Origin of the sequence: Spirosoma sp. SC4-14 (genome assembly GCF_037201965.1) — a bacterium.
Lineage (GTDB): Bacteria > Bacteroidota > Bacteroidia > Cytophagales > Spirosomataceae > Spirosoma.
The window spans coordinates 1857474-1915144 of record NZ_CP147518.1 but is presented as its reverse complement, the minus strand read 5'-3'; the positions used below and the strand labels follow the sequence as shown (position 1 = coordinate 1915144).

General features: G+C 47.5%; 52 protein-coding genes (1 of these 52 only partly in view). 32 read left to right on the top strand and 20 right to left on the bottom strand.

The window, feature by feature from the left end; translation table 11 throughout:
* The 4 genes from WBJ53_RS07730 to WBJ53_RS07715 form a co-directional block, all read right to left on the bottom strand.
* A protein-coding gene (locus tag WBJ53_RS07730; RefSeq protein WP_338875495.1) for an NAD(P)H-binding protein crosses the window boundary here: on the bottom strand, positions 1-124 show its start. It extends 896 nt beyond the left edge of the window; 124 of the gene's 1020 nt are visible here — the first part of the coding sequence; the start codon lies at positions 122-124; the stop codon falls past the left edge of the window.
* A 1025-nt stretch (positions 125-1149) separates the two neighbouring features.
* Positions 1150-1674, bottom strand: coding sequence for an IS630 family transposase (locus tag WBJ53_RS07725; RefSeq protein ID WP_338877169.1), 525 nt, complete (start codon positions 1672-1674; stop codon positions 1150-1152).
* A gap of 10 nt (positions 1675-1684) precedes the next feature.
* Positions 1685-2056, bottom strand: a complete 372-nt coding sequence (locus tag WBJ53_RS07720) for a winged helix-turn-helix domain-containing protein (protein ID WP_338875494.1) — start codon at positions 2054-2056, stop codon at positions 1685-1687.
* A gap of 346 nt (positions 2057-2402) precedes the next feature.
* Positions 2403-2996 carry an IS5 family transposase gene (locus WBJ53_RS07715; protein WP_338875493.1) on the bottom strand — a complete coding sequence of 198 codons (594 nt, stop codon included), beginning with the start codon at positions 2994-2996 and terminating at the stop codon, positions 2403-2405.
* Between the two features lie 280 nt (positions 2997-3276).
* Here WBJ53_RS07715 and WBJ53_RS07710 point away from each other — a divergent pair, with 280 nt between their 5' ends.
* The 5 genes from WBJ53_RS07710 (at position 3277) to WBJ53_RS07690 (ending at position 8892) form a co-directional block, all read left to right on the top strand.
* Entirely contained in the window at positions 3277-4407 is a 1131-nt protein-coding gene (locus tag WBJ53_RS07710; RefSeq protein WP_338868327.1) for a transposase, read from the top strand.
* Positions 4408-4443: 36 nt separating this feature from the next.
* Positions 4444-6981, top strand: a complete 2538-nt coding sequence (locus WBJ53_RS07705) for a COR domain-containing protein (protein ID WP_338875492.1) — start codon at positions 4444-4446, stop codon at positions 6979-6981.
* A gap of 251 nt (positions 6982-7232) precedes the next feature.
* Positions 7233-7466 (top strand): YdeI/OmpD-associated family protein, encoded by a 234-nt coding sequence (locus tag WBJ53_RS07700; protein ID WP_338875491.1) that lies wholly within the window; start codon positions 7233-7235, stop codon positions 7464-7466.
* A 188-nt stretch (positions 7467-7654) separates the two neighbouring features.
* Positions 7655-8437, top strand: a complete 783-nt coding sequence (locus WBJ53_RS07695) for a helix-turn-helix domain-containing protein (protein WP_338875490.1) — start codon at positions 7655-7657, stop codon at positions 8435-8437.
* Positions 8438-8508: 71 nt separating this feature from the next.
* Positions 8509-8892: a DUF1398 family protein gene (locus tag WBJ53_RS07690; RefSeq protein WP_338875489.1), complete on the top strand. Its 384-nt coding sequence runs from the start codon at positions 8509-8511 to the stop codon at positions 8890-8892.
* A gap of 69 nt (positions 8893-8961) precedes the next feature.
* Here the strand turns inward: WBJ53_RS07690 and WBJ53_RS07685 are convergent, their stop codons facing one another.
* The 6 genes from WBJ53_RS07685 to WBJ53_RS07660 all read right to left on the bottom strand — a co-directional run bounded on the left by WBJ53_RS07685 (position 8962) and on the right by WBJ53_RS07660 (position 18289).
* Positions 8962-9807 carry a glycerophosphodiester phosphodiesterase family protein gene (locus WBJ53_RS07685; protein ID WP_338875488.1) on the bottom strand — a complete coding sequence of 282 codons (846 nt, stop codon included), beginning with the start codon at positions 9805-9807 and terminating at the stop codon, positions 8962-8964.
* 94 nt (positions 9808-9901) lie between these two features.
* Positions 9902-11263, bottom strand: coding sequence for a PhoPQ-activated protein PqaA family protein (locus tag WBJ53_RS07680; protein ID WP_338875487.1), 1362 nt, complete (start codon positions 11261-11263; stop codon positions 9902-9904).
* A 126-nt stretch (positions 11264-11389) separates the two neighbouring features.
* A complete protein-coding gene (locus tag WBJ53_RS07675; protein ID WP_338875486.1) occupies positions 11390-12646 on the bottom strand; it encodes a hypothetical protein in 1257 nt (418 codons plus the stop codon).
* 248 nt (positions 12647-12894) lie between these two features.
* Complete coding sequence (locus tag WBJ53_RS07670; protein WP_338875485.1) at positions 12895-14535, bottom strand: SusD/RagB family nutrient-binding outer membrane lipoprotein; 1641 nt, start codon at positions 14533-14535, stop codon at positions 12895-12897.
* 54 nt (positions 14536-14589) lie between these two features.
* Positions 14590-18000 (bottom strand): SusC/RagA family TonB-linked outer membrane protein, encoded by a 3411-nt coding sequence (locus tag WBJ53_RS07665; RefSeq protein WP_338875484.1) that lies wholly within the window; start codon positions 17998-18000, stop codon positions 14590-14592.
* A 64-nt stretch (positions 18001-18064) separates the two neighbouring features.
* Positions 18065-18289 carry a hypothetical protein gene (locus WBJ53_RS07660; RefSeq protein WP_338875483.1) on the bottom strand — a complete coding sequence of 75 codons (225 nt, stop codon included), beginning with the start codon at positions 18287-18289 and terminating at the stop codon, positions 18065-18067.
* Positions 18290-18533: 244 nt separating this feature from the next.
* Between WBJ53_RS07660 and WBJ53_RS07655 the strand changes: the two genes are divergently transcribed.
* On the top strand, positions 18534-20330 hold the full coding sequence (locus tag WBJ53_RS07655) for a cytochrome c peroxidase (RefSeq protein WP_338875482.1): 1797 nt from the start codon (positions 18534-18536) through the stop codon (positions 20328-20330).
* 51 nt (positions 20331-20381) lie between these two features.
* Here WBJ53_RS07655 and WBJ53_RS07650 read toward each other — a convergent pair whose 3' ends face one another.
* Complete coding sequence (locus WBJ53_RS07650) at positions 20382-21578, bottom strand: lipase family protein (RefSeq protein WP_338875481.1); 1197 nt, start codon at positions 21576-21578, stop codon at positions 20382-20384.
* Between the two features lie 430 nt (positions 21579-22008).
* On the opposite strand from WBJ53_RS07650, the gene WBJ53_RS07645 reads away from it, so the two are divergent.
* The 5 genes from WBJ53_RS07645 (at position 22009) to glgX (ending at position 26174) form a co-directional block, all read left to right on the top strand.
* Complete coding sequence (locus tag WBJ53_RS07645; protein ID WP_338875480.1) at positions 22009-22734, top strand: OmpA family protein; 726 nt, start codon at positions 22009-22011, stop codon at positions 22732-22734.
* A gap of 12 nt (positions 22735-22746) precedes the next feature.
* Positions 22747-22959: a DUF2945 domain-containing protein gene (locus WBJ53_RS07640; RefSeq protein ID WP_338875479.1), complete on the top strand. Its 213-nt coding sequence runs from the start codon at positions 22747-22749 to the stop codon at positions 22957-22959.
* Between the two features lie 7 nt (positions 22960-22966).
* Positions 22967-23323, top strand: a complete 357-nt coding sequence (locus tag WBJ53_RS07635) for a DUF3140 domain-containing protein (RefSeq protein ID WP_338875478.1) — start codon at positions 22967-22969, stop codon at positions 23321-23323.
* 113 nt (positions 23324-23436) lie between these two features.
* A complete protein-coding gene (locus tag WBJ53_RS07630) occupies positions 23437-23892 on the top strand; it encodes a PA2169 family four-helix-bundle protein (protein WP_338875477.1) in 456 nt (151 codons plus the stop codon).
* A 164-nt stretch (positions 23893-24056) separates the two neighbouring features.
* Positions 24057-26174: a glycogen debranching protein GlgX gene (gene glgX, locus WBJ53_RS07625; RefSeq protein WP_338875476.1), complete on the top strand. Its 2118-nt coding sequence runs from the start codon at positions 24057-24059 to the stop codon at positions 26172-26174.
* A gap of 56 nt (positions 26175-26230) precedes the next feature.
* Here glgX and WBJ53_RS07620 read toward each other — a convergent pair whose 3' ends face one another.
* From WBJ53_RS07620 to WBJ53_RS07605, 4 genes are all read right to left on the bottom strand, one after another.
* A complete protein-coding gene (locus WBJ53_RS07620; protein ID WP_338875475.1) occupies positions 26231-26968 on the bottom strand; it encodes a DUF3891 family protein in 738 nt (245 codons plus the stop codon).
* A gap of 61 nt (positions 26969-27029) precedes the next feature.
* On the bottom strand, positions 27030-27533 hold the full coding sequence (locus WBJ53_RS07615; RefSeq protein ID WP_338875474.1) for a pyridoxamine 5'-phosphate oxidase family protein: 504 nt from the start codon (positions 27531-27533) through the stop codon (positions 27030-27032).
* A 101-nt stretch (positions 27534-27634) separates the two neighbouring features.
* Entirely contained in the window at positions 27635-28051 is a 417-nt protein-coding gene (locus WBJ53_RS07610; RefSeq protein ID WP_338875473.1) for a four-helix bundle copper-binding protein, read from the bottom strand.
* Between the two features lie 24 nt (positions 28052-28075).
* Positions 28076-28303, bottom strand: coding sequence for a hypothetical protein (locus tag WBJ53_RS07605; RefSeq protein ID WP_338875472.1), 228 nt, complete (start codon positions 28301-28303; stop codon positions 28076-28078).
* A gap of 560 nt (positions 28304-28863) precedes the next feature.
* Between WBJ53_RS07605 and WBJ53_RS07600 the strand changes: the two genes are divergently transcribed.
* From WBJ53_RS07600 to WBJ53_RS07580, 5 genes are all read left to right on the top strand, one after another.
* Positions 28864-29541, top strand: a complete 678-nt coding sequence (locus WBJ53_RS07600; RefSeq protein WP_338877168.1) for a response regulator transcription factor — start codon at positions 28864-28866, stop codon at positions 29539-29541.
* Between the two features lie 71 nt (positions 29542-29612).
* Entirely contained in the window at positions 29613-31049 is a 1437-nt protein-coding gene (locus WBJ53_RS07595) for an ATP-binding protein (RefSeq protein ID WP_338875470.1), read from the top strand.
* Positions 31050-31118: 69 nt separating this feature from the next.
* Positions 31119-31871 (top strand): acyl-ACP thioesterase domain-containing protein, encoded by a 753-nt coding sequence (locus tag WBJ53_RS07590; RefSeq protein WP_338875469.1) that lies wholly within the window; start codon positions 31119-31121, stop codon positions 31869-31871.
* Between the two features lie 98 nt (positions 31872-31969).
* Positions 31970-32890 (top strand): DUF1338 domain-containing protein, encoded by a 921-nt coding sequence (locus WBJ53_RS07585; RefSeq protein WP_338875468.1) that lies wholly within the window; start codon positions 31970-31972, stop codon positions 32888-32890.
* A gap of 79 nt (positions 32891-32969) precedes the next feature.
* A complete protein-coding gene (locus WBJ53_RS07580; RefSeq protein WP_338875467.1) occupies positions 32970-33806 on the top strand; it encodes a TIM barrel protein in 837 nt (278 codons plus the stop codon).
* Between the two features lie 310 nt (positions 33807-34116).
* Here the strand turns inward: WBJ53_RS07580 and WBJ53_RS07575 are convergent, their stop codons facing one another.
* From WBJ53_RS07575 to WBJ53_RS07555, 5 genes are all read right to left on the bottom strand, one after another.
* Complete coding sequence (locus WBJ53_RS07575) at positions 34117-34566, bottom strand: hypothetical protein (RefSeq protein ID WP_338875466.1); 450 nt, start codon at positions 34564-34566, stop codon at positions 34117-34119.
* Between the two features lie 84 nt (positions 34567-34650).
* Positions 34651-35712 (bottom strand): aminotransferase class I/II-fold pyridoxal phosphate-dependent enzyme, encoded by a 1062-nt coding sequence (locus tag WBJ53_RS07570; protein WP_338875465.1) that lies wholly within the window; start codon positions 35710-35712, stop codon positions 34651-34653.
* Between the two features lie 87 nt (positions 35713-35799).
* Complete coding sequence (locus WBJ53_RS07565) at positions 35800-36813, bottom strand: dipeptide epimerase (protein WP_338875464.1); 1014 nt, start codon at positions 36811-36813, stop codon at positions 35800-35802.
* Between the two features lie 183 nt (positions 36814-36996).
* A complete protein-coding gene (locus WBJ53_RS07560) occupies positions 36997-38616 on the bottom strand; it encodes a hypothetical protein (protein WP_338875463.1) in 1620 nt (539 codons plus the stop codon).
* Between the two features lie 12 nt (positions 38617-38628).
* A complete protein-coding gene (locus WBJ53_RS07555; protein ID WP_338875462.1) occupies positions 38629-39336 on the bottom strand; it encodes a hypothetical protein in 708 nt (235 codons plus the stop codon).
* Between the two features lie 539 nt (positions 39337-39875).
* Here WBJ53_RS07555 and WBJ53_RS07550 point away from each other — a divergent pair.
* The 16 genes from WBJ53_RS07550 (at position 39876) to WBJ53_RS07475 (ending at position 57319) form a co-directional block, all read left to right on the top strand.
* On the top strand, positions 39876-40703 hold the full coding sequence (locus tag WBJ53_RS07550; protein ID WP_338875461.1) for a polysaccharide biosynthesis/export family protein: 828 nt from the start codon (positions 39876-39878) through the stop codon (positions 40701-40703).
* A 34-nt stretch (positions 40704-40737) separates the two neighbouring features.
* Positions 40738-43089, top strand: a complete 2352-nt coding sequence (locus tag WBJ53_RS07545; RefSeq protein WP_338875460.1) for a polysaccharide biosynthesis tyrosine autokinase — start codon at positions 40738-40740, stop codon at positions 43087-43089.
* A 41-nt stretch (positions 43090-43130) separates the two neighbouring features.
* A complete protein-coding gene (locus WBJ53_RS07540; RefSeq protein WP_338875459.1) occupies positions 43131-43817 on the top strand; it encodes a sugar transferase in 687 nt (228 codons plus the stop codon).
* Positions 43818-43826: 9 nt separating this feature from the next.
* Entirely contained in the window at positions 43827-45155 is a 1329-nt protein-coding gene (locus WBJ53_RS07535) for a flippase (RefSeq protein ID WP_338875458.1), read from the top strand.
* Positions 45156-45191: 36 nt separating this feature from the next.
* Positions 45192-46199 (top strand): glycosyltransferase, encoded by a 1008-nt coding sequence (locus WBJ53_RS07530; protein ID WP_338875457.1) that lies wholly within the window; start codon positions 45192-45194, stop codon positions 46197-46199.
* A complete protein-coding gene (locus tag WBJ53_RS07525) occupies positions 46196-46846 on the top strand; it encodes an acyltransferase (protein WP_338875456.1) in 651 nt (216 codons plus the stop codon). Before WBJ53_RS07530 ends, WBJ53_RS07525 begins: the two co-directional genes overlap by 4 nt.
* Before the next feature lie 12 nt (positions 46847-46858).
* Positions 46859-48250 (top strand): hypothetical protein, encoded by a 1392-nt coding sequence (locus WBJ53_RS07520; RefSeq protein ID WP_338875455.1) that lies wholly within the window; start codon positions 46859-46861, stop codon positions 48248-48250.
* Complete coding sequence (locus WBJ53_RS07515) at positions 48247-49017, top strand: glycosyltransferase family 2 protein (protein ID WP_338875454.1); 771 nt, start codon at positions 48247-48249, stop codon at positions 49015-49017. Before WBJ53_RS07520 ends, WBJ53_RS07515 begins: the two co-directional genes overlap by 4 nt.
* A gap of 30 nt (positions 49018-49047) precedes the next feature.
* Entirely contained in the window at positions 49048-49596 is a 549-nt protein-coding gene (locus tag WBJ53_RS07510) for a serine acetyltransferase (protein WP_338875453.1), read from the top strand.
* 7 nt (positions 49597-49603) lie between these two features.
* Complete coding sequence (locus WBJ53_RS07505) at positions 49604-50686, top strand: glycosyltransferase (protein WP_338875452.1); 1083 nt, start codon at positions 49604-49606, stop codon at positions 50684-50686.
* Positions 50683-51804: a glycosyltransferase family 4 protein gene (locus WBJ53_RS07500; RefSeq protein ID WP_338875451.1), complete on the top strand. Its 1122-nt coding sequence runs from the start codon at positions 50683-50685 to the stop codon at positions 51802-51804. Before WBJ53_RS07505 ends, WBJ53_RS07500 begins: the two co-directional genes overlap by 4 nt.
* Before the next feature lie 10 nt (positions 51805-51814).
* Positions 51815-52945, top strand: coding sequence for an acyltransferase (locus WBJ53_RS07495; protein ID WP_338875450.1), 1131 nt, complete (start codon positions 51815-51817; stop codon positions 52943-52945).
* A gap of 12 nt (positions 52946-52957) precedes the next feature.
* Positions 52958-54322, top strand: coding sequence for an MBOAT family O-acyltransferase (locus tag WBJ53_RS07490; protein ID WP_338875449.1), 1365 nt, complete (start codon positions 52958-52960; stop codon positions 54320-54322).
* Between the two features lie 5 nt (positions 54323-54327).
* Positions 54328-55338 (top strand): hypothetical protein, encoded by a 1011-nt coding sequence (locus WBJ53_RS07485; RefSeq protein WP_338875448.1) that lies wholly within the window; start codon positions 54328-54330, stop codon positions 55336-55338.
* Positions 55335-56012, top strand: a complete 678-nt coding sequence (locus tag WBJ53_RS07480) for an acyltransferase (protein ID WP_338875447.1) — start codon at positions 55335-55337, stop codon at positions 56010-56012. The genes WBJ53_RS07485 and WBJ53_RS07480 overlap by 4 nt, the downstream gene beginning before the upstream one ends.
* Positions 56013-56470: 458 nt before the next feature.
* On the top strand, positions 56471-57319 hold the full coding sequence (locus WBJ53_RS07475; protein WP_338875446.1) for a polysaccharide lyase: 849 nt from the start codon (positions 56471-56473) through the stop codon (positions 57317-57319).
* Positions 57320-57671 lie beyond the last annotated feature (352 nt).

Here is a 57671-nt window from a genome sequence, read left to right as displayed (position 1 = left end):
TGCGAACCAGGATAGTAACAGGAAACTGGCGTGCTAACAGATTGACGGTTACGGCATAACCGATGCTACCGGTAGCGCCCAAGACCAGAATTTCGGGAGACGATTTATGCGTGATTGAGTTCATGATTGCTGTGCTATTTGTACACAACAAAGGTCCGGCGAAACGGCCGGAGCGTCGCTGACAAAGCACGCAATTCGACTGACCAATTACGAAAATCTGAATAGGCAGTGCCGCATTTGAACCGTATTTTCGCACGTGTCCGATAAGACAATCTATACAACAAATTCAATGAAGCTGTTTAGGATTTTAGTTCGAGATCATTTTTGTCATCCGACGCAGGACCGTGGTAAATTCATAATCTTTCACTAGCCAATGGAAGAACCGGGTAGACGAAGCCATTAGTCCAACTGATACTCCATTCAACCACCCAACGCTTGGCTATGGGTAAAAAGCCCTTGGCTGATTCAGGCCGCGATGCCTTCTCAAACTCGATACTCCAAGTAGCTAACTTAGCGGCAAATACTCCATTATAGGCCAGATCCCCGAAAACCTCTTCCAACCACCCCCACATCGCCACAAAATACTAATAACAAGAGGGACTGCTAAGGTCCCATGAGCTGCATCCACATCAGCTACCTACAAGTGCCCCTGCGCATTGACGACCAAGGTGCGCTTGCGTCCGCACGGGCGGCCCCGTATTGATAAGTTTATGGGCATCCATACCTTGGTATTCGTAGATTAGGCAATAATTTAACTTGTATCAATGCATAAATTCTCTGCCTAGTGATCTCCAGTTGGTTGAGAGTTGCATTCATCTTCTCGAAAAGTCCCGCTTTCTTCCACTGACCAAAATAGTAATAGACTACTTGCCATAGCAACCGGTCAGGGGTGAATGTTGCGCCACTAACTACCTGTGCGCAACAGCCACAAAATACCATCGAGAATCTTACGCAAATAGTACTTACATCTTGTGTTGGAGATTAAAAAAAGGCGAAATTGCGTTCCACTGGTAGTCGGTCAATGGCTCCCACCGTTTGGTCATAACTATGTAGTTTGGCGACCATAAAGTTACCCCCACTACCAGTCCTTTTCAATTCCCAAAACACGTTCTTAGAATTCTAAGAACATGTTTGTTATAGATACGTGAACTAATTTGTAATAAAACCTATCTCTTTCTTACGAAAGAATGCCTGCACCATTTTTGGGTCTTGCTCTAAAAGTCTGATCTGTTCCAAAACGGCCACTGTGAGTTCGTCTAAGCTGGTAAATACCTGATTTTTTAAACTTCGTTTTAGGTGACTCCAGAATAGCTCGACTGGGTTAAGTTCCGGACTGTAGGCTGGTAAACGTTCCAAATGAATCCGACCAGACTTGGCCCGCAGCATGGCTTTAACGGCTTCGCTACGATGAATCGATGCGCCATCCCAGATCACTAACAAGTCTCGTTTTCGATACCGGCTACAAAGCTTGCCCAGAAACCACACAATGTCTTCGCTGGTAAAAGGCTGATCTTGTCCCCCTACATACAAGCGCCCATTAGGAGCAATAGCTGCAATCAAGCTCAAGTGTGAACGACCGGCTTGTTCGATGACCATTGGTGTTTGGCCGCACGGTGCCCAAGTATGCGCTAAAAGTGGTAAAAGATAGCAAGCTGATTCATCGACATAGACAATAACCCGCCCTTCAGCATTCGCTTTTTTTGAGTTCAGGTAGCCGTTCTTGACGCCATTGGGCTACCGCCCGTACATCCTGCTGCCGGGCTTTAGCCTGTGGCTTTTGGCGGCTCCAACCTACTTTCTTCAATAACCGACCGACTTGCGATGGATCATAACTGACATCGAATAATTTCTTAATGACTTCATTAACACGAGGTCTTGTCCAAACTGCCCCCGCAAAGCCCTGATGCTCTGCTCCTTTGTTAAGTTCTTCAACAAGCTGACAAAGCTGAGCAGGCGTCAAACGAGTGGCTGCTCCGGGAGGCTTGCGCCACTGCAAGGCTGAGGGTCCTTGTTGACGATATTTCTTTAGGGTCTGACTAACCCATCCTTGAGTCAAGCCGAGTGCTTGGGCGATAGGCCCTTGCTTCCATCCCGCCTGATCGAGTTCGACACAGCGTCGTCGTAATACTTCGTAATCCGCTGGTTTGTATTTTGGCATACTAACAACAAGATATAAATATTATAAGAACGTGTTGGGGAATTATGTTTGGTTGCCTAGTTCGATTCGCTGTAGCATAATCTGAATGTTAGCCAAGTACAACCAACTGACCGAAGAAGATAGCGTGTACTCATAATCTTTGACGATCCGTCGAAAGAAATTGGTCCAGGCGATACTCCGTTCGACGACCCAGCGCTTGGCTACTGGCACAAACCCGCGGGCGGATTCAGGCCGCGAAGCTTTTTCAAACCGGGACGCCGGAGCGTTCAATGCTCCACTCACCTAAGGCTTGGGCAAAGATTCCGTTGTAAGCTTGATCACCCAACACCTTTTCTAGTCGCTCACCGGCTGTCCAAAGTATATCTTTAATCAGCGGGACTGCTGCCGATCCATCACTATCCCCAGCTGAATGAACTTGGGCTACCCATAGACGACCTTGAGTGTCAACAACCAACTGACGTTTGCGGCCATTCACTCGCTTATAGACGTCTAATCCTCGGTACTCACAGATCATTGGACTCAGCTTAACGCTCTGTGAATCAATGCATAGTAGCGATGGGTATGCTTCTTTGCCAAATCGTTGACGGTCCATCTTATTGAGAGCCAAATTAATTTTCTCAAAGGTTCCATCAGATTTCCACTGATCAAAATAGTAATAAACCGCCTGCCAATGGGGCCAAGGGCCAGCTAGATTCCTCCATTGAGCACCCGAGCGCAACAACCAAAGAATGGCATTAATAATTTGCCGTAAATCATGCTGTCGTTTGCGTTTCAGGTTAAGAAAGGGCGAAATTGCGGCCCATTGAGAGTCGGTCAGAACACTGAACTGTTTAGTCACATCCTTGTTGCTTGGTCGCTACAAAGGTGACACGACTCTCAGCCTTTCTCAATTCCCCAACACGTTCTAAACCTACTCACGGAGCTATAATTCCAAGAAAACATTCGATATACATTGTAGCTTATGGATCAAATTACCAATGTGGCATTAGAAAGAATTAGAGAAGCAGAAAGAGATAATAGCTCTCAGTGCTGGACATTGAGGGAGTAGAATAGGAAAAAGCGAGGGCAAATGCTTGTTTTGTAGCGTGACCAACTTAACAAGATTCCACTCCTCGCTTTTGGACAAAGCTAAGGATTTTGGCCAGGATCTCTCACCGACTCTGCTGAAAAATCTCATCGCCATCGGCTGCGCCATCCTCATCAAGGAGACCGTCAACCTTAACAAGCTTAAGAACCACATGGGGCTACTACTAGGTAATCAGCACACCCAGACGGATTCGCACTATCGCCGACTTACCCGCTTCTTTGACCATCCAGTGGCCCAGCGGAGGCTGTGGAAGTGGCTGCTGGTGTGGATCTTAGGCTATATCAAACGCTGGGATGGCCGCTCCATGAGCCTTTACCTAACGTTGGATGCTACCAGTTGGCAGCTAGGTAAACAACCTATTCAGTTGTTGGTTTTGTCTCTGGTCTATCGGCAGGTGAGCCTGCCTTTATTCTGGATGGATTTGGCCAGGAAAGGTCATTCTTCTCAGCAGCAGCGCAAACGCTTGCTCCAGCAAGCCATGAAGCTCTACCCCGTGAAGGGCTTCTGCCTGTTAGGGGATCGTGAGTACGGGGGTAAAGCCTGGTTGCAGTTTCTAACCCAGAGTGGCCTCAACTTTATTATCCGTTTACCCAAAGATTCTTATAAAGAGGCTATTAGCGCCGGGGGCAAGGCCTACAGTGCTTTGCTCAAGCGAGCTTTAAGGGGCCGCACCGTCAGCCAGTGGTTTACCCTGGAGGGCCACCGCTACCAGTTTGTAGCTCGGTCTCATCAGGATGGCGCCCAAAGTGCGGACCCTTTGGTGCTCTTGATCAGTAATCTAAGCTGGTCCAAACACGTCGTTGTTGAGCGCTACCGCATCCGCTGGACCACGGAGTGTCTGTTCAAGCATTTGAAGAGCAATGGGTTCCATGTAGAAGAGCTGGGCGTTCAGCACTGGGCTAAAATTAGGCTGTTAGTGGTCATTATCGTCGTGTTATACGTGATCTGTGTCGCTGAAGGCTTTCGGCAGTATCATCGGCTTCGTCCGAAAAAGAAGGAATTGGGCAACTTTCAGCCACGGGAGTCGGTGTTCCGCAAGGGTTATTCAGGCGTGGTTAATCAGCTTAGCTCGATTGAACATTTCTTAGATTGGTTGATGAAGCAGTTAAGTAAGCCGCTGAAGATTCCTATCCGCATCTTTTTCTTCAATGTCCAGCACTGAGATAATAGCTCTTATCTTGACCTTAGTAGTTTACAATTGAGGGCCTTACCGCCTGAAATCGGCTTACTAACATGCCTAAGAGAATTAGATTTAAGCAATAATTATCTAACGCGATTACCTACTGAAATAGGTCAACTAATTAGATTGACCTATTTAAATCTAAGCAACAATACATTTGATTATACAAATGGTATAGGATTTGATTTTCCTTGTTATCTACCTATAGAAACACTTGATTTATCTTATAATAACATATCTAGGATACCAGAAGATATTTTTTATTTGGAAGAAGTCAAAGATGTCATTTTGGATGGCAATTACATACTGAATGGAATTCCTAAATATATAATCGAAGAAGGAGCAAATGCAATTAATGCATATTTTAAAGAAATCCTCCTTTCAAAATATACCAGCAGTTTACTTGAAGCAAAATTATTATTTGTTGGCCAAGGAGAAGTTGGAAAGACATCATTAATGAAGAAAATCACTGATTCAAAATTTATATTTATTGAAGGCAATGAAGAAACAACACACGGCATAAATATAGGCAAGTGGCCAATTCCTATTTCTCTAACAAAAGAAGAAGCTATAAATTATCACTTTCTAAATGAATATGACATAGAATCTGAGGACTATGACAACTATTCTGACAATGATGATAATGACTATTTTAATGATGATGATGATGACGATGACGATGATGATGATGATGATGATGAATTATATAGAAACAACTACTCAATAACAATAAATGCTGTCTTAAATATTTGGGATTTTGGCGGACAAGAAATATATTATTCTACTCATCAATTTTTTTTAACAAAAAGATCAATATATGTATTTGTATGGGATGCACGCAAAGAAGAAGAATATAAGGGGTTTGAATATTGGTTTAATATCATTAACTCCTTAAGCGAGAATAGTCCTGTAATCATTGTGATGAATAAATCAGATATAAGAATAAAAACCATTGATGAAAGTACTTTAAAACATAATTTCCCTAATATCATATCGTTTCATCACACTAGCTGTTTAACTAACCAAGGCATAAGTAGATTAAAAGAAAGTATAATAAATACATTTAGAAAGCTCCCCCATTTTGCTGAGCGTTTACCTAAAGTATGGATTGATATTAGAAAGAGGCTTTCGGATTTGAATAGAAACTTTATTACTTATGATCAATATTTAAATATATGCTCACAGTATGACATATATAATACAAGAGCTGATTTCCTAAGTGATTATTTTCACGATTTAGGAGATATATTACACTTTCAAAAAGACCCAATATTGAAAAATATTGTTATTCTAAAACCGGAGTGGGCCACTAGTGCATTCTATAAACTTATTGATAATAAGCAAATTCAATACCAGTACGGACGCTTTTCATTGATTGAGTTGAATAATATTTGGGATTTGGAAACCTATCCCAACGGAGTACACAATGAATTGATAAAATTAATGGAAAGATTTGAGATGTGCTTTAACTTAGTAGGGTCCTATGACTATATAATCCCTGAATTATTAATACCTAATCTTAGTTTTAACCCAAGGCCTAGATTTATTAAAGCGCAACTAAGATTCGAATATAATTTTAAGTTTATGCCAGCCGGAATAATCCCTAGATTTATTTGCAGAAACTTCATATCAATTGAAAAAAATTTATTTTGGAAAAATGGATTAATATATAGATTTGATGAATCCTCTGCGCTTATAATAGGAGATCCGATAAACAGAAAAATCGAAGTATTAGTACAGGGTGATGACAATGAGGCCGTATTAGGAATAATAAGGAAAGAATTTAATGAAATATTTACTTCTTTAAACTTAGATAGGGAAACAGATTTTCGTGAAATGATTCCTTGTTGTTGCTCTGAATGCTCTACATCTCAGGTACCACATTTTTTTTCATATACCACTCTAAAAAGATTTTTGAGAAAAGAGAAGAGGACAATTACTTGCGATAAAAGCGCCGAAGATGTTAGAGTGGTAGAACTCCTGAAAGGATACGATAGGTTTAAAGTCAATGACAGGATCTTCGAAAACCTGATAACTGCATGCTCACAATTACAAGGTTTACAAAAAAACATTCAAAATGATGAAGATAGTAGAAACGGCTTTATTACAAATGTATTAAACAATAAAGGAATATATGCAAAAGATCAGAGTCGCTGGGGGGCATCGCCATCTAATAAATCTCAAGGCGAAATTGACATAAAGATAGAAAACAGTGATGGTTTAACAATTAGTATCTTTGAAGGATTAAATCTATCTTACGCTGACAAAACAAAAATTCACTCTCATATTGAGAAGATTTTCAACTATGATACTAATGGTTTGTCAAGTAATTTCATAATTGCCTATATAAACAATACCAATTTTATAGATTTATGGGAGAAATACAAAGCTATTTCAACTTCTGCTAATACAAAATTTGCATTAACTGGAAATTTTGATGATTTATCTGACGACTATTCCTATGGAGCTCATTTTAAAATTGGGAGAACCAAATATAAAGTAAACGATAACATAACTTCTATCTATCATTTTTTTCTAGACATGAATTATGCATAATTAAATTAAAAGCTTATTTCAATAATTTAAGCAGTTACGCAGAATCAAATTGGACTATCGAGTAAACTAAATCGTTTATTATCAAGCAATTATTTACTCAGTCGCTCAATCACTAATCCCCTCATTTACTTAACCTTTATTGATGCCATCATTTCGGTGCGTTTCAAATTATAGCAAACTGGCGGTCATTACAAAATTGTGATAATAAAATCGGCCTCTATGCATCATAAGACTCGAAAGAGGGCGATTGGGTGCATATTGTGCTCCATGCCGACAACAACCCACAAGAGCTACCCGACGAACTGCGCGACTGCCTCATGGATGAACCGCCCGCCTACGACGCTTTTCTGGCCTGTACGGATGCGCAGCAGAAAGCTTATATCGACTGGATTTATTCGGCCAAAATCGACGAAACCAAAGTAGAACGAATCCTCAAAACGATTGAGGCACTTCTGGGCAATCAGAAACGTTCTGCCCATAAATAGCCAACACTCCCTTCACCCAGAGCTGTTAAGAAAAGGGGACGTACACCCTGTTTTGAGCCCTGAAAGGGTGAAATTATTTCACCCTTTCAGGGCTCAAAACAGGGGCTTAGAATTCTTTTTTACTATAATCCTGACACGCCTTCGGCGCTGAAAAAGAGCACTTAACATCCCTACTCCCACTCCGGTCTATGAACTATCAGGTTTACACGCCCTGCGCTCAACTCCAGCCCTACGTCAGACACCTGATTATTTCTGAAACCGCCCACGAACAGACATACAAAATACTGCCCGACACGTCGGTAGTGATCGGGATTCAATACCGTGGGCGTCTGGCCTATCATGGCAACAACACACTTATTCCGCTGGCCACATCAGGCATTACGGGTCTGATGGATTCGTTTCGGATTTTCAGCAACTCCCGCCACATCGGCACCGTATTGATTGTCTTTACAGAAACAGGAGCCGCTTCCTTTTTTCGTGAACCACTGCACGAGCTATTTCGCCAGAGTGTTTCGCTCGATCATTTCATAACGGCTTCTACCCTGCAACGACTGGAAGAGCAACTGGCCGAAGCCCCTACCGATCAGCAGCGAATTGCTATCACCGAACGGTTTCTGCTCTCGCACTTGCACAATACACCAACAGACCGGCTTGTTCGGGCCGCTATCGACATCATTCACCAAACAAATGGTACGATCCGAATGAAAGAACTGGCCCATCACCTGTGTATCAGTCAGAGTCCGCTCGAAAAGCGTTTCCGGCAAGTTGTGGGGGCTTCACCAAAAAAATTCGCCACGCTGGTTCGGATTAAACATACCCTGAAAAGCCTTGCTTTGGGGAGTAACCTTACTGACATCGGCTTTGAAGCGGGCTACTTCGATCAGGCGCATTTCAATAAGGAGTTTAAAGCTTTTACGGGCCTTGCACCGCTTGAGTTCCTGAAAGAAAATAGGGTAAAGCGGCCAATCTGAAAAACGATTTTTTACAATCATATGGTCCCATCCGTGCAGACATTTGTAACACAAAAACAAAGCCGTTATCAATGAATGCACTCGACAAAATCCATCAGGCCTACGCCACCGCCCGCACCTATCCCGATCTGGCTCAGAAACTTATAGAAGCCAGCGTTCAGTCCTATACGGTCGACGTTTCGTCCGGTATTATTCTGTATCATCTCCCTAATGGGCAAACAGCGATTCATGCAAAGACCGCAAATCCACGGCCTATTGCCAACACCTTCAGTCAGGAATTGACCATCAAAGCCATTCGCGACAATCAGCAGGGGAAAACAGATTACCCAACGTTCATGACCGATATTGCCGAAGCAGGCGTACGGTTCTACGATGCCATTCTGACTGGTCCTTCTAAACGCGTTGTTTACATAGGAATTGGCGGTAGTTATGACGAATTGATACCGATCAATTGACAGGCTTAGTAACACAGCAACCCGCCTGAAACCAGGCGGGTTGCTTACTTTTCTCAGCAAGAAGCTAAGTTATGGATGCAGCCGCTTTGCTTTCAGGGTTTTCAACCACAACTCTGGCTCATCGGTCTGGATAATGTTTGCCCCGTTGCCCAGCAAACGGGCCATTGCCTGATCGGTTTGACCCGACTTCAGCAACCGATCGGGTTCGCCCAATGCATTGATCCAGACTCGGGCTTTGTTCTGTTTAATCAGGCTTGTAACAGTCGGATTATAAAACGTAAAATCAATGTGCACCACTTCGGGCCTGAACAGCGTCAGTAAACTATCGGCTGTTGCCTGCGAATGGGCTCTTGGCATGAGCATATAGTCGGGATCAGCCTGCTCCACGCGCTTCAGCATCGTCACATCGTCGTCGAAAAAGATCACCTGTTTTTCGGTGCCGGTTTTCCGGATTACCTGCAACACCGGATCGAGCTTATCTGTTTTCATATCCAGATCGATCAGGATTTTGCCTTTCGTTAGCCGTAACAACTCGTCGAGCGTCGGAATTTTATAGGCGGTCAGTTGTCCCTGCGCATCTTTCAGAAAAAACTGATTCAACTCAGCATAGGTATAGGTTTCGGGGTCGCCCTTTCCGTTGGTTGTTCGGTTAATGGTTCGGTCGTGCATCAGCACCGGTATACCATCTTTCGTTACTTTCACATCTGTTTCGATAATGTCGACACCCGCATCCAAAGCCGCCTGAAAAGCAGGCAATGAATTTTCGGGATAGTGATTATGAACAGACCGATGAGCCGCTACCAGTACCGTAGCCGGATCGCTAAAACGCTGCCGGATTGCCTGCGCTGTTTGTTGAGAAAATCCACGTATCCAGCAAGCCATTAACAAGCCTGCCAGCATTAGTTTTCTGATCATAAAATTGAGGAGATGATTTATGGTTGCTCCGCAGAAGAAGGATGTATACCGATAAGCAGCGCAACCATAAACTTTAAACCGTAAATGGTCCAGACTATTTCAACTCTTTCGTATCGGTCATAAACATACGGGTGCTTTCGGTGTAGGTTCCGCCCGTAGGTGCTTTGTATTTCAGATCGACATAAAAAGCCCGATAGCCCGACGCTGGATAAACTTCTGTCAGAGAAATCCTGTCTTTGTTTTTAATATCCAGGCTTTTACCCTCCCATTTTTCATCCTGGAAAATCATATCCGTCGAATTGGCCGACCAGACCGTCACATTTTCGAGCTTGTCGGCGGTAGTTTTTATGTTGAGATCGAGTCCTTTTTTCGTTGTCGTTACCGTCCACTGGCAAGCTGGATACGGTTTCCTGGCCAGCGTATTGCCGAAGAACGCACTCAAGGCTTCCAGCGCCTGCCGCTTGTCGCCCAGCTCATGCCCCACATTCGGCACATAATGAATGTAGTTTTCGCCCGGAATCTGGCCAATATAATTCTTGATGGCATCAACGGTCCAGTATTCGTCGTTCGTTCCCATAAAGATCATTTTGGGCATGGTTAACTTTTTGCGATACGAATACGGGTCGATCATTTCGGTAACTGCACTGCCCTCTTTGCTATGAACCGTCTGCGGAATGCCCAACTTTACGTAGTCTTCGATTTGCTCACTGTATTTATTCCAGATTTTCATCTGATAGTCCAGATTGACCGGCATATTCAGTACATCGATCACCATTGGTGCAATGGCCACGGCCCGCTTATCGCTCGCACCGGTGAGCCAGGTCGTCCAGCCCCGCTTGGAAGCGCCCGATACCACAAACCGGTTAATGTCTTTATGCAGCGTTTGTTTGCTCAGTTCCTGCACAGCATCCATTGCCCGAACGGCACTTTTCACCATCGGGAACAGCAACGGCCACGTATAATCACCATCTTTTTTGAACTGATGCAGCGTGTACGAAATCAGAGCATCTTCGGTCAGATTATCGAATAAAGGCTGGTTGGGTGTTTGCCGAAGAACGGCCACAATCGCCTTGTTTGCCGTAGCCACCGTACTGATTGCGCGGTTAAATTTATCGTCGTGTCCGTTCCAGTTTGGTTCGCCATTTTTTACCGATCCGCCTGTGATAAACAGCAACGCGCCGTCGTAGTTAACCTCTTTTGGAACCAGCACCGATAGCTGGTGTTTCCAGGTAAACTCGCGCCATTTCTGCGAAGTCAGCAGCACTTCGTAGGCCGTGATGTCGCCATAGGTGTGGGTATCTTTAATTTCCCATTTGAACGAATTATCGCCATTATGCAGATAACTTTCCAGCGCTGTCGATGGCGTTACCCCATCGGTTGGTTTAGGAAATTCGAACGCAAAAAGTGCCCCAACAAAAGTAATCAGGACAAGAGTTTTTAATAGATAAGATTTCATTGAGTTATTAACGTTTATGCTAGGTGTTTTTTTCGGCAGGATTTTCAGGATGGACAGGATTGATTCTTATTCCTTTTTGGACTAAACAAACCCTGCAAATCCAGTGAATCCTGGTGGAAAAATAATTCATTTATACCCATCGGCTTTCGGCGAACTGGCAATGAGTTTCAGGGCTTCGTCCATATAAATTTCGGCCGTATTTTCACCTAAACTGGTTCGGCTAACGTATTCATAGCGTTTGAAGCTGTTGAAATCGACCTTTGTCAACATATAGCCAAAAGCGTCGTTGGTTAGTCCGAATAAGAACGGGGCTTTTGTGTGCATATGCCGTTTCAGGTAAAAACCAATATTGGGCAATGCTTCGCCCGGAATGGTCAGAATCTGGGCCGTGCCAATGTCGAGCAGATTTACCTGGGCGACTACCTTATCGCCCGCGGCTACATCATAATGCAACGGCGAGTTCTTGACAATATATTTCATAACGTTCGATTCAATGGGGAATGCTATATTTCGAACGGTACAAAACAGCGCCGGACTCGACTGAGTGTCGGCAGGGGCTATAATTCGCAGGGCTTCGTCGGCCAGCAGTTCGCCGATACGAATACATTCTTCCCACGTATTGGCTTCTTTGCCTCCTTCCCGACGGTTATCGGCCGTTACCATGCCTCCCTGGGCGCCATTCACAAACATGGCCATGCCACCGGTTTTTGCTTCGATCCGACTACACAGTGGTCCGCACAAATCCGGGCTGAGGATTCCACGGCCCGAACCAATCACTTCGGGATGAATTGCATAGTTTACCAGGGTAACAATTGGTTTTCCCGAGGTAGCTATGGCCTGAATTACGCCACAACGCGGATCATAGAGATCGGGAGCGTAATAGTTATAGGCAATTTGACCTTTGGCTTCACCGACCCCAATTTTCAGGGAAGCCGGTCCCAGATTTCGGGTGGCTTCATTCACTGCATCGGCAACGGCATGAACACATTTGTCGAGATAGCTCAGATCGGCAAAGGCTTCTCCTTTTTCGTTCGGAAATCCATAGGCATCGGGCCCGCTATGGGTGTGCGTCGCACAGATCAGAATATTTTCGGGTGGTATGCCCTTAATCAACGCCCGCGACTTGTTGCCCAGCACCGATGGCCAGCCCAGATTATCGACACTAACAATGGCAATGCGCGTACTGCCTTTCTCGAAAACGCAGGCTCTTATATACAGATCACCCTTTTTCTCTACTGCTTTTTTGGGCGTACCTATGCCTCCCGAAACGGGCAGTAACGGATCGGGCGTAATGAGTCTGACGGCTGCTCCTGCCCTGAAATCCTGCGAAATGGCAGTTCTGGCAAGCGACAGGAATACAAGTAAGACAGTAAGCGTTTTCATACATGACTTATTAAGCGAGAAACCAAACATTGCTTAATCACTGATTAAGCAGAATCAGATTTGTTTATTTGTCCACAGAGCAATTGAGCGGTTTCGATATGCCTACTAAAGCTGTATACCTCTGTATCTCTGTGTCTCTGTGGACAAATAATTTTGCCAAAAACTGAAATATTCGGTATATGGCAGTTGACGCAAGTAAAAGCAGGCGTCAGCCACCGTATACCGAATACCGAATACCTATTTTCCAACTACCAGGGCTTACCTGTTCCCTGAACCAGCCACCCTTTCGACCAGGCGCTGTTTTTACCGTCGGATTGTGAGTTTGCGGTGGTTTCCAGTTTTTCAATAGCTACCCCCGAATTACTTTTATTCAGGTTCAATTCATCACGCATGTAATAGAATCGCAACGGCAAGGCTTTCCGTTTAGCAACAGGTCCGGGAGCCAATGCGGGTAGGCCAGTACGGCGATAGTCGAACCAGGCTTCGGTGGCGGCTGTCCAGCTCGCAATCCATTTCTGGCCCATAATCTGTTCCAGCGTACCTGCATAAGCCACTCCTTTCTGCGCAATAAAAGCTGTGTAGCTGCTGGTTAGTCCCCAGGCGGTCAGCGATGCTTTCACCCCTGCTTCGTAGTGGGTTTTGGCATCGCCGGCAGCCCAGCCTTTCAGTGCCGCTTCGGCCAGAATAAAATGTACTTCGGCCGCCGAAATCAACCGGGCTTTCAGCAATGTACCTTTGGCCTGTGTATAGATTTCGTTCAGATACGAAACGTGCGGGTTGTATGAGGTTTGGCCCGGTGTTGGGTTGAAGTTATAGCCCGACGGTAGCTGCGATACACTCGGGGGCAAGCCTACGTAGTTTGGGTCGGTATCGATAGCGGTACTACCCACTTTATCGGGCGATAGGTAACGAACTCCATTCACAATTTTATCCGTCCCGGTTGGTAGTGTTGCATCGACTGCCAGTGGAATTTCAACTTTTTTAGCCCAGATTGCCAGTCGCGGATCACTGGTTGCTTCCATTGGCTTCACCAGTGTCGAGCACATTTTAATCCGGCGGTAGTTGCTACCACTTATATCGAATACCGTATTCGAAGGCCACGAATCGCCCGAATTATTACCAACATACGCCATAGTTGCATCGTAAGAAGCATCGTCGATAATTGGGTATTGCGTTGGATTGGCAACAATTTTTTCGATACCGGCTTTGGCCACATCGGGCTGCTTGGCCGAAATCCGCATCAGGTAACGTAGCTTCAGCGAATTAGCCATTCTCTGCCATTTAGCAGGGTCGCCACTGTAATAAAAATCTGTATTCTCGGCAATGCTCGAATAAGATGCTTTAGGCTTCGACAGCAAGGTTGCTGCTTTGTCCAGATCGGCCAGAATACCAGCATAAATCGTTTGCTGGTCGTCGTACTTTGGCGTAATATAATCGGCACCGCCCAATTCTCCTTTTAGTGCATTGGTATAAGGTGCATCGCCCCACAGGTCGGTGATCAATCCAAAAATCATGGATTTCATCACCAGCGCCACGCCCTGATGATACTCCAGATTCAGAGCCACCGCCCGCTGATAGAGCAGATCGTTGTTGCGGAGCAGATCGTAATAGGGCGTCCAGCTTTGGTCGCCACCCCAATCGTAGTCGTTATGGCCGCTAAACCAGGCGTCTTTCTGAGTGTGTTGCACCACACCCGCGATATCCTGAAAGCCCAGGTTTACGTATGCCTTAGCGGTTTCGGTAAGCACCGTAGGTAGAACCAGGTTTGGATTCACCACATCGGGTTCAATACCGTTCGGGTTTATGTTTAGTTCTGACAGGTCTTTACAGGAAAAGAACGAGAATACCAGAACGAGTAAGGCCGTACTCTTTTTAACTAAATTGTTCATGGCTGAATGATTTTTGTAGATGGCGTGGGGATACCCCACGCCCTATGCCCTTATTTAAAATGTAAGACCAAGTTTGAAACCGACCGGAATAACCCAGGGCATTACGTTGTAGCGCTCGATACCCTGCTTGAACTGGGTTCCTGCTTGCGGGCTAGCCTGTGGCTGAAAAGCCATTTCAGGATCGACGTTGATTTTAGCCTTTGTCCAGAGAATGATATTCCGGCTGTAGACCGAGAATGTGGCGCTCTGCAAGCCAATAGACTTCACAAATTTGGCCGGAATGTCGTATCCAAGCGATACCTCACGAAGTTTTACGAAATCGGCATCGAAGGTAGCCGCCCGCGTGAAGCTCCAGGGATAGTTGTCGCCGTATGGAATAATCTTCGTACCGGCACCCCCCAGATTTTCGGTGTAGCCCGTGATGTTCCCCTGCGAATCATACTGCGCAATTACACCAGGGTTAAATACGCCATATGCATAGGTTTTGCCCCCAAATTCAAACGGATAGCCGCCGTAGGCTGCCGTTGGGCCACCCACAATCGGGAAGAAATTGCCGTGAATTTTAATGTACTCATCCTGATTGGCAACCAGCCAGTTGCGCAGCTCATCGCCAGTCCGGCCACCCGGATTGATCAGATTATCCAGAAAACGCTGCGACCGCAGATCAGACTCCATATACCGGTATGTCTGCGACACAAACTGCCCGCCCGACCGCCAGTCGAGTGAGAAATTCAGCGTAAAGCCTTTATACGACACCGAGCTTTGCGCACCCAGCATGAAGTTCGGGTTGAAGTTGCCGATCTTGTTTTTTGAATTTGTTGCACTTTTGCTCTGCCACGACCCGTCGTTGTCCAGAATTGGATAACCGTAGTAAGGTGAACTTTTATCGGTAACGGTAATGATCTGTGCATCATAAATATCACCAACTTTATCGCCTACATAAGTCCAGGCACCGCCCTTAGCATCGGTCCACAGCGTGTAGTATGGTAAGGCATCGGCCAGTTCTTTGATACGGGTGGTGTTCTTCGTAAAATTCGTTGTCAGATCCCAGCGCAAACCACCTTTGTCGATCAGCGTTCCGCCAAGCGACAATTCAACACCCCGGCTTTCGAGCAAACCAGCATTGATGTTTTTGGTTGTGAAACCCGACGACGACGGAATCTGCGTTGGTAGAATCTGGTTGCGGTTGTCCGATGTATAATACGTTCCCGAAAACCGCAGTTTATTATGGAACATGTTATAATCGATACCGACCTCAAATGAGGTAGCAATTTCAGGCTTCAGGTTCGGCAGCAGAATACTACTCGATTTATTCAGACGCGTTACGCCATTCCAGGCACCTGCATCGCCCAGCGTGGCATACAGGCTGTAGGGGTTTGCATCGTTACCTACCTGCGCAACGCCCGCCCGCACCTTAAACAGATCCACATTTCTGATATGGAACATTTCGTTCAGTAGCACGCTCAACGAGGCCGACGGATAGAAATAGGAGCGATTATCGACAGGCAACGTACTCGACCAGTCGTTACGAGCAGTCAGGTCGAGGTAAATCATGTCTTTATAATCGAAGTTTGCCATTCCATACACGCTGTAGATGGCCTTCTTATACAGATAGTTGCTGTATTGCAGGTTATTGGGAGCAATGTTCTGGATGGTATACAAACCTGGAATCACCAATCCAGCACCGTTCTTACTGCTGTTGCTGATGTCGCTCGATTGCGAATACCGGTTATTACCACCGGCCGAAATCACAACCCCCAAATCGTTGAACCGCTTGGTATAGGTAGCCAGGAAATCGGCATTCCGCTCGTAGCGTTTGAGGTTGATCAATCCATAGGCACCGTTTGGTTCGCCCGTATAGCTCTTGGCGATTTTGGTTTCGCGCTGCTCGTTATAGGTATCGAGCGAATAGCGACCCATCAGTTTAATGTCGGGCGTAAGTTGCCACTCGGCTTTCAGGTTCCCAAATACCCGGTCGCGCACGAAGCTGTTGTTAACTTCATAAGCCAGAAACCAGGGGTTGTTGTAGTTGCCAATACTCTGCGATTTTTGCTGCAAGCCCTCTTTACCCGGCACCCAGTAGTCGCGCAGGTCGTTGATGTCGATGTGCGACCCTACCGCATAGGCCCATTGCAAGGGGTTTGTTCCGCGCTCACCCGCTGGCCGGTTGTTGGAATTGTTGCGGCTAAAATCGAGGTTCGTGCTCAGTGTCAGTTTATTGTTGATTCGCAGGTTCGAACTGATAGCCAGTGTATTTTTGAACAGATCGGAGTTTGGAATAATACCCCGGTTGGTCATATTCGAATACGAAACCCGATACGTAACTTTCTCTGAGTTATTCGAAATCGACACGCCATTGGTGCTCGTAACGCCCGTGCGAACAAAATCGCGAACATTGTTGGGGTGCGAAACCAGTGGCGAAGGAACTTTATTACCACTAGCATCCGTCGGACTGTTCCATTGAATGGCATTGTACCCTTTATCGAGTTCAGGTCCTACGCCCCCCGCCGAACTCTCGTCGATTTGCAGAATCCCGCCCGGATAGGGGTTGTTGTCGGGCGTAAAAGGCAGCACACCCGTAGCAAACTGGTGCCCCATTTTCAGGTACTTATAGGGCTGATCGAATACCGTGTTCGATGATACCGATACGGTCATTTTCTGCGACTTAGATCCGCTTTTGGTCGTAATAAGCACAACGCCGTTGGCAGCACGCGAACCATAGAGAGCAGCCGCGCTGGGGCCTTTCAGAATCGAGATGTTTTCGATGTCTTCGGGATTGATATCCGAAATGGCGTTACCATAATCGACACGGTTGTCGCTACCAACCTGGCTCACGTTATTCAGTGTATTGGCAATGGGCACACCATCAACTACAAACAGCGGTTGGTTATCGGTGTTGAGCGATTTAGCGCCCCGAATAATCATACTCACCGACGAGCCCGTTGGGCCTGTTGAGTTGATCTGAACGCCCGGCACACGACCCGCCAGTGAATTCAGCACGTTTTCCTGAGCCACCCGGCTGATGTCTTTTCCCTGCACTTCGCCAACAGCATAACCCAGCGACCGCGCTTCGCGTTTGATACCCAGAGCCGTTACGACAACTTCGCCCAGAACTTCGTTGTTTTCAACCAGCGACACATTGATCACCGATTTATTTCCGACCTGAACTTCCTGCGTTTTATGGCCAATAAACGAAAAGACCAGTACCGCGTTGTTGTCGTTCACAGTAATCGAATAAGCCCCCCGTTTATCGGTAACGGTGCCAGATTGTGTGCCTTTAATCAGAACGTTAGCACCGGCAATAGGCTGTCCATCGGCCGCTAACGTAACGGTGCCGGTAATTGTTCGGGCAAACGTTAACACGTTGCCGCCTTTGGCTAACGTGCACGTAGAGCATAACCCCACCAGCAAGGTGACTGCCAACAGATGCCTCAGCATTGGGCAATAGGTAGACTTTGTGTTCATGCGTGACTTATTTTGAGGGATTCAATAGTTTTTAATCGACCAGGTAATCGTAGTGAGTAGGTATTTAAATCTGATTTTGCTTGAGAACTGGATGGTTTTCGGTTTCTGATTGGATTATAGACTGTTCGTGTTGGTTGAGGAGCTTGGTGAAATAAATTTCCAGTTGATCCGAATAAGCGTTGAGCATATCGTCCTGATGAAGGCCAGCCAAAAATTCGTCTAGCTCTGCCTCCGACAGGTTGTTGCTAATCAGTTGATTAATTAAGTAGCTGCTGCGTTCAGTTGCCATCAGCCTATCGTTTAGGCAGTTCGCATATAGTACGGGGGGGCACTTTGAAAAGACTACTCTGGAAAATTATTTTTTTAAGTTTATTTTAACAGGTATTAAAAAAAGCTTATTCCAGGCCCGGATATGTCATTTCAGTATAGCCTTAGTGGCCATTTTCAAGTCCGGATAAATCGCCAACCCATTCTTTACAAGCAACCCTTTTGACTACTTTTGCGGGAAACCAGCTGCTCTTGCAGCACCCCTCATGAACTTATTGATACGTTGTTTGTCGGTAACGGGCTGCCTGCTGATTACGGGCGCGCTGATCATGAGCTTTGTGTATCCAGAGAAAACTTCGTTGCCACGACAATCGGTCAGGACAGCGTATCTGACCAACCTGGCACAACTCGATTCAACCGTTGCTCATCTGCAATTAGCGGTGCAGCACAACCCTACGGAAGCCATTGTCCAGCATCGATTCCGAGCAGCACGACTGGCTTACAAACGGATCGAATTTCTGACGGAGTTCTATTTTTCGGGATCAGCCAAAGCACTCAATGGCCCTCCCCTGCCCGAAGGCGAAGTAGACGATGGGGTGGCTACGGTATTTCGGCCACACGGTTTTCAGGTTATTGAAGAACTGATTTTTCCGCTCGATAGCGCCCAGCATTCCGAGTTGCTCCACGAAATTGCCGGAATGCAAACAACCATCAGCCAATTGCGTCGGGTGGCTGGCTATAACGAAATGACCGAAGGGCAGATTTTTGACGCCATGCGGCTGGAAGTCGATCGCCTGATTACGCTGGGAATTACGGGTTTCGACTCGCCCATTGTTCAGCACTCATTACCCGAGGCCAGTGCGGCACTCGAAAGTCTCGATAACACCCTGCTGCTTTTTCCGATTCAGGATACAGACGCGGCCCTCAATAAGCAGCTCCACCAAACCATCCACCAAACGATTCGTGCGTTGCGAGCCCAATCCTTCGACCGCTTCGACCGGCTTACCTTTATTAGAAAATATGCCTATCCACTGAGTCGCCAGTTGCTGGATGCGCAATTAGCCCTTGGCTATCCGCTGGCAACCGACAAACGGATGTTACGCCAGTCGGCCCGTACCCTGTCTGACACAAATGCATTCGATCCAACGTTTTTCCAGCCCTATGGCCTGCCAAAGCCAACAGTAAGCCATACCGAACTCGGGAGAATGTTATTTTTCAATCCAATTCTTTCGGGCAATGGCCAGCGCACCTGCGCCAGTTGCCACCACCCCGACCGGGCGTTTACAGATGGCGAACCGTCGCCATTAGCTCTCGATGCTAAAACCCGAATTGGTCGGAACACCCCCACACTTGTCAATGCTGCGTTTCAATCGTTTCAGTTTATGGATTCCCGGTCTATTTTTCTGGAAGACCAGATAGCGGACGTTGTCCATAATGCACAGGAGATGGGCGGCTCGCTGACCAAAGCCGTTGCACAACTGCAACATGATTCTACGTATCGAACGTTGTTTTCTAAAGCCTACTCAGATGGGTTGACCGAAACCAATCTAAAAAATGCACTGGCGGCTTATGTTCGCTCACTGGTAAGTCTCAATGCCCGCTCCGACCGCTACCTGCGTGGCGAACGGGTTATGTTGACGAACGAAGAAAAAGCTGGTTTTAACATTTTTATGGGCAAGGGCAAATGCGCTACCTGTCATTTTTTTCCGCTCTATAATGGCACCATTCCGCCCGCCTACATCAAAACAGAGAGCGAAGTACTGGGTGCCCCCGCCACCCTGGCCGAACAGGTACCCGATGCCGATGCGGGTCGCTATCAAATAACCAAAATCGACATTCACCAGAAAGCCTTTAAAACACCCACCATCCGGCGCGTTGCCCAAACGGCTCCGTATATGCACAATGGCGTTTACCAGACGCTGGAGCAGGTAGTTGAATTCTATAATAAAGGTGGAGGAAATGGCCTGGGCTTTCAGTTAGAGAACCAAACGCTTCCTTTCGACAAACTCAGCCTGACAACGAAAGAAAAACGGGCGCTGGTTGCTTTTATGAAGACACTGTAACGGTCTTCATAAAAGCAACCAGCGCCCGTTGGACAACAAAAGAGGTTGTGGCTACTGCAACGAGCTAAAGAAATCGTAGGTACCAGAAATAAACGGAATGACCGAGGTGTAGTGATCTCCTCCTTTGATCGGAATAAGCTGAACATTTGCTGCACCACGCTTTGTCATGGCATCGTAGGCATTCTGCGAATTAAGGAACGACACCGTTTTATCGGCATCGCCATGATAGAGCCGGGTTGGCGTAAGGGGTTTCCAGTCGTGAATATCGTTATCCTGTACGGCTGCCAGAAAACCTTTGTCTGTTCCGTCGTTTATACCTTGCTTAAAGCTATCGGTAAATGTCTGATTCAGGCTAACATTTATGCTGGCATCTTTTCCCTGCGCTGCAATCTGCGTTGCATAAGGTTCTTTAAAATAATAAGCCATCGGATGATTGAGGCTATATAATCGATCGTAGGTGAGGAGCACCCACAAATAGAGCTGGTTTGTTGCCGGATCACCGCTGGTGGTTTCGTTTATAAGCTGATTCATAAACGCCGGTTTATCGTAAGCGCCAGCTCCGCAACTCGATGCTACCAGATTGAATTCGGAACCGGTTTCTTCCTCAATTTTTTTCTGCAATGCCAGTGTAGCATATCCCCCCTCCGAATACCCTGCTATATAGAGTTTTTTATTCCAGCTTACGCCTTTATCGCTCAGAAAGTCGCGGGTGGCCCGCAGCATATCGAGCGACGCCGTTGCCAGCCCGTTGCGTTGTTCATAGGTATGCAGCATATCTTTTGAAGCACCATAACCAATATAATCCGGTGCCGAAATAATGTATCCCTGCGAACCGAACAATGCCCCAAATGTGTAGACCTCGCTTGTCGACTGAAAATTCGACGGCGCATCGGCATCCTGCGTAATGGTGCCGTGCTGCATGCTCAACAACGATGCTGAAGTTGTTGTGTTGGGAATAATTACCGCGCCCGATGCTGTAATGCTCTTGCCGTCGGTATTGGTTGTGGTGTATTCGAGCCGGTATACACTGATGCCATACCGCACGAAAACCTGAAGCAACTGGGTTGATCCCGTAAACCGACTACGGAGCTGATCGGGTGTATATTCCCCAATTAATGAACTATTGGTAAGTACTCGGGTAACAGGTGTAACAGAATCATCGACCGCATTCTGCTTACAACCCATTGGGGCCAGTACGAGCAGAGTCGCTACCAGCCACAGCGATAAAAACGATTTAAATCTAATCATGAACGCTCAGAAGAGAGACGAGAGGCTACTCGTGTCGGTAAAATAACGCATGAAAAATCAATTTCGTTTGCTATACCGGCGATAAATAAAATACCACAAAGCCCTCTATATCAACCCCTTAAAACAAACAAAAATAACTTACCAGATTTTTTCACCAGCGGATCACCCAATCCCGAACAATATAAAAGAATGTGGTATTTGTAGAAATCGCTCCACAAAGTAGGCATTCGACTTCCCGCTTTAGTCCGTTGTCTTTACACTACCGATACACTGCAAAATCTTTTTTATTCGGCACTAAAACGAAACAACTAACTGTAAAATAGACACTTACCGCGTAGCTATTCCATAAACTTACGCCTAAAAAAAGTAATCCTATCAAATTGGTATAGCATTTGGCTAATAGTAATCAGTATCAATCATTCACAACGTTATGAAACGTCAACTTCAATCAGTCGGATCAAAATCGCTTGCCATTGTTCTGATGACGGGCATTTTGTCGGGCGGTATGATCACAAGTTGTAAGTCGCAGAAAAATTCATTGAGCAGAACCCAGAAAGGTGCCGCTGTTGGTGCTGGTGGTGGTGCCGTAGTAGGCGGTATTATTGGCAATAAATACGCAAAAGGAAATACTGTTCTGGGCGCAATCATTGGAGCCACAGTAGGTGGTGCTGCGGGTGCCGTAATTGGTCGGCATATGGATAAGCAAGCCGAAGAAATGAAAAAAAGTATGCCGAATGCGCAGGTCGAACGGGTAGGTGAAGGAATCAAAATTACGTTCGGCTCCGATATTCTCTTCGATGTGGACTCCTACGCGCTAAAGCCTGAAACCAAAAAGCAACTGGTAGACTTTGCGCAGACCCTCAATAATTATCCAGACACCGACATTCGGATTGAAGGTCATGCCGATGCAACAGGTTCTGAAGATCACAACCTGAAACTATCGCGCCAGCGCGCCGATGCAGTGGGTAGTTTTCTGGAAGCCCAGGGTGTGAAAACATCGCGGGTCGATGAGATGGGCTATGGCGAATCGCAACCGATTGCCGATAACTCAACCGAAGCAGGCCGTCGGAAAAACCGGCGGGTCGATATAGCGGTTTATGCCAACAAGGCAATGCAGCGCGACGCTAAAGATGGTAAGCTGGATTCAACCAACTAACACAGTGAGACAATGGCAACGGTGAAGAAAGGCGATGAGGTAGAATGGACGTACGGAAAAGGAAAAGCTGAAGGCACCGTTGCCGAAGTTCACCCGAAGGATGTAACCAGAACGGTTCAGGGAACACGCGTGAAACGCAAAGGTTCACCCAGCGAACCGGCTCTCGTTCTACAACAGGGCGACAAAACGATTATAAAATCGGCAAGTGAGGTAACTAAACAATAGACTCAACATGGCAACTGCAACCACCACATTCGACGAGACGGAAAAGAAGCAGATTAAACATGAATTTGATGAACTCGTCAATATGTCGGCTTCTCAGATGGAAAAATGGCTGCAAACCGACGAGTCGAAAGCAGTGGGGCAAAAAGACAACGATAGCAGTGAGTCGACAGGCCATAAATCGGGCGGAAACATTATTCGCATTCTGAATAAAAAATCGGCCGACTTATCCAATAGCGACTATGAGCATATGCGCAAAGTAGTCGGCTATATTAAACGCCACAGTGCTCAGCGGCCAAACGAAATAGAAGGGTCGAATTGGGAATATTCATTAAAAAACTGGGGACATAACCCCGCCAGGAAATAGTTTTCGGCATTCGGTCTTTTTGAAAAACCGGTTGCAATTACCTTTCTGATTTACTCAACTCAACGAACGTTACGAAACTTTTTCAATTCAACACACAACCAAACTTAAACGTTATGAACGTGAAAGAAAGCCGGGGCGAAATCCTCGATCAGTTAAACCGCCTGCTAACCCGCAACCACGATGCTGAAAAAGGCTACCAGGAAGCGGCCGAAAATGTGAAAGATACCGAATTAAAAAGCCTGTTTATGGCGCAGTCGCGTCAGCGAGGAGAATTTGCGATAGAATTAGACCGCGAAATCAGATCGCTGGGTGGCGATCCTGATAGTGGTACAAGCTTTGCTGCTGATATGCACCGTGCCTGGATCAACGTAAAAACGGCGTTTTCCAGCAATGATGATAAGGCAACCGTAGAAGAGTGCAAACGAGGAGACCAGGAATCCCTCGAAGACTATAATTCTGTACTTCAGGAAACAGACTTAGTTGCCAGCACTCGCGAATTATTGTTGCGACAAAAACAGAGCATCGAGTCGGCTCATGCCTCGATGGCTCGTCTGGCCTTGGTAGTGTAGTGAATGGTGGGATCGGAAAGCCTGTTTCCATTGGGAACAGGCTTTTTTGTGTACAATAAAATACAAAATAAATACATGAAAGACATAAAACTTCTCATGAATAAACATTCGTTTTCATTCGCAGTTTATCTATATGGGTATAAACCATTCCTGCATTAAACGTTATGAGTAAACATATATCAACAGCTTCCGACCCGGAAGCCGTTCAGTTCAAACCGGGCAAGCCTTATCCACGCGGAGCAACTTATGATGGCGAAGGTGTTAATTTTGCCTTATTCAGTGAAAATAGTACTGGTGCTTACCTCTGCCTATACGATGCCGAAGACCCCAGTCGCGAAACGGCTCGTATTCCCATTTCGGAACGAACCGAATTTGTCTGGCATATCTACATCGAGGGTTTACAACCCGGCCAGTTATATGGCTATCGGATAGAAGGTCCTTACGATCCTAAAGCTGGCTTATTTTTTAACCCCAACAAACTGTTGCTCGATCCCTATGCACGAGCGATTAATGCGCCCGTAACCCACAACGACTCCTGGCTCGGGTACGACTATAAAAACCCTTCCGACGATCGCTATCTTATCATGAGTGAAGAAGATAGTGGGCCAACCATGCCAAAATCCGTCGTGGTCGACCCATCGTTCGATTGGGAAGATGATCAGGCTCCGGCTATTCCGCTCCATCGCTCGGTGATCTACGAAATGCATGTGAAAGGATTTTCGCACCTGCACCCAACAATGGACGAATCGATCCGTGGAACGTATGCCGGGTTAGGCTCGCAGGAAAGCATCGATTATTTGAAGAAGCTAGGTGTTACGGCTGTAGAACTATTGCCCGTTCATCAGTTTACCGACGAAAGCTACTGGGGGTACAATACCATCGGCTTTTTTGCTCCGCAGAATACCTATTCGTCGTCAGGTATGGCCGGGCAACAGGTTACAGAGTTTAAGCAGATGGTTAAGAACCTCCACAAAGCAGGGCTGGAAGTTATTCTGGATGTGGTTTATAATCATACGGCCGAAGGTAATCAATTTGGCCCAATGCTATCCTTCCAGGGTATCGACAACCGGGCCTATTACCATCAGGTTGGCGACCAGCCCGAGTATTACATGGATTATACCGGAACGGGCAACACCTTCAACCTGAGCCATCCGCGCGTATTGCAACTGGTGATGGATAGCCTCCGCTATTGGGTAACCGACATGCACGTTGATGGCTTCCGGTTCGATCTGGCATCGGCGCTAATCCGTACTGATGAAGAACAGGGACGCGTGTCGTCATTTCTGGACACAGTGACTCAGGACCCTATTCTGACTCAGGTAAAATTAATTGCCGAACCCTGGGATATCCAGTCGTATCATGTAGGGAGTTTTCCGGTTCGGTGGGCCGAATGGAACGGTAAATTCCGCGATACCTTTCGGGCATTCTGGAAAAGTGACGATGGCAGAGCGGCAGAAGCTACTTTACGTCTATTAGGCAGCCCCGACCTGTACGGCAATGATGGTCGTTCGCCAGCCAATAGCATTAATCTGATTACGGCCCACGATGGCTTTACCCTTAACGATCTGGTCAGCTACAACGATAAACATAACGAAGCAAACGGTGAGGATAATCGCGACGGCTCAAACGACAACCTAAGCTGGAATTGCGGAGCCGAAGGTCCTACCGATGATCCGGATATAATTGCCCTGCGCGAACGTCAGAAACGAAATTTCCTGACAACCTTATTTCTGAGCCAGGGAACCCCCATGCTCGTTATGGGCGACGAATGCGGGCGTACGCAACAGGGTAACAACAATGGCTATAATCAGGACAGCGACATTAGCTGGATGGATTGGCACTGGAACGAAAACCAACAGGCCCTGTTCGATTTTACGAGTCAGCTTACGGCTCTTCGGCATAATATGCCTATTCTGAGTCGACGGAAATTCTTCGAAACAGACCAGATTAGCTTTCTCCGGCCCGATGGGCATAAAATGACGCAGAATGACATCAATAATCCATATACACACTGCCTGGCGTTGTTTATTGATGGGCACCGGGTCGACGAACAAACCGAAGATGGGCAGGATATAGGCCACCAGCAGTTGCTCTGGGTTCTGAATGCTTACTGGGAGGAGATTCCGTTTATGCTCCCTAAAAAAGGACACAAAAAAAATCCAGCCTGGCATGTAGTTGTTGATACGTATTCGGGAAAAGTTAACCCAGACATTGAACCAGCGCCGGGTGGGCAACAGTATACCATACCGCCCCGATCGAGCATTTTATTTCGTTTACGATAAGTCTATACTAATCGCCTGTTTCGTATCCCGCCCGAAAGCCCTCGGGCGGTTTTTTTTTATACTTCACTATATTTCTTAAATACCCACTCTTTTCGAACAACGGGAGCTTTCTGAAGGGCATAGCGCAACTCGTTGTCGTTGGAAAAGACAACCTGACTAAGCTGAAATGTTTCGACGTGTACGGCTAACTCCTGCACATCGAACGGCCAGGGGTCAATACATAAAGAACCATCGCGACGCTGCAGAATAAAATAGACAGTACCATCGGGGCCCGTGCTGATTTCCAGCCGACGCTCCTGCACAGGTACCTGATTCAGACACAAAATCAGCGAGAGCGCATCGAACCATTGCACAAAGTCATAGGCATACTGTGCTTCGGCCTTAATTACCTTGTAGTGCTTTCGCCACTTTGTCTGGTTTGCAACCTGCTCATCCAGAAATTTATCGAGGGCTTTATCACTTCCTCGTTTGGATTCATACAGAAACGAGGTGTGCATGGAGAGCAGCAGCGCATTCCAGTAGCTTTTCTGCAAACCAATTTCAATCATCCGTCGGCACTGATCTACTGAGTACTGCGGAATTTGAAAGGGTAAAGGAGCACCTACTTTTGTAAGATGCCGACGCCCTTCCCAGGGGTCCTGGCCATCGTCGTGTTCAGTAAGGGCAACTAATGTTTCGGCCCAGTTGACAGGGCGGCTGTCGGGTTGCCAGTGCAAAGCCATTTGAACCGCCAGCAATCCATGTGCCTGTTGGTTAATGATCTCCCAACCCCAATCTGTTTGATTAACAATCATTCAATAAAGTAAAAGAGCGAAAGAGTGGGCAGCCCAATTCGCTCTTTCGCTTGTTTGCTCTTTAATTATACACCTTCTGGTTTTCACCCATTTTTGGCGGATTACCGGTTATTGCTGCGGTAGCCTGCTGAAATAACCTAACCATCGTACTGTCGCTGGCGTTCCAATATTCGGCCATTTCAGTATGAACTTTCAGCAATATTAATTCAGGATCGTCTTTTCCATCAGGAAACCAGGCTTTAGCCTGCGGATTCCAGAGTTCATCGATCTTGGCCCGATCGACCAGTTCATCGGCCGTACCCGATATCGACACATAATCGGCATCGCCTACATCAGCAAAAGCCAGATTAACCCGATGCGCGTTGTGATCAATCTGAGAAACCTTGGGAGCCGTACGTTTCGAAAAGAACCAGATCGTACCATCTTCGTCCATTTGCAGAGCAGCCATTGGCCGACTCACCAAACGGCCATCATCAGCAACGGTAGTCATCATGGCAATTCGAATGTCTTCAACCAGTTCTCTCACTTTTTCGAGCTGTTTGTTTACCTGTGGTTTAGTTTCCATAACGTTAGTCATAAAAAAATCGTCAGCCAATAATTGTCAGTCGAACGGGAAACGGGTTCCAGCTAACGGCTGATAATTACTGACTGACGATGAGTTATTTATTAATTATAAAGCGTTTCGCGCAGGTCGATTCCGTAGAACAACGATGCGGGAGTAGTGGTTGGGTTGTTGGCCTCTACATCGGTCTGATAGGCCATATCCAGAATACCTACACAACTACAAATAGTTTGCTGACACATGGCATACACCTGTTGGCAGCGTTGCGTATCGAACTGGCTCACTTCCTGCGCGCATTTTTCGCATACTTCAATGCAGGCTTTGGCCAGCAGACGGGTATTTTCAGAACCCCGAACATAAAGCATGGCCAATTGACGACACATATCGGCGCAATCGAGATTCAAAAAAATACTACGATACCAGTTTTCAATATCTTCTGCCCGTGAACATTCCGTAGCAAATTCATCACAGAGGGCAGCACAGCCAGTCAGTGAATCGTAAATGTTTTTTTTCCAGATCATCACCAGAGTTGAGTTTATACCAGGTTAGGGATTGGCCCGAGGCTGCCAACCTTTATTCATTGACTGAGACTGAACCAAACGCGCCCACTGACGGGCTTCGTCTACACTAAGCGCTACAACTTGCTGTTTATCCTGCATGCCCTGCTCTAGCAGGCGATTGGCAATTTCGATCGCTTTAGCCCGAGTGCTTGGGTTAAGCGAACGCATTGCGGCAGGAAAATGAGTTGGTGTCCACATCATCGTGTTGGTCATCTTTTCTATCTAGTTATGTGCTTTTATTGTGCCAATCCCGTTTGTGGGTTCTGCCAGCATGAGCGTATTTATCAGACATCACTCATTATCAACCTCATAGAAAATAAAACCCTCTAATGACAAGTTCTTTTTAATACCCTGGCTAAACTGGTAAGTGTAGAATTTGACCTGAGAACTGTAGATGTTTTTACCCAATGCTATTCCTCAGAAGTAGCTGATTATAGCCGCTGTAGACCCAAAAAATCGGCAGTACCATACGGGCGGAAAGACTATCGAAACAGAGAAGCATTTCTGTAAATTACGTACACTATTTCTTGTTGAAGAACTTAAATCAGTTACTCATTGCGCAGAAAAGTGGATTAAAACTTTATTAATAATTAATCATTCATGAAAAATTATGTTTACCAGTCAGTTATAGAGCTTTGAAGCCATAATAAGCTGGCTATGAAGCTCTGTAAAATTGTACTTTTAAAAGTAAACTACCGCTCAATAACAATCCTACAAACTAATAAACTGGTTTGTCGCTTTTAATTCAGAAAATAGCTATGTATGTTGCCAACATGAAGATTCTGGTTGTTGAAGACGAGCCTAAACTGGCCTCGTTCGTAAAAAAGGGTTTAGAGGAGCAATCCTGCGAAGTGGATGTGGCATATGACGGACAATTAGGCCGAAATATGGCACTCAGCAATTCCTACGACGTTATCGTTATGGACGTTAATCTGCCTAAGATGAACGGCTTCGACGTAGTCCAGTCGCTTCGACAGGAACGAGTTAGCACGCCCGTTCTGATGCTGACGGCTATGGGATCGGTAGATGACAAACTAACAGGTTTCGAATCAGGAGCCGACGATTATCTGGTAAAACCTTTCGAGTTTCGGGAACTAATGGCCCGGCTGCGAGCGCTTACCAAACGAGGAAATGAAGCTGGCCTTCAGTCGAATGTGTTGAAAGTAGCCGATCTTGAACTAGATTTGAATGAGAAAGTAGCCCGGCGCGGAAACAAACGGATCGAATTGACAGCCAAAGAGTTTGGCTTACTCGATTACCTGATGCGGAACCGGGGGCGGGTCGTATCGCGAGTCGATATTGCCGAAAAGGTCTGGGATATCCACTTCGATACGGGCACCAATGTTATTGATGTTTACGTAAATTTCCTTCGTAAAAAAATTGATAAAGATTTCTCCCAGAAACTCATCCATACGGTGATTGGCATGGGATATATGCTAAAAGAAGAATAGAACAGAGTAGTTGAAAATAGACATCGGGATCGACGCTCTGTTCGGACTTCTCACTCCTAACTACTCAGGAAATGAATATCCGCACAAGACTGACTCTGCTTTTCGTATTAATGGTAGCGTCGATTCTATTACTATTTTCGGTATCGGTCTATTACCTCTACGATCAGTTTCGACAGCAGGAGTTTGAACAGCGGCTGGAAGAAAAAGCCCTCACTACCGTTCGATTGCGCGAAGATGTTGGTGAAGTTCCCCAGGCCGACCTGCCCGTGATTACGAATGAGCAAATTACAATTTATAACGACCGCGGCACTGTTCTTTACAATGAGAACAATACCCAGCCGCGCTTTCCCATTACGCCCAGCTTTTTAAAGAAAGTCTCGCTAAAAAAAGCTCAATATCTGCGTTTAGACGATATTGAAGCTGTTGGTGTTCGCTATCAGACCCAACATGGCGAATCGTTCATTATTGTCTCGTCGGGTAACGATCGCTATGGTTTCAGTAAACTTGATCGCCTGCGCCAGATTCTGATTTTCGGCTGGATATTATGTCTCTTCATTGTTGGCATTGCAGGCTACCTGTTTGCGACAGACGCGCTCCGGCCGGTTTCGGAGTTGATAGCCCAGGTAAATGCCATATCGGCCACCAATATTCACGAACGGCTTCGCGTTGGGCGTCAGCGCGATGAGCTGGCCGATTTGGCCCGTACGTTCAATGCGCTGCTAAGCCGTCTGGAAGAAGCCTTTGTGTCGCAGAAGAGTTTTGTTTCGCACGCTTCGCACGAACTCCGAACTCCGCTGACGGTGATGATGGGTCAGATTGAAGTAACGCGTTTCCAGGCCCGCTCGACAGACGAGTATGAAGTTGCCTTCGATGGTCTGCTCGATGAAGTTAAAAACATGATCAGGCTCGTCAATGGATTGCTGGACCTGGCTCGGGCTAGTTCTGATGCTGCTGCCCTCAAGTATCAGCCCGTCCGGATCGATGAACTACTCTGGCAGGCTCAGAGCCAAATAACTCACAAACGACCCGATTACCAAATCGATATTGACTTCGATAACCTGCCCGATCAGGAAGAAGACCTCGTTCTGGTTGGAGAAGAATCGTTGTTGCAAACAGCCTTTCAGAACCTGATGGAAAATGGCTGTAAATACTCGCCCGATGGTCGCGTTACGGTTCGCATTTCGTTTGAACCTGGGCAAGTACAGCTCACCATCAGCGATAAGGGCTACGGCATTTCGGCCACCGATCTGTCACACATTTTCGAGCCATTTTACCGCTCCGAAAACACCATGACCATCAAAGGACATGGCATTGGACTGGCGCTTACCAAACGTATTATCGAACTACACAGGGGTAAGATTTCAGTCGAATCGAAGGTTGGCGTTGGTACAACTTTCCGCATAACGTTGCCCATCCAGAATAATCTCAAAAGCAGGGCATCATCTTTACGCATCGAACCCGACTATACACCAGCCAGGCCCGCTCTTCAGGCGGGCGGTCACCGATAACAACGGGTATAGCCTCTGAACCGATTCTACTGCCACTGCCACTTTCTTCGGAAGCACTACCTTTGTATCATGACCTACATTCAGACAGACACGTATACCATACGTGGCTATGAGTGCGATGCCTCCGGCCGCTTGAGTATCACCGCCCTAATGAATCTCATGCAGGAATCGGCTAACCGAAATGCCATAGACTATGGCATTGGTATCAGCGATCTGGCAAATCGGGGATATGGCTGGATGCTGATGCGTTTCCGGCTCCAAATGCACCGCTACCCACGCTATGGACAAACCATTCGGGTTATAACGTATCCTACTTTTGTCGAAAAATATTTTATCTATCGCGATTTTCGGGTGTTAGCCGATGATGATACCCTGCTGACCAATGCCTCCAGCATATGGCTCGTATTTAGTATCGACAAACGAACTATGGTGCCACTGCCCGACTTTATCCGGCAACTAACGGTTCCCACTACCATTGCTCCCTTGCCTAAACTCACCACCAAACCCGATTACCTGATCACATCATTTGATCAGGCTCCGGCCAGAGAAGTGGATGTAGGCTGGACCAGTATCGATCAGAATCAGCACGTCAACAATGTGGCATACGTGCAATGGCTCCTGGAATCGATCGATACAAATACGCTACAAACGCGGGAATTAGCTGAAATTGATTTAGTTTACCGGAACGAAACGCATTGGGGCGATCTGCTACAGATTCAGTCCGTAGCTACAGACGATGGACTTGTTTATCAGCGGATCGAACAACGTAATTCGGCCAGAGATGTCTTACTCGCCCAAAGTCAATGGCGAATAGAAAAATAGGTTTATCGTTTATGGCTCCTAGTGGCTCCGCAGCAGTACGGTTATAGCCAGTGGACCACTATGAACCATAAATCATCTACCAAAAACCAACAACTGAAATGATCTCATCATCAAACAAACAGGCAGATACCCTTCCTCTGGATGGGGTTATGAGTGGCCTCATGCGTCGGTATAGCGAACGGGTTCCCGATGTTCAGAACGTAATCGACGCTATGATTAACGAAGGCATCATCGGCCGAGCCGATGACATTGAAAACGACCACATTGCCTTCCGAACGATGGGCGTTCCCAACCTCGGTCTGGCTTCTTTCGAGAAAATTTTTCTGCACTACGGCTACGAAAAACGCGACGAGTATAATTTTATAGAAAAAAAACTGACCGCAAACTGGTTTTCGCCACCTTCTCCTCAGTACCCGCGCATTTTTGTCAGCGAGTTGCGGGTTCATGAATTATCAGCAGAAGCTCAGCAAATTATCCATCGCTATACCGACATGGTAACGAGCGATCCGGTCGATGCTCTGGACCTGGACGATGCACCTACTGTCGATCAGTTTTTACACCAGCCGCTCTGGAACACTCCTACCCTGGCCGATTACCAGACACTGTTAAAAGAAAGCGAATATGCGGCCTGGGTCATTTATAACCGCTATTACCTGAACCATTTTACCATTAGCGTTCATAACCTGAAAGAAGGCTATAATACAATTGATGAATTCGTGGCTTTTCTGGAGCGTCGTGGTTTCAAACTCAACTCGGCAGGTGGTACTATTAAAATCAGTCCTGATGGTAATTTACGGCAGGCATCGACAGTAGCCCAGATGATCGATGCTGAATTTGCCGGTGGCGATGTGTTCCGAATAGCTGGCTCGTATGTTGAATTTGCCGAACGGCGCGTTCTTCCTGAATTTCAAAACATACCGGCCAACCAAATTGGCCGACAGCACCGGCGCGAAGGTTTCGAAACGGGCAACGCCGATAAAATTTTTGAAAGCACGTTTACAACCCAGACTGGTAGATGATTGGTAATTGGTTTACAGTTGCTTCGCATCAAAGCAAGTTAATAGGCAGCGCACCCATAAACCACAACCCCTAAACCCTATGAAAACGAAACTTTATCTTTTACTTGCTGGCCTGTTATCGGGCTTTGCGGTACTGGCTCAGAAACCAGCGCCGGTAGGCATTCAGCTCTATAGTTTTCGCGATCAGTTTGCCAAAGATGTGCCCGGCACCATGGCGAAGGTGAAACAAATGGGGTTTCGGGAAGCCGAAATTGCCGGAACCTATGGCATGAGTCTGACCGACTTTCGGAAATTGCTGGATCAGAATGGGATCAAAGCAATCAGCACCGGAGCCAGCTTTGAAGATCTTGACTCAAATGTTCCTAAAATTCTGGCAGAAGCCAAAGCCTTAGGAGCCAAATACGTAACCTGTGCCTGGATTCCGCACCCTGGCGATATGTTCAGAATTCAGGATGCCGACCAGGCCATTGATGTGTTCAACACAGCCGGAAAGTTACTGGCCGACAATGGCATTACGCTCTGCTATCATACACACGGTTATGAATTTCAGACCTACGAAAATGGCACATTCTTCGACTATATGGCCGAAAACCTGAATCCGAAGTATGTCAATTTCGAGATGGACGTATTCTGGGTAAAAGCGCCGGGCTATAATCCGGTTGCGTTGCTACAGAAGTATCCCAAACGGTTTTTGCTAATGCACCTCAAAGACCGTAAACCCGGCACCCCCGATACGAACACGGGCCACTCGGACGTAGAATCGAACGTAACGCTGGGACAGGGCGATGTAGGTATTGCGGCCATAATGAAGCAGGCTAAAAAATCGGCGGTTAAACACTATTTCATTGAAGATGAGTCGTCGCGCTCAATGGAGCAGGTGCCCGAAAGTCTGATTTTTCTGGAGAAGTTGAAGTGATTTCGAGACGATGGAAACGGCCGTGGGAAACATAACAGAGGTATACATTACCTAAAGGAAAACGATGAGTAGTAGAGAAAGCTACCGAGCGTTTTGTCAGGAATCGGTTGGCAAAAATGTCGCTCACCATCAAACAAACTGCTGACAGTGCTGGGGTATCGGTTGACTTTGCCAGGCAGGCTCGACCGATATAATCTATCCACTTTTCGCTCTTTCGGGGCAGGTCACGCAGCTCAACGCTCCTTCTTTAGCCAGTGAAATGCTGCCCGAACAGCCTCTCACTGCTCCAGACAGCATTTCTCTTCCCCAATCAATTAGTAGGTTTCGCTCCGCTCAGTACCTGTCGGTAGCTAATACCCTGGTCGGTGAAGGTATAGTCGATGGTTATAGTTTTGCCATCGGCGGTACCCACTTTTGTTGTACCATAATACAGATCGTAAGGGGCTGAGCTGCCCTGCAATTTTAATTGCCCAAACGTATTGTTGCTATCGGAGTAACCAGTTTGTTTGACGGTAGCCGTTACATAAACGACTGCTGCGGAGTCGCGCCGGGCCGTAATGGTTCCTGAGAGAGTGTTGGTACCATCGCTTAGTGGCAGTGTATAGTCGAATACGTTTATACCTGCCGAATCATAGCGAATGTTCGTCATCGTATAGGTACCTGCCACCTGTGTTCCCGCATCGGGGGTTACATCGTTGCTCTTACTACAGGCAGCAAAAGCCAGCGGCAGAAGTACAAAAAGGGCATAACGTTTTTTCATAAGCCAGAGGTTTTCCAGCCAATACGTTGCCTGGGCGGTTTTTGTGGCAGTTCCTATCAAAAAAAACAGCGCTACTGTAGCAGGCTAAAAACAGTACTTATATACGTTTTCGGCTAGTGTCTGAATATCCGAAAACTCATGAAATGCACTGATGACAATACGCGAATTTGACCGATCGGCGGCTGTTGGATAGGCAAATGAATAAATAAAAATGTCTTTCTCCAGCAGAAATGGATAGAGATCGTCCTGCTCCGTAAAAAACACCGGATATCCTTTCACATGGCTGAACAAACCGGTTGGCAACAGCAATTTTTCGGCCAACAACACATTCTGTTTCAGCCGCTCACGGCCTTCGTCATAATAGCGATCGGCTCGGAGGAATGCATCCAGATAAGCCGGTGGCATGGGCGAGCAGGCACCGAAAAAAGCTGTTTTCCGCACCGACGCAATCGTATCAGCATCGCTGAAAATAACGCCACCCGGCAACCCCATTGCCTTTGCCATCGACGCCGTAACAACCACATTTATGCCTGGTCGCTGCGGAATTTTCGGCCAGATACCTTGTCCATTAGCCAATACGCCCAGGCCATGCGAATCGTCGACAACGAGCGTTATAGGGCGATCATCAGGCAATTCGTTGACCCAGTCGAATGCGTAAGCCTCCGACCGAACAGCTTCAATCGAATTGAGTAAAATAGCGACCGGACCGGCGGGTAGTGAACGAATCTGAGCGGGTAGCTGAGTAGTCCATTCGGCAAATGACAACGTAGGAACATCGGCTACCGGACCACTCCAGATGGCCGGGTGTGCCTTGGGACCATATACGAATGTAGCCTGCTGCACCTGTAACCAGTTCACAACGGCCTGTCCGGCCATCATTCCCGACGACAGTGTAAGGGCACTTTCGGAGCCTGCCACGGCTGCCAGTTTCGCTTCGGCCTCTTCATAAACACCAAGCCGTAAATTACCATTACGGGAGCTGCCAAATACGGTTCCGTAACGACCAATCGACTCAATCAACAATTGTTGAAAAGCTGGAAGCTGCGGTAGTCCCAGATAAGCGGTTCCACTAAAAAACAGGTACGCTTGCCCATTATGGTCGATGGTCCGACCGGGAAGGCTATTGATGGTAAAATTATCTGTCATGCGTTGGGAGAATCGGGGTTTAGCGTTGATGGTTGCGCTGCCATCGAAGGATGTATGCCGATAAGCGGAGCAACCATCAACGCTAAACTACAGTAAACACGCGCCGGTGCCGTTTTCGCTGGCATACATAACCCGGCCATTATCGAAGGTGACACCCGTAGCCGGGTCGTTGGCAATCAATAAAGAGCCATCGAGGTCGGCATAATCGAGCAGCGGTAATAACTGAGCAATGGCCGAAATCCCAACGCTCGATTCGGTCATACAACCAACCATCACACGCAGGCCCAGTTCACGAGCACGCGCAATCATCCGGCGGGCGGGCGTAAGACCACCACATTTAGTTAGTTTGATATTGACGCCATGAAAATAGCCCGCGCACTTATCAACATCGCCTTCAACAATACAACTTTCATCGGCAATGATTGGCAATGCCGTTTGCTCATATACTGTTTTCGCCCCTTCCCAGTTATCGGCCGGTAACGGTTGTTCGATAAACTCTACGTTCAGTTCGGCCAGCGCCCTCGATTTCACAATAGTATCTTCAACCGTCCAGCCGCAGTTGGCATCGACCCTAAACAACGAATCAGTATGATTTCTGAGTGCCCGCACAATGGCAAGGTCCGTTTCTGGCCTGCCCAACTTGATTTTATACAATGGCCATGGCAATTCCAGCATCTTGTCGACCATACGCTCGGGTGTATCCAAACCAATTGTGTAGTTGGTTAACGGCGATTTTTCCGGGTCGAGGTTCCAGAGTTTATAGAGCGGTTGTTTCTGCTTTTTTGCCCACAAATCCCAGGCTGCCTGATCGAGGGCACAAAGCGCAAACGGGTTTTTCGCCAGATGCGGCTGCATATCGGACCAGAACAATTCGGGATTTGTCAACTCATAGGACTCGATACGCTCGCGTAAGGCGGTTAATGCCGAAACCATACCGTCGATCGTAATTCCATAGTAGCGGGTAGCCGTGGCCTCCCCAAAGCCTCGGTAGGTTCCGTCGGTTAATTCGACAATAAGTGTAGGCTGTACATCGCGACTGTCGTGCGCAATGGTAAACGTATGTTTCAGACGTAAATCGACGCGATGAAAAAGCAGTTGCATGAATTTTCGGGAAAGACGGGAGTTGATGATTGGCCACACTGACCATCCGCCTAATTTGCCCGAAAGTTACGGGACGGAATCTAAAAATGTATGCTTTTAGGCATAGGGCCTGGGCCGCTCGTTCGCGATACAATCGCGAACGAGCGGAGGACGAGCGTCAAAATCGATTCTCCAAACTACTCGCTACTTACAATACATCTCTGCCTTGATTTTTAATACCCATTCGGGCTTATCGATCACATACGCATTCTGTCGAAGGGGCCACGAGGCTCCGCCATCAGTACTGGCCCGAAAATCGTATGTTTTCCCCAATTGCAGTTTATAGGAAAAAACCGAACGTTGTGTACGGGTGGCAATGATCAGATCGTGCCATTGATCCTTACCCGCTTCGCTGTACTGCGTTCGTATTTCGGCAGGTAGCGACGATTCATCCAGCTTTGTACCGGCCGGACACGAAAAGTAAAATTCGAGCTTAATAACGGGGGGCACTGGCAAGGCACTCAAACTAACCGGAATCTGGGTTTCATTGCAGGTAGCAGCAGCTACCGATTCGGCTACCATTCCTCCATTTGTGCCCTTTCCCCAAGCGTCGGTCTGGTCATAGACCTGTAATTTCAGTCGACGACCTTTGGTCTGATTATAGATTCGGATAACCGACCCATTGTTGACATTGGCATAAAAAGCACCTACCTGCGCACCCGAAACCGCATCGATCAGCTTGCAGAAATAATTGACATCGACATTGTTAAGCTTACTGCTTACCACTCTGAAAACGGGTCCTACATCGCAGACCGATTCGGTCCAGGTAGCAACGTAAGCCGCAACAGACGGTGCTGCCGCCCGATACTCCAACCGGCCGGTCTGGCTGTTCAGGCTAATGATTCCAGCTTTTTCCTGCTGCCAGCGGTTCGTAACGGCATCATAGCTATATAAGGGAATCGAATCTCCGGCCTGGATGACCCGCCCCGCCTGGCTGTTGATGGTTGCCGGATTCAGATCCATCGATAACTGAGCAGGTTGCGATAACTGCTTCGCCAACTGGTAGGCATCATTATAAACCTCAAACGTGAGCGAACCTGCAATAGACGATACGCGCAGCGTACCCAACGTTTCGCCATTCGGCGTATTGACATACGACAGAATACCACTACCGGGCACCTGACTGGTAGCTTCGCTGGTGCGGGCATTTGTATGAATCACAGACATGGTCAGATTACCACCAACGGGTTGCCCATCGCGGTCGATGAGCTTTGTTCCGGTTCCTATCGTAACGGTAGCCCGATCGGCATCGACTGTTGGTTGTATAGTCGACTGAACCAGAGGCTTCTGCACACTACCATCGGTACTGGCGCGGCCAGTTGTGCGGGCTGCCGCCAGCGTTCGGGGTGGTTTCAGCAAATTAATCCGCCGAATATAGCGCGTTGTTCGGTTGGGTGTCGTTAAGGTAACGGGCTGCACCACGGTCAGGTAATTGTCGGCAGCAACCACGGCCGTAAAGCGTACCGGATTCTGATTCGACAATGTGATCAATGGCGAGGGTGCCACCAGCAGATTGCCATCTGTATTGATTTTAAACCGGGTCGTATTGAGCGTTGTTACAATCTCTTTAGCATCGGGGCCGGCAATTGTAACCTGATTGGCGGTAGGCAACGGATTGCCCGCCGGGTCGTAAAAACGTAGCTCAACCACGCCGTTCGGAATAGGATCTTTCACCTTTAGCTCAACCCCATCAAGGGGGTTCTGGCAGGCGTCCAATATACCTGGTAACGCAACTGCACAATACAGGAAAATACGAAATTTCATGAATTAGGTGTGCTAACGAGAACGTTTAAGCGTATAAGAAAACGAAATAGTGATAGCAGGCAGATAGCGATAATTCGACAGGTTGCGCTCAACAACGGGCACCTGATCGTCGATGTTGGTAGTTTCAAGAAACCCTTCATAATCGAGCTTTATCCGAGGACGGCTGAGGTAATACACCCCCATCTCGAAACCAACTCCAATCCGTTTGCGTGGGCTTACGGGGCCAAATCCCCAACCCAGATACCCTACTACTGGATGCCAGCGAAACCCTAACCGAACAATGCCAACATCCTGGGGCGTTAATTCGAGTCCCCCCAGATTAAGATTGGTGTTTGTGGTTAGCACAAAATCTACATAGGGGTGCCAGGTAAACCCCAGCCCCGCAGCCACAAAAAACGACGGGCGCTTTAGCGGATACCATTTCAAACCAGCCTGAGCAATATTGACAATAAAATCGGGATCTATCTGCAGATACGAATCAGGGGCCGTATTGATTCGTATACGTTTTCGGTACGCTAAATAGTTAACTCCCCCCCGCATCACCAGTCGGTGCGAAGAGCCTATGGTATGGTTATAAAAAATAGTAAGTCCTGTTGTTCCAGACTGCAGACACAGGCTGTGTTCGGGCTTGACTAGTCTGATTGAATCCTGAATCGACTGAAATGCCCAGCCCCCCTGTGCCCATATAAGTAGTAACGACAATATAACCCATTGCCTCATCTCAGCAACTTAATTTAATAATATTTATCCTTCAATCATAAAGGTAACATATAATATATTATCAAACATTAAACTTACAGCCAGAAAATCAGCATCAATCCCCAAAAATGGCATCTGGATAAGTTAACAGGCAGTTTAGCCTAAAAATCGGGCTACAATATTTTATTTCTAAATAACGCATTTATACCAAATAATTATCTACAACAGAAACGCATACCTGGACCGTTTGCTATCTTTTTTGGAAGCGATGTCCCTTATCCTATCACTAATCGCGCAAAATATTAGACAAAAAGCAGCAAAAAAGCAGAATTCCCCATCTGACTACAAAAGCATACCTTAAATTAACTTTATCTTGTTTTAGTAAATAAAAATTTTACTAAATTTGTCTAAGTTTCACAAATCAAACAATAAGTATAATCCTCATTCATATGTAATGACCTAACTGAACCACAAATCAGAATACAGATACAACTAGCTTTTTTCAACGAATCACACAGGGCTTTCAATCTAATTCCAGACAGTGCATAAAAGTTAACTTTATGAGGGCATATTTAATGGGTATCGCGCGCAACAATACGCTGAAATACATTCTGTTAAGCTGTATGCTTGGCAGTCAGATTCTCACTAGTTGCGTATCGACCAAACAACTGTCGTATTTTCAGCAGGAGCCGGGTAAAGTAGATACACTGACCGTTGCCGCTCGTTATACGCCAACCATTCAGCCTGGCGATGTGCTGGCCGTCCAGGTTAACAGTCTAAACCCCGAAGCATCGGCTTTTTTCAACCCCTATACCGCCTTTGCGGTATCAGAACGGACGGTACCGGCCAATACAACGGCCAGCACAACTCCACTAGCTCCAGTTAGTGGCTACCTCGTCGATAATAATGGGATGATTGAGCTTCCTGTGCTGGGTAAGGTTAATGTAAAAGGCAAAACGGTTAACGAACTAAAAGATCAACTGCGCGAGTCGCTCAAAGAGTATTTAAAAGAACCAACGGTTAACATACGCAATCAGAATTTTCGCATTTCGGTTATGGGCGAAGTAACACGCCCGTCGTTATTTACGATCCCGAACGAACAAATCACGTTACTGGAAGCCTTGAGCCTGGCAGGCGATATAACAATTTATGGCCATCGGACCAATGTGCTTATCATTCGCGAAGAGAACGGTCACCGCACCTTTGCCCGAGTCGATTTAACGCGCCGGGATTTGTTCAACTCTCCCTACTATTACCTGCATCCTAACGATGTAGTCTATGTTGAACCAGGTCGGGTACGGGCTGCCACTGCCGACCGCACCAATCAGCTCCTGCCTATTTTCCTGAGCGGGCTTTCATTTCTGGCCGTTATTATCTCTCGCTTTTAACCAACGTCCTTTTATCCAATAAACAGGGATCATCATGTCGAATCAGAACAACTATGCCTATTCTCCGTACCAGGTGTACGAAATAGAAAACACGCCCAACCTGCGGCTGCTGTTTATGCGTTATGCCCGGCAATGGAAATGGTTTGTGCTGTCGTTACTTGTAGCGGGTGCGGGTGCTTATGCTTATCTGCAATACCAGACCCCTATCTACAAAATACAAACCAGCCTACTGATAAAGGACGATAAAAAGGGGTTGAGCGAAGAAAACATCCTTAAAGAGATGGACATCTTTGCGCCAAAGAAGGTCATTGAAAATGAGATGGAGATTCTGCGGTCGCGGGCCCTAATGAGCAAGGTTGTCGAAAGCCTGGGCCTCGATGTGCAGTATTTTAGCCCAACCAAAACAATCAAACGGGAGATTTTCGACGAAGCGCCCATCCGCCTGATTGTTGAACAGGCCAACCCGGCACTCTACGAAACAGATCTGGAACTATACGTCATAAGCCCCGGTAAAGTTCGGATCAACGATACTGATTATCCAGTCAATCAGAGCATCAATACACCCTACGGACGCCTGCGTATCTTTCCTCGTCATCAACTCCGGGTTAGCTCCGAACCACTGATTGTTCATGCGTTACCCAAACGGCAGGCCGTTAACAACTACCTTAAAAACCTGACCATTGAACCTAGTAGTAAGGCATCGACGGTGTTGCAGATGACACTCGAAGATCCGGTTCCGCACAAAGGTGAAGCCATACTCGACAAACTCATCAGCGAGTATAACCAGGCGGCTATTGTCGACAAAAACGTGGCGGCCTCCAATACGCTGAACTTCATTGAAGAGCGCCTGCGGCTTATCTCAGGCGAACTCTCGACCGTGGAGAAGGGCGTGGAGTCGTATAAATCGGCAGAAGGCATTACCGACCTGAGTTCGCAGGCCAAAGTGTTTCTGGAAACGGTTAAGGAAAACGATAACCAGTTGAACCAGACCACGATTCAGCTCGGTGCCATTCAGGACATCGAACGCTATGTCGACAGTAAATCGGGCGAACGGGGAGTGGCCCCGGCTATGGTTTCGATCAACGATCCCATACTGACGGGTCTGGTCGGCAAACTGGCCGAACTGGAGCTGCAACGCGAGCAACTGAGCAAAACCACCTCGCCCAACAACCCAATTTTCCAGTCGCTCGATAGCCAGATCAAAACCACTAAAACCAGCCTGAGCGATAATATTGCCAATGTGAAGCAGACTCTGATGAGCACCCAGTCGAAGCTGAAAGCCACCAACCGCGAACTGGAAGGGCAAATTCGCACAATTCCGCATAAGGAGCGGGCGCTGGTCAATATTACCCGGCAACAGCTGATCAAAAACAACCTCTATACATACCTGCTCGAAAAGCGCGAAGAAACGGCCCTCTCCTATGCATCGACCGTGGCCGACAGCCGCACCATCGATCCGCCAAGCAGTGAGCCCGACCCTGTGAAACCAGTTCAGCGAACCATTTTCATGCTCTTTGGCGCTTTGGGACTACTGCTGCCGATTGGTGTGCTGGGTGCCCGCGATGCCCTCAACAATCGGGTAAACCGCCGGTCTGATGTAGAAGCTATTTCGCAGGTACCGATTCTGGGCGAAATTGTTGCCAGCCGCAACCTCGATCCGCTGGTTATGGTTTCGGGCCAACGGTCGGTTATTGCCGAACAGATTCGCTCATTACGCACCAACCTTCAGTTTTTGCGCAGCAACCCAACCGATAGCCAGGTTATTATGTTCACCTCCAGCATCAGTGGCGAAGGCAAATCCTTTCTGTCGTTGAACCTGGGAGCCAGCCTGGCACTGGTCGACCGCCCAACGGTCATTCTGGAAATGGATCTCCGGAAGCCCAAAATTCATTCGGTGCTTGGCCTTTCCAACAATGTTGGTATTAGCAATTACCTGATTCAGGAATCCACGCTGGACGAGGTTTTGCAGCCAATTCCGGGGTTCCCGAACTACAACATCATCACTTGTGGGCCCATTCCGCCCAACCCGGCCGAGCTTTTGAGCAGCCCCGCGCTTGAGCGGTTATTCCGCGAACTGCGCGAACGATTCGCCTATATCATTGTCGACTCGCCCCCGGTTGGGCTGGTTACCGATGCCCAGCTAATAGCCCCTCATGTAGATGCAACCATGTTTATGGTTCGCCACGAACACACGCCCAAGGCCTATCTGCGCATGATCGACACGTTGTATAAAGAAAATCGATTCCAGCGATTGAACCTGATTCTCAATGCCGTAGGTGGTGGCGAATCGTATCAGTATGGCTACGGCTATGGCTACAGCAATTATGGTGGCTACTACGAGGAATCGAAACAGATTGCGAAAGCCTCGGCCCGTAAACGCCGGTAATGGCGTAGTTCTTTTTATAGACTACTAACCTGCCCATTCATATGCTTGATCTTTCTTTGTCGTCACTCAATGATCCGGCAATTATCAATGAATCGTTACCAGCGGGAAAGAATGTTACAATCAAATCAAGCCGCAGATACAAATGGGGAAAACGCCTGTTCGACATTCTTGTTGCGAGTCTGGTTACAATTACCCTGCTTATCTGGCTGGTTCCCATTATCGGTTTATTGATCCGAATCACGTCGCCGGGTCCTATCCTGTTCATGCAATTGCGCACCGGGCGAAACGGTCGGCCATTTCGCTGTCTGAAGTTCAGAACCATGTCGTACGAACGCAATGCCCAGTTTCGACAAGCCAGTAAAAACGATCATCGGGTAACGCGCATTGGTCGTTTTCTGCGTAAGTCGAATCTCGACGAGTTGCCGCAGGTGTTCAACGTGCTGCTGGGCCATATGAGTATTGTGGGGCCGCGACCTCACCCCATTCAGCTCGACGCCCAGCACTGGAAAACCTTACCGGGGTATCCGGGCCGTTATGCCGTAAAACCCGGCATAACGGGGCTGGCCCAGTCGCGCGGTTGCCGGGGCGAAACCGCAAAAATTATCGATATGCAGCATCGGGTGAAATACGATCACTTCTACATCTGCAAACAGTCTTTACCGCTGGATCTGAAAATCTGTTTCTGGACGGCTCACAAAATGATTAAAGGCGACGAAAAGGCGCACTGATTCGAACCTATGATTAAGAGCATCCAGCGAAAAGTCAAAAATGGTCTGGCCCAGCGTCTGGACATCAACAACGCGGAAACCGCCACGATTTTGAAAAATATCGGCTGGCTGCTTCAGGGTAAGCTTATTAACTATATCCTGATTTTTGCCGTCGGTATTTACACAATCAATCGACTGGGTCCCGAACGCTACGGAGTCTTTACCTATTGCTACGCGCTTTCGTCCTTCTTTACAACTTTAGTAGGCTTTGGCCTGCGGGAAATTGTTATTCGGGAACTGGCCAAAAACAACGACAACCGACAAATCATTGTCGGAACAGCCGCTGGTCTTATGGCCGGACTCAGTCTGATTGCTTATGTGCTTGTTATTGGGGTCGTGTATTTACTACGCCCTGGCGACGATTTTTCGCATCAGTTAGTAGCCTTGCTGGGAGTATCGATTCTGGTGGTGCCGCTCACGGTTTTCTCGTTTTATTTCGATGCGCAGCTACAATCGAAAAAGGCAGTTGGTGCAACCAACATGGGGTCTTTATCGACCAGCGCGGCCAAAATTACGGTAGCTACCTTATCCAAAAACCTGTTTCTGTATGGGTTGGCTACCCTGACCGAAAGTGTGGTTACGGCCATAAGCCTGCTCTACCTTGCCGTTAAGGAGCAGTTAGTGAACGGGTTGCGTTTCGACCGCAATTTTGCCCGGTTGCTCCTGCGCGATAGCTGGCCACTGGCCGTATCGAACATGGCCATCTGGCTCTATATGCGGGTCGATCAGATTCTGGTTCGCGACATGGCCGGTGATTTTGAGAGCGGTATCTATGCCACCGCCAACCGGTTTGTCGATGCAGTTTATTTCATTCCGGTCATCATCCAGTCGTCGTTTCTGCCAAAAATTGTGAAGGCGCATCAGAACAGTCAGGAAGATTTCCTGAAAACGCTGGCGCACGTACATCGGATTATGATTGGTGTAGCCTATGTGCTGATTGCGGGGTTTGTGCTGTTTATCAAACCATTCATCGTGTTTTTTCTCGGAAACCGCTTCGAAGCCAGCGCCGATGTGAGTCTGTTGCTCATTATCACCCTGCTGTTTGTTGCTATTGGAGTTGCGCGCAATGCTTATGTGTATACGCTCAATCTCTCGCATCTGTTTCTGCGCATCACCCTCATTGGTTCGGTCATCAATATTGGCCTCAACTTTCTGCTTATTCCACGATACGGGGCTTATGGTGCGGCAGTCGCTGTGCTGATTACGCAGATATACGTAACTGTGCTGAGCAGTTTTTTCCATAAACCACTGCGTCCCAGCGGCAAGATTGCCCTTCGGGCGCTGCTACTGCAAGGCTAAGTCTATCCATTCGGGCATTCGTAATTTTTTAGCACTATGAAAAAAGGCGTTTCGGTTGTCATTTGCTGCTATAACAGCGCTAGCCGGCTGCCAGAAACACTCGGGCATCTGCGCAACCAGCGTGTACCGACCGATCTGAACTGGGAAGTTGTTCTGGTTGATAATAACTCCAGCGATAACACGGCTCAGGCAGCTCACCAATTGTGGGATTCGTATCTGACCGATATTCCGCTTCGGGTAGTTAACGAACCCAACCAGGGCCTCATCCATGCACGCATGACCGGCGTTCGGGAAGCACGGTATGAATACCTGATCTTCTGCGACGACGACAACTGGCTCTGCAACAGCTACATTACCGACAGCTACCGGATCATGGAATCGAATGACCTGATTGGGGCCTGCGGAGGTAGGGGTGCACCCGTTTTTGGTGGCGAAAAACCGACCTTCTTCGACGGTTGTGTCCACGGCTATGCACTTGGCCCACAAGGACGCGCCGAAGGCCAGGTCATTGGCAATACTCTCTATGGGGCCGGTCTGGTTGTCCGTCGGTCGGTTATTCTGCGCGTCCTGGATTCGGGCTTCCAGACCCGGCTCAGTGGCCGATCGGGCAAATCGTTGTCGGCTGGCGACGATGGCGAACTGACGACGCTGATCAAAATTCTGGGTTATCAACTGTGGTATAGCCCTTATCTGGAATTCGAGCATTACCTGCCCGAAGGTCGCCTTCAGTGGTCGTATATCACCCGGATGTTTCGGCAGTTTGGCAAAGGCAACGGAGTGCTCCAGCCCTACTATGCCCTGGCCGAACGGACCAACGAACGAAGCTGGACGTATCATTTTCTGCGCCGGATTTACTACACACTGCGTCGCCTGACCGCTCCCACAACCATTCGGGAGAAATACATTATTCTGCTGATGGATGCTACCATGCTGACAACCATGGTTTCGCAGCGAAAGTATTTCGGATCTACCATGCAGGACTTGCTCCGGGTAAAAGAGAATTACAGAGCACTGACCCCACAAGCTATTCTGAACAGACCATGATCCAGTTGATTCGCCGGGTACTCAATCTGATTCGCACCAGTTGGCAGGCCATACAAAATGCACTGTTCTACCAACGTATTAAACTGTTTTATCCGAACGTAACGCTTGGAAAAAACATACAGCTATACGGTCGTCTGGTCTGGAAAGTAGCACCAGGGGCCAAAGTCGTTATTGGCGATAATGTTGTGTTCCGATCGGCAACGAAACACAATGCCATCGGCCTCTATAACCCCGTGATCATTTCGGTTGCCAACGGTGCCAGCCTCTACATCGATCACGACTGTGGGTTTTCGGGAACATCCATCAACGTAGCTGATTCCATCACAATTGGACCGTATTGCAATCTGGGCGGTAATACCTGCCTGTGGGACAACGACTTTCACCCGCTCGACTATCAGTTGCGCCGGATTCAACTGGAAGGATTTCGGAAAGCAAGCATTCAGATTGGGGCCGATGCCTTTATCGGGGCCAACTCCATTGTGCTGAAAGGCGTAACCATTGGCGAGCGCGCCATTATAGGGGCCGGATCGGTGGTGACGCGCAGCATTCCGGCCGATCAGATCTGGGCTGGCAACCCAGCCCGTTTTATCCGGAATGTATCGGCGGTTCTACCGGTCGAAGCCATTCAACCCGTGTACTCACTTTAAACCGAACGTGTTATGCTTGGACTTGCATTAACTGGGTTGGCCATTTATCAATTCCTTTACAAGCAGTACTATTATTCGCTGCTCATATTTTTTGGACTGATAGCCAACGGTTTTCAGGTGATTCCTTCGTCGATTTTGCTGGCGGCTTCGCCTATCGATAAGCTGACCGACTTAGCCCTGCTGTATATCATCGTTCTGCTGCTGTATCGCTTCGATATTGTGCTGCACGTCATCAAAAAGCAACCTATTTTCAAATGGGTTGCAGCCTATTTCGGTTTTGTGCTCATCGATGCTTTTTATAGCTGCGTGGTGCTGGACTATAGCTTCGGCGGGGTCATCAAGGTTCTGCGGGCCAATCTGTTCCTGCTCAGCTTCGGGGTCTTTTTTATGGTTCCTACGCAGGTCCTGATTCAGGTGCTGCGCACCATCGCTGCCATTACGGTTGGGTTGTGTGTTATTTTCCTGATCCAGATTCCGCTGAAAGAATCGCTGCTGGCGGCTCAGGCTGCAGGTAGTGAAGCCATTACACACGACATCGAAGGCTTCAATTTCACCCGGTTCTACAATACACCCGTTTACCTGACCCCGATCTTCTTCTATTATCTGTTTGTGCACCAGTTTCAGTCGAAATGGATGCAGGCCGGTGTTATTACCATTCTACTCCTGACGGTGGTAGCTCCCATGCACCGCTCTTACATCATCACGCTTTTCTTCGTGATTGTGCTGTATGTTCTGATTGCGCAACGCAACAAACGGACAATGTATCTGGGCGCCATTGGGGTGGTGGCCTACCTGGCTTCGCTGGTCGATGTGGTACGGTATCGGATCGATGAGGCATTTACGGATTTAGGCCGCACATTGTCGGGCCCGATGGTACTCAGTCAGATGGACTACAGCGACAACACACTTACGTTCCGCCTGGCGCACCTGCTCGAACGGTTCCAGTATATCACCACCTTACCGGCAGGCTGGCTGTTTGGCATTGGCTTGCTGGGCGAAGACACCAAACAGGCTAATAAACTCCCGTTTCAGGTCGGCATTTTTCAGGAGCGATACGACCGGGTGGCCCAAATTGAAACCGGCGATATTCCATGGTCGATGCTGATGCTACAGGTAGGTATTGTGGGAGCAATCTTCTACACAACTGTATTGGTGATGCTAATCCGTCATTTCTATAAAAACCGGGCCACTATGTACAGCGTTGCCGGGCTTTTGTGGGTTACAGAGGCACTGCTGGCGTCGATGCTTGGGGTTGAAATGATTCTGATTCCGTTCCGGGTACTGGTGTTGTTCATTGCCGTTCTGACAACAAAAGCCGCCAAAACAGCAGGCGATCAGCCACCCATGCTCCGCTCGTCTATACCGTCAACAAGCTACTCACAACTAGAAACCTTACCGATATGACCGCGCCTGCTATGCCCAAAGTCTCTGTTGTTACGCCATCGTACAATCAGGGGCAGTTTATCGAAGCAACCATCCGGTCGGTGCTGAATCAAACCTACCCGAACATTGAATACATCATCGTCGATGGCAACTCAACCGACAACACAATGGCCATTGTCGATAAGTACTGCAACAAAATTGATGTTGTTATTCATGAAAAAGACCGTGGCCAGTCGGATGCCATTAACAAAGGGTTTCGGGCGGCAACGGGTGAACTCGTGGGCTGGATCAACTCCGACGACCTGCTCTATCCCGACTGCGTTGAACGAATAGTAACGCTCTACCAGCAACATCCGGGCGGTTCTATTTACTACGGGAGCCGGGTCGACTGGATCGACGGGCAGGGCAATTTTATCGAAACCCGTCAGGTCGCCATACCCAACAAAGCGCATCTGCTGAACAAAAATTATGATGTAATGCAGCCGGGCTCGTTTTACCCAACCGAGCTGATTCGGGCGGTCAACTACGTCGACGAAACGATCCACTACTGCATGGATCTGGATTTATGGCTACGGCTGCTCAATCATGGTCCCATTTATTACTATTCCGATAAATCGGCAGCCTGCTACCGGCGCTGGGAAGCCACCAAAACCAGCACGGGCGGCCATCTGTTTATGCGCGACATTGGTCGGGTTTTGCGCCGACACGGTGCCGAACCTTATTCGCAGGCGCTCATCAAAACGCGTTACCGGGCCTTCAAGAGCCTGGTTAAAGCCAGTTTGTTGTAAGTGAACAGTCGCTCCTACCGTACATAAATCATGGACGCAACCATTAAAGCGGATCTCTATCGATACACGGGCGAAACGGGCCTGAAGGCGTTTATGAAATGCCTGCTCACGCCGGGGTTTCGCTACACCTACTTTTTCCGGAAAGTGGGGCGGCACGGTAAATACAGCCTTCCCGGTATCATTTACCGCCTGTTTTATTACCACTACACCTTCAAGTTCGGGTTTCAGATCAACCACAACACGAAGGTTGGAAAAGGGTTGGTAATTCATCATTTCGGGCCGATCGTGATTAATAAGCAGGCTGTTATCGGCGACAATTGCTACATCGCCCATAACGTAACCATTGGTCAGACAAACCGGGGGGTTCGTAAGGGTTGCCCAACCATAGGCAACAAAGTCTGGATCGGTACGGGCGCGGTCATTGTTGGTAAAATCACCATTGGCGACAATGTATTGATTGCGCCAAACACGTTCGTCAATTTCGATGTACCAGCCGATTGTATCGTTATCGGCAGTCCCGCCAAAGTGATTCCCAACAAAGAAGCTACGCTCGATTACATTGTCAACACGGTAGAATAAGCTTGCTATGAAGATTGTACATCTGAATTTTGGTCTGGAAACGGGAGGCACCGAATCGATGCTGGTCGATATTCTGAACGAGCAGTCTGCGTTTGCAACCATTCATCTGGTCGTCATCAACAACACCTACCATGCCGGGCTACTGAACCGAATCGACAACCGAGTTCGGGTTCACCTGATCGACCGGCCTTTGGGGAGTCGGAACCCGGTCTATCTGCTCCGGCTGAACAGTCTGTTATGGCGCATCAAACCCGATGTTATCCATTGCCATAACCCCAACACGGTGGCCCATTTTCGGTATCCGTGCCGAAAGTACCTTACCGTTCACGACGTTCACGTACCGGCAACGCATTTCCGGCAATTCGACCTGTTGTTTGCCATTTCAAAAATCGTTCGGGGCGACATCAAAAATCGTTCGGGGCGGTCGGCCAATGTTGTCTACAATGGCATTCCGGTAGCGATGATCCGCCCAAAACGCCGATCCTATTCGGGGGGACTTTTCCGCCTGGTTCAGATCAGTCGGCTAGTGCATCAGAAAAAAGGGCAGCATATTCTGCTGCATGCGATTCATCAGCTAACTAGTACGTATGGTCTGACCAATATCCAGCTCGATTTTATTGGCGATGGCGACTCTTTACCGGTACTGACCGAACAGATAAAGGAGTATAAACTGGAGCCTTATGTGCGGTTTCTGGGCTTGAAAGATCGGACGTACGTCTACCAGCACCTGGCCGAATACGACCTGCTCGTTCAACCCTCGCTCTACGAAGGGTTTGGTCTGACCGTTGCCGAAGCCATGGTTGCCGGTGTACCCGTTCTGGTATCGGACATCGAAGGCCCACTGGAGATTATAAACCAGGGAGCGTTCGGCTCAACCTTCATGAGCGGTCAGGCCGATGATTGTGCCCGTCAACTTCAGTCCATCATCAGCGCGTATGCCACCCATGCTTTTCAGGAAAAAATTGTGCTTGCCCAGATGCATGCCAAAGAAGCTTTCGACGTGCGTCGTACCGCCCGCCAGTATCTGACGGCTTACAATCAACCTGCTTATCCAACATTCGAACCTTTATTATCGACACAATCCGTATGATAACGACGATTGCGCCACCGGTAACCACTGTTGCCATCCCGGACGATGTAGCCGAAAAAGTACTGACTGTCGGTTTCCGGCACCGCCCCTACGAAGGCGGCATTGGCTACCTCATCTACGTCTACGAAAAATATTTCGGTGTCTTCAAATACATCACGACTCACCGTATGGTAGCCAGCAAGCTCCGGCTCGTTGGCTACTTTATTGGTCAGTATATCAACCTGCTACGAACACTCCTGACCGATCGGTCGATTCAGATCGTGCATATTCACGGTGCGTCGTATGGCAGTTTTTATCGGAAATTCATTGTTTTCCTGACGGCTAAATACCTCTTCGGCCGGAAAACCATCTACCACATGAACGGCTCGGAGTTCAAGGTTTTTTATACCGGCAGCCGTACCGTCATGAAAAATCTGGTGCGTTTTATGGTCGAAAATACCGATGTGATGCTCTGCCTGTCGGCCTCCTGGAAAGCCTTTTTCGAAGCGAACTTTCAGATGAAACGGATCGAGATTCTGGGCAATGTAATCGATGTACCGCAACGCAGCCATGCGCTTACCAATCCGCTCAACAACGGTCCTTTAAAAGTGCTGTTTCTGGGTCTGATTGGTAATCGGAAAGGCATTTTCGACCTGCTCGACGTGGTCCGGCAACACAAAGATGACTGGGAAGGCAAACTCAAGCTGACCATCGGTGGCAATGGTGAAGTTGAAAAGCTCCAGAATTTCATTGCGCATCACGGGCTGGAAACCATTGTAGAGTTTAAAGGATGGATTTCGGGCGACTATAAACAACAACTACTTTCAGAAAGCGACGTATATATTCTGCCGTCGTATAACGAAGGGCTTCCGCTATCGATTCTGGAAGCGATGAGCTATCACCTTCCGGTTATTTCAACACCCGTTGGCGGTACGGCCGAAGCCGTTATAGAAGGTGTCAATGGCTATCTGGTGCAGCCTGGCGACAAGCAGGCCATCTATGAACGGCTGAATGCGTTTGTCGAAAACCCATACCTGGCCCGTCAGATGGGCGCAGAATCGGGTACGATCATTCAACGCTACCTCCCCGACGCCATTTTCCCGAAACTCCTTTCCATTTATAAAGACTTACTCGCTTAACCCCGATACTATGCAGCAATCCATCAACCAACAAACCAATACGAATTACATTCCGGGGCTGGACGGGTTCCGGGGTGTAGCCATTCTGCTGGTGGTTTTCAGCCACTATGGCTATGGACACATTCTGCCGGGCGGGTTCGGCGTTACGTTGTTTTTCTTCATTAGCGGTCTGCTCATTACCCGGCTGATGATTGCCGAGTACATAAAAAAGCAGCGAATCGACATGAAGAGTTTTTATGCCCGGCGGTTGCTCCGGCTCTATCCGGCCTTGCTTTTTATGGTTGTTATTTCGATTCTGTTTACCCTACTGATCGGTTGCGATGTTAGCCAGAACGAGATTCTGTCGACGGTTTTTTATTACCGTAACTACTACATGATCTATGCCACACCCGATGTGTCGGCCATGTGTTCGAAGGTCTACAATATTGTCTGGTCGCTGGCGGTCGAAGAGCACTTCTATATTGTTTTCCCGATTTTGTTTATTGCTCTGTTCCGCTGGAATAATACGTTTATTGCCCTGCTACTGGTAGCGGTGGTGAGTGCGATGTGCTGGCGCTGGCACATCGCATCTACCCAGGGACTGAGCTATGCCGTAACGGATCGAATCTATCGCGCAACCGATACCCGTTTCGACGCCATTCTGTTTGGCTGCATCACCAGTCTGATTTTGTATCGGACTCCCAAAGGAACCTATATCCGATTTGCGGGCCACTGGGCAACGTATTTGGTGGCGGCCCTGCTGATCCTGTTCACACTGGTTTACCGCGATCTGTTTTTTCGGGAAACGGTTCGCTATACGATGCAGGGCATTGCATTATCGGTGCTGGTTCCGGCCACACTCTATCACCCTCGCTACAACTGGCTGCTCAGTCGGTTGAGCGCACCCTGGCTCATTCAGGTTGGCAAGGTCAGCTACTCGCTCTATATGTTTCACTGGGTGGGTGTGTGCTTCGCCGAACACTATGTAACGCCATTTCGGGCTACGCTGCCCTGGATGGCCGTAGCGGCAACGGTTGGCACTGTTCTGACGCTCATTAGCTACCTCTATGTTGAGAAACCTACCATGAAACTCCGCAAACGGTTCGGCTCAAACGTTGACGTAACCGAAAAGATGAATGTAAAGCCTGTTGCTACCCATTAAACATACCTCTCCATGCTATTCAATTCTATTCAGTTTTTCATCTTTTTCCCGATCGTTACGGCGCTGTATTTCTGGTTGCCGCAACGCTTCCGGTGGATACTGTTGCTGGTAGCCAGTTGCTATTTCTACATGGCGTTTATTCCGGTTTATGTACTGATTTTGCTGTTCACCATCCTTATCGACTACTACGCTGGAATTCTCATTGAACAATCGACTGGAACCCGCCGGAAGCTCTATCTGGTCATGAGTCTGGTGGCCAATATTGGTGTGCTGGCCGTTTTCAAATACTACAACTTCTTCATCGACAATATCAACGTACTGCTGGGCATTTCGGGTCAGGAACACCTCAGCTACTGGAAGTTGATTCTGCCCATCGGCCTGTCGTTTCATACCTTCCAGGCCATGAGTTATACCATTGAGGTATACCGGGGAAACTTTCAGGCCGAGCGACACCTGGGTTATTACGCGCTCTATGTGATGTATTATCCGCAGTTGGTGGCGGGGCCCATAGAACGCCCGCAAAATGTGCTCTACCAGTTTAAGGAAGAACACAAATTTGACTATGACCGCGCCGTAGATGGGCTTAAGATGATGGCCTATGGGTTGTTTAAGAAAGTCGTGATTGCCGACAACCTGGCGGCTTACGTCGACTACTATTATGGGCATCTGGGCACCCAGTCTTACAACTCCATTATTGCAATGGTTTTCTTCTCAATCCAGATTTACTGCGATTTCTCAGGCTATTCCGACATGGCGCTGGGAGCGTCGAAAGTAATGGGTATTGAATTGATGAAAAATTTCAATTATCCTTATTTCTCGCATTCGATTACCGAATTCTGGCGCAAATGGCACATGTCGCTATCGACCTGGTTCCGCGATTATCTCTACATTCCGCTGGGTGGCAACCGTCGGCATAAACACCTGAACGTTTTCATTGTCTTTATGACCTCGGGGCTGTGGCACGGTGCCAACTGGACATTTGTGATCTGGGGGGCTATTCATGGTACGTTCCAGATTCTGGAAGATGTGTTTAACCGCAAGCAGAACAGAGGAATTCTGGCGCTGGTGCTGACCAATGTGGTTGTAGCGCTGGCCTGGGTTTTCTTCCGGGCACCGGATGTCAGTACGGCTATGCACGTGATTGGCAATGCTGTTAATCCGCATTTCGACATCCACAATCCGCTGGTGTCGAAGAAAATAATTCTTATCACAACACTCTTTATGGCCTGGGAATACATTATCAGTCGCACCGGTTTCCTGCCCATACTGAACGCCCTTCGGCCCATACCTCGCTATGGTATGTACTATCTGATTGTTATTGCCATTCTGTTTCTGGGTCGATTCGGTAGTGGTCAGTTCATCTATTTCCAATTCTGATAGACATGAAAAAATTCCTGCAAAAAATACTGTTGCATAGCCTGCTCCTGACAACTGCCATTGGCGCTGTTGTGATGGCAAGGTATGCAAAAGGCACGCATAAACTCTGGCCCGACCTCCACAGTATTCCGCCTAATTTTATTTCTAATTCCGTTTGTTTCAACGCGAAACTCGAACATGCCAAAGAAGAAGGTCGCCTTCTGTCGGCCAAAACCCTTATTATCGGCTCGTCGTTAGGGCTCAATAATGTGTCGGGAGCCATTCTAACCCGGTCATTTGGCGAGAAAGCCTATAATTTTTCGTCGTGGGGGTTTAAACCGCATGAGACCTTTCAGGTATTGAAGCAACTGGAAGGCAAACTGGCTATTCAGCGGCTGGTGCTTCCCTTCAATAATACAGAGTTTCTGGCCGACGCCAAACAAATCGACTATCAGGCCGTACACGACCATTTTTTTGCGCCTGGCCTGCTAACTCAGGTACGCGGCTACTTTACCAATTTCACGCTCGACAACTTCATTAAGGACTGGTCGCTGCGAACGAAATACATCTATCGCGACAACGAAGGCTATACACTCAAATTTGCCGACGACGGCTCCATCAATCTGCACGCAAACAACTTTGTCCGATCGGAGGAAGGGAGCCCTCTGGCTTATTACGACACCACAGGCTTTGCCCGTTTTAACCGGAGTCTCGATTCAATCAGCCAGTACTGCGACCGCAACAATATTGAATTAACGATGGTGTATCTGCCCTGGCGACACGATCTGCTAACGCCCAAACGCACGAAACAAGTAGAATATGTAGCCAATTACCTGAGGGCTAAATACCACAATAAGTTTGTTGATCTGTCGCGACTTCCGGTCGAGCGTAAAAACTATGTCGATGGGGGGCATATGTTCGAAGAAGGGGCCATTACGATAACCAATGCACTGGTCGACACACTGGCAATCCGCAAACAGATCGTAACTCTTCGTAACCACCACGGTGCTCCCCGTACTACCATTGCGTCGTTATGAAACGGCTCCTGACCACATTCGGAAAGTTGATACGCGATGTGCGGCACCTGCCCAACACCATCCGGTTCAATTTTCATTATTTCCCATTGCGCACTGCTATCCAGTTGCCGGTTATGGTTTCGGCCAATGTGCGGTTGCTTGAACTGAAAGGCAATGTAGTGCTGAATGGCCCCATTCGTCACCGGCAAATTCGGCTGGGGTTTGGTCGAGTAGGTATTTTCGATTCTAAAAATTCGAAATCAATCTGGGAAGTATCCGGCACCGTTCAATTTGAGGGTACGGCCGACATCGGTCATGGGTCCAAAATCTGTGTGAAGGGTAATTTACGCATTGGGAACAACTTTACGATTACGGCCGAAAGTCAGATTGTATGCTTTCATGAAATTGAATTTGGCGACGACTGTCTGCTTTCATGGGAAATTCTGGTGATGGATACCGATTTCCATAAAGTTTACAATGGCAATGGTCGTCAAATAAATAAAGATCGAAAAGTAACGATTGGTAACAAAAATTGGATTGGCTGCCGTGCCCTTATCCTGAAAGGAGCATCAACGCCCGACAATTGCGTTATTGCCGCCAACAGCACCGTAAGCAGGCAATTAACGGTAAGTGACACCGTTTTGGCCGGATCACCTGCCGAAATTATTAAAACAGGAATCGTCTGGGAAAAATAAACACATTGGATTAGGTTATAAAATGTTGGTTAAACCGGCCTGCCCCTCTTGAGCAGGCCGGTTTTTTTGTGTGCATATTTATAATTCACTAAAGCTGAATCAGTCAATATACAATAAGCATAAATACTTAATAAAAGTAATTAAAAAACATATACTTATTAGTTATACAAATTAAATGTAAAAACATTTAATATTAGATAATTTAAATAAAATAAGAACACTATATTAAATTAACTCTCTTATTATCAGAACTTTATTGAAAAAACAGCTTAATTAATTTTAATACTATTTCAATATAACCATTAGTGACTAGGAAGCACATCGATCTGTCAGAATAGACAAATCAATGTAGATACATGAAACGTATTTCCACTTCCCTATTCTCAGCCTATTTTAAGATCAACAATAGCAATGTTTCTATAACTTGTAGTAAGCTTAATCCTCATTTTTTACATATCGTGCTTACTACTTTTCTTTATTCGCTACTTAGTGCAGGGCTAGGCAGTTGTTCGCAATCCGATACCATTCGTCCAGACGAGTCAGTGGCATCGGCCCGCGAAACAGCCAGCCTGTTAATAACGGAAGGATTTGAAAAAAGTCAGTTGGCATCGAGCTGGCATAAGGAGTTACGAGCCGATAATGCCGGTAGCCTCGATCAAAAACTGGCGCGGGTTGGTAAGCAGTCGATGCGGTTTAGCTGGAAACCCAGCCAATATGACGGTACCAATAATTCGTGTCATTCCGAACTAGCCTCAGCATTTATCGACGCTAAAGAAAATGAGCGCTGGTATGGCTTTAGTGTTTATCTACCGTCGGCCAATAATGCCGATGATGCCGAAATCGCCAATATTGTTCAATGGCACGCTTTTCCAGATCCTGGTTATGAAGGCACTGTTCCGCCAATCAATATGACGCTGGAAGCCAACAACAAACTAACCTTTAGTTATCGGGCTTCTAACGTACCCATTACCAAACCTCTACAACACGCAACCAGCCAGAAAATTATGAGCCTGGGCACGGCTCAGTATGACCAATGGGTCGACTATGTCGTGCATATCAAATGGGACCCAACAGGCACAACGGGGATTGTTCAGGTGTGGCAAAACGGTCAGTTGAAAATAGATGAGCAAAACGTATCGGTTGGCTATCCTAACTCGCGTAACTACTGGAAATTTGGGCTTTACTGCTGGTCTGGCAAAGCAACCCACAGCGAACGGGTCGCTTATTTCGACGAAATGCGTGTTGGTAACGCAAACGCAACGTATAATGCCGTACGTCCGGGTATCGACAACAATACCGCCCGCTGAGCACCTGACCGCCTTCCAACAAGACATTACACATACACTCAGCCAACTATCCTTTTTTCTCGATTTTTTTCTTTTTTGGCAGAATTAAATAAGGCAAAACACTGATTATCAACAATAAAAACCACTTAATAAAAACTAAAACAAAAACATTATTTACAAATCCAATTATACGACTATTACGTATTTACCAAATTGATCATAAGTAAATATAATTTCTCTTTATTCTATGAAAGACAGATACTGTTACCCCAATCAATACAGGCAGCAATTTATTGGCTGCACTAGTCAGCATAGTCATACTAAACCTCAGAATAAGCGAGTTACAAACAGTTCGCTGGCTGAGTTCATCCGT

What these genes read in the sequence shown, in the direction of transcription:
- WBJ53_RS07640 (WP_338875479.1), top strand. Translation starts at nt 22,747, where the DNA reads ATGGCAACGGTGAAGAAAGGCGATGAGGTAGAATGGACGTACGGAAAA.
- WBJ53_RS07655 (WP_338875482.1), top strand. Translation starts at nt 18,534, where the DNA reads ATGAACTTATTGATACGTTGTTTGTCGGTAACGGGCTGCCTGCTGATT.
- WBJ53_RS07630 (WP_338875477.1), top strand. Translation starts at nt 23,437, where the DNA reads ATGAACGTGAAAGAAAGCCGGGGCGAAATCCTCGATCAGTTAAACCGC.
- WBJ53_RS07525 (WP_338875456.1), top strand. Translation starts at nt 46,196, where the DNA reads ATGATCCAGTTGATTCGCCGGGTACTCAATCTGATTCGCACCAGTTGG.
- WBJ53_RS07500 (WP_338875451.1), top strand. Translation starts at nt 50,683, where the DNA reads ATGATAACGACGATTGCGCCACCGGTAACCACTGTTGCCATCCCGGAC.
- WBJ53_RS07535 (WP_338875458.1), top strand. Translation starts at nt 43,827, where the DNA reads ATGATTAAGAGCATCCAGCGAAAAGTCAAAAATGGTCTGGCCCAGCGT.
- WBJ53_RS07555 (WP_338875462.1), bottom strand. Translation starts at nt 39,336, where the DNA reads ATGAGGCAATGGGTTATATTGTCGTTACTACTTATATGGGCACAGGGG.
- WBJ53_RS07650 (WP_338875481.1), bottom strand. Translation starts at nt 21,578, where the DNA reads ATGATTAGATTTAAATCGTTTTTATCGCTGTGGCTGGTAGCGACTCTG.
- WBJ53_RS07595 (WP_338875470.1), top strand. Translation starts at nt 29,613, where the DNA reads ATGAATATCCGCACAAGACTGACTCTGCTTTTCGTATTAATGGTAGCG.
- WBJ53_RS07695 (WP_338875490.1), top strand. Translation starts at nt 7,655, where the DNA reads ATGAACTATCAGGTTTACACGCCCTGCGCTCAACTCCAGCCCTACGTC.
- WBJ53_RS07515 (WP_338875454.1), top strand. Translation starts at nt 48,247, where the DNA reads ATGACCGCGCCTGCTATGCCCAAAGTCTCTGTTGTTACGCCATCGTAC.
- WBJ53_RS07490 (WP_338875449.1), top strand. Translation starts at nt 52,958, where the DNA reads ATGCTATTCAATTCTATTCAGTTTTTCATCTTTTTCCCGATCGTTACG.
- WBJ53_RS07540 (WP_338875459.1), top strand. Translation starts at nt 43,131, where the DNA reads ATGCTTGATCTTTCTTTGTCGTCACTCAATGATCCGGCAATTATCAAT.
- WBJ53_RS07495 (WP_338875450.1), top strand. Translation starts at nt 51,815, where the DNA reads ATGCAGCAATCCATCAACCAACAAACCAATACGAATTACATTCCGGGG.
- WBJ53_RS07600 (WP_338877168.1), top strand. Translation starts at nt 28,864, where the DNA reads ATGAAGATTCTGGTTGTTGAAGACGAGCCTAAACTGGCCTCGTTCGTA.
- WBJ53_RS07610 (WP_338875473.1), bottom strand. Translation starts at nt 28,051, where the DNA reads ATGATCTGGAAAAAAAACATTTACGATTCACTGACTGGCTGTGCTGCC.
- WBJ53_RS07510 (WP_338875453.1), top strand. Translation starts at nt 49,048, where the DNA reads ATGGACGCAACCATTAAAGCGGATCTCTATCGATACACGGGCGAAACG.
- WBJ53_RS07660 (WP_338875483.1), bottom strand. Translation starts at nt 18,289, where the DNA reads ATGGCAACTGAACGCAGCAGCTACTTAATTAATCAACTGATTAGCAAC.
- glgX (WP_338875476.1), top strand. Translation starts at nt 24,057, where the DNA reads ATGAGTAAACATATATCAACAGCTTCCGACCCGGAAGCCGTTCAGTTC.
- WBJ53_RS07565 (WP_338875464.1), bottom strand. Translation starts at nt 36,813, where the DNA reads ATGCAACTGCTTTTTCATCGCGTCGATTTACGTCTGAAACATACGTTT.
- WBJ53_RS07675 (WP_338875486.1), bottom strand. Translation starts at nt 12,646, where the DNA reads ATGAAAACGCTTACTGTCTTACTTGTATTCCTGTCGCTTGCCAGAACT.
- WBJ53_RS07485 (WP_338875448.1), top strand. Translation starts at nt 54,328, where the DNA reads ATGAAAAAATTCCTGCAAAAAATACTGTTGCATAGCCTGCTCCTGACA.
- WBJ53_RS07590 (WP_338875469.1), top strand. Translation starts at nt 31,119, where the DNA reads ATGACCTACATTCAGACAGACACGTATACCATACGTGGCTATGAGTGC.
- WBJ53_RS07560 (WP_338875463.1), bottom strand. Translation starts at nt 38,616, where the DNA reads ATGAAATTTCGTATTTTCCTGTATTGTGCAGTTGCGTTACCAGGTATA.
- WBJ53_RS07545 (WP_338875460.1), top strand. Translation starts at nt 40,738, where the DNA reads ATGTCGAATCAGAACAACTATGCCTATTCTCCGTACCAGGTGTACGAA.
- WBJ53_RS07585 (WP_338875468.1), top strand. Translation starts at nt 31,970, where the DNA reads ATGATCTCATCATCAAACAAACAGGCAGATACCCTTCCTCTGGATGGG.
- WBJ53_RS07620 (WP_338875475.1), bottom strand. Translation starts at nt 26,968, where the DNA reads ATGATTGTTAATCAAACAGATTGGGGTTGGGAGATCATTAACCAACAG.
- WBJ53_RS07570 (WP_338875465.1), bottom strand. Translation starts at nt 35,712, where the DNA reads ATGACAGATAATTTTACCATCAATAGCCTTCCCGGTCGGACCATCGAC.
- WBJ53_RS07520 (WP_338875455.1), top strand. Translation starts at nt 46,859, where the DNA reads ATGCTTGGACTTGCATTAACTGGGTTGGCCATTTATCAATTCCTTTAC.
- WBJ53_RS07505 (WP_338875452.1), top strand. Translation starts at nt 49,604, where the DNA reads ATGAAGATTGTACATCTGAATTTTGGTCTGGAAACGGGAGGCACCGAA.
- WBJ53_RS07645 (WP_338875480.1), top strand. Translation starts at nt 22,009, where the DNA reads ATGAAACGTCAACTTCAATCAGTCGGATCAAAATCGCTTGCCATTGTT.
- WBJ53_RS07575 (WP_338875466.1), bottom strand. Translation starts at nt 34,566, where the DNA reads ATGAAAAAACGTTATGCCCTTTTTGTACTTCTGCCGCTGGCTTTTGCT.
- WBJ53_RS07680 (WP_338875487.1), bottom strand. Translation starts at nt 11,263, where the DNA reads ATGAAATCTTATCTATTAAAAACTCTTGTCCTGATTACTTTTGTTGGG.
- WBJ53_RS07670 (WP_338875485.1), bottom strand. Translation starts at nt 14,535, where the DNA reads ATGAACAATTTAGTTAAAAAGAGTACGGCCTTACTCGTTCTGGTATTC.
- WBJ53_RS07690 (WP_338875489.1), top strand. Translation starts at nt 8,509, where the DNA reads ATGAATGCACTCGACAAAATCCATCAGGCCTACGCCACCGCCCGCACC.
- WBJ53_RS07665 (WP_338875484.1), bottom strand. Translation starts at nt 18,000, where the DNA reads ATGAACACAAAGTCTACCTATTGCCCAATGCTGAGGCATCTGTTGGCA.
- WBJ53_RS07550 (WP_338875461.1), top strand. Translation starts at nt 39,876, where the DNA reads ATGAGGGCATATTTAATGGGTATCGCGCGCAACAATACGCTGAAATAC.
- WBJ53_RS07615 (WP_338875474.1), bottom strand. Translation starts at nt 27,533, where the DNA reads ATGGAAACTAAACCACAGGTAAACAAACAGCTCGAAAAAGTGAGAGAA.
- WBJ53_RS07605 (WP_338875472.1), bottom strand. Translation starts at nt 28,303, where the DNA reads ATGACCAACACGATGATGTGGACACCAACTCATTTTCCTGCCGCAATG.
- WBJ53_RS07685 (WP_338875488.1), bottom strand. Translation starts at nt 9,807, where the DNA reads ATGATCAGAAAACTAATGCTGGCAGGCTTGTTAATGGCTTGCTGGATA.
- WBJ53_RS07530 (WP_338875457.1), top strand. Translation starts at nt 45,192, where the DNA reads ATGAAAAAAGGCGTTTCGGTTGTCATTTGCTGCTATAACAGCGCTAGC.
- WBJ53_RS07480 (WP_338875447.1), top strand. Translation starts at nt 55,335, where the DNA reads ATGAAACGGCTCCTGACCACATTCGGAAAGTTGATACGCGATGTGCGG.
- WBJ53_RS07580 (WP_338875467.1), top strand. Translation starts at nt 32,970, where the DNA reads ATGAAAACGAAACTTTATCTTTTACTTGCTGGCCTGTTATCGGGCTTT.
- WBJ53_RS07635 (WP_338875478.1), top strand. Translation starts at nt 22,967, where the DNA reads ATGGCAACTGCAACCACCACATTCGACGAGACGGAAAAGAAGCAGATT.